38 protein-coding genes, 1 tRNA gene and 4 pseudogenes (1 of these 43 running past the window's edge) are annotated in these 57,671 nt (G+C 58.7%); 32 read left to right on the forward strand and 11 right to left on the reverse strand.

The features are described 5' to 3' along the window. The 19 genes and pseudogenes from HSS18214_RS19175 to cysQ all read left to right on the forward strand — a co-directional run. Positions 1–645, forward strand: a pseudogene (locus HSS18214_RS19175) (aldolase); the annotation flags it as partial. A 20-nt stretch (positions 646–665) separates the two neighbouring features. Then, positions 666–1,406 carry a 3-deoxy-manno-octulosonate cytidylyltransferase gene (locus tag HSS18214_RS0100525; protein ID WP_016913363.1) on the forward strand — a complete coding sequence of 247 codons (741 nt, stop codon included), beginning with the start codon at positions 666–668 and terminating at the stop codon, positions 1,404–1,406. Further along, positions 1,403–2,044, forward strand: a complete 642-nt coding sequence (locus tag HSS18214_RS0100530; RefSeq protein WP_016913364.1) for an HAD family hydrolase — start codon at positions 1,403–1,405, stop codon at positions 2,042–2,044. The genes HSS18214_RS0100525 and HSS18214_RS0100530 overlap by 4 nt, the downstream gene beginning before the upstream one ends. Before the next feature lie 26 nt (positions 2,045–2,070). After that, positions 2,071–3,084, forward strand: coding sequence for an NAD-dependent epimerase (locus HSS18214_RS0100535; RefSeq protein ID WP_026001622.1), 1,014 nt, complete (start codon positions 2,071–2,073; stop codon positions 3,082–3,084). 60 nt (positions 3,085–3,144) lie between these two features. Next, a complete protein-coding gene (locus HSS18214_RS0100540) occupies positions 3,145–4,590 on the forward strand; it encodes a glycosyltransferase (protein WP_016913368.1) in 1,446 nt (481 codons plus the stop codon). A gap of 45 nt (positions 4,591–4,635) precedes the next feature. Then, positions 4,636–6,699, forward strand: a complete 2,064-nt coding sequence (locus HSS18214_RS0100545; protein ID WP_016913369.1) for a glycosyltransferase — start codon at positions 4,636–4,638, stop codon at positions 6,697–6,699. 7 nt (positions 6,700–6,706) lie between these two features. Next, on the forward strand, positions 6,707–7,498 hold the full coding sequence (locus tag HSS18214_RS0100550; RefSeq protein ID WP_016913370.1) for a glycosyltransferase: 792 nt from the start codon (positions 6,707–6,709) through the stop codon (positions 7,496–7,498). 11 nt (positions 7,499–7,509) lie between these two features. Further along, complete coding sequence (locus tag HSS18214_RS18500; RefSeq protein WP_016913371.1) at positions 7,510–8,721, forward strand: polysaccharide pyruvyl transferase family protein; 1,212 nt, start codon at positions 7,510–7,512, stop codon at positions 8,719–8,721. 91 nt (positions 8,722–8,812) lie between these two features. Further along, positions 8,813–10,192: an alpha/beta hydrolase gene (locus tag HSS18214_RS18975; protein WP_156808448.1), complete on the forward strand. Its 1,380-nt coding sequence runs from the start codon at positions 8,813–8,815 to the stop codon at positions 10,190–10,192. A 49-nt stretch (positions 10,193–10,241) separates the two neighbouring features. Further along, the gene (locus HSS18214_RS18980; protein WP_156808449.1) at positions 10,242–11,045 is read left to right on the forward strand and encodes a polysaccharide lyase; all 804 of its coding nucleotides are present in this window, start codon (positions 10,242–10,244) and stop codon (positions 11,043–11,045) included. Between the two features lie 34 nt (positions 11,046–11,079). Further along, a complete protein-coding gene (locus tag HSS18214_RS0100575) occupies positions 11,080–12,246 on the forward strand; it encodes a nucleotide sugar dehydrogenase (RefSeq protein ID WP_026001623.1) in 1,167 nt (388 codons plus the stop codon). Positions 12,247–12,451: 205 nt separating this feature from the next. Further along, a complete protein-coding gene (locus HSS18214_RS0100580) occupies positions 12,452–15,412 on the forward strand; it encodes a glycosyltransferase (RefSeq protein WP_016913376.1) in 2,961 nt (986 codons plus the stop codon). Positions 15,413–15,456: 44 nt separating this feature from the next. Then, entirely contained in the window at positions 15,457–17,754 is a 2,298-nt protein-coding gene (locus tag HSS18214_RS0100585; RefSeq protein WP_016913377.1) for an alginate O-acetyltransferase AlgX-related protein, read from the forward strand. A 34-nt stretch (positions 17,755–17,788) separates the two neighbouring features. Next, positions 17,789–20,095: a glycosyltransferase family 2 protein gene (locus HSS18214_RS0100590; RefSeq protein ID WP_016913378.1), complete on the forward strand. Its 2,307-nt coding sequence runs from the start codon at positions 17,789–17,791 to the stop codon at positions 20,093–20,095. 38 nt (positions 20,096–20,133) lie between these two features. Then, positions 20,134–21,216: a glycosyltransferase family protein gene (locus HSS18214_RS0100595; protein WP_016913379.1), complete on the forward strand. Its 1,083-nt coding sequence runs from the start codon at positions 20,134–20,136 to the stop codon at positions 21,214–21,216. 1 nt (position 21,217) lies between these two features. Further along, positions 21,218–22,810, forward strand: coding sequence for a phosphoglucomutase (alpha-D-glucose-1,6-bisphosphate-dependent) (gene pgm / locus HSS18214_RS0100600; protein ID WP_016913380.1), 1,593 nt, complete (start codon positions 21,218–21,220; stop codon positions 22,808–22,810). A 632-nt stretch (positions 22,811–23,442) separates the two neighbouring features. Then, entirely contained in the window at positions 23,443–25,140 is a 1,698-nt protein-coding gene (gene pgi, locus HSS18214_RS0100605) for a glucose-6-phosphate isomerase (protein ID WP_016913381.1), read from the forward strand. Continuing rightward, entirely contained in the window at positions 25,137–25,991 is an 855-nt protein-coding gene (locus HSS18214_RS0100610) for a UTP--glucose-1-phosphate uridylyltransferase (protein ID WP_016913382.1), read from the forward strand. The genes pgi and HSS18214_RS0100610 overlap by 4 nt, the downstream gene beginning before the upstream one ends. A 66-nt stretch (positions 25,992–26,057) precedes the next feature. Next, the gene (gene cysQ / locus HSS18214_RS0100615) at positions 26,058–26,825 is read left to right on the forward strand and encodes a 3'(2'),5'-bisphosphate nucleotidase CysQ (RefSeq protein ID WP_016913383.1); all 768 of its coding nucleotides are present in this window, start codon (positions 26,058–26,060) and stop codon (positions 26,823–26,825) included. A 719-nt stretch (positions 26,826–27,544) separates the two neighbouring features. Here the strand turns inward: cysQ and HSS18214_RS0100620 are convergent. After that, positions 27,545–28,054 (reverse strand): REP-associated tyrosine transposase, encoded by a 510-nt coding sequence (locus tag HSS18214_RS0100620; RefSeq protein WP_016913384.1) that lies wholly within the window; start codon positions 28,052–28,054, stop codon positions 27,545–27,547. Positions 28,055–28,223: 169 nt separating this feature from the next. Here HSS18214_RS0100620 and HSS18214_RS19750 point away from each other — a divergent pair. Beyond that, positions 28,224–28,379, forward strand: a pseudogene (locus HSS18214_RS19750) (hypothetical protein); the annotation flags it as partial. A 365-nt stretch (positions 28,380–28,744) separates the two neighbouring features. On the opposite strand, the gene rfaH reads toward HSS18214_RS19750, so the two are convergent. From rfaH to HSS18214_RS0100655, 7 genes are all read right to left on the reverse strand, one after another. After that, on the reverse strand, positions 28,745–29,260 hold the full coding sequence (gene rfaH / locus HSS18214_RS0100625; protein WP_016913385.1) for a transcription/translation regulatory transformer protein RfaH: 516 nt from the start codon (positions 29,258–29,260) through the stop codon (positions 28,745–28,747). A gap of 236 nt (positions 29,261–29,496) precedes the next feature. Beyond that, positions 29,497–30,825 (reverse strand): aminotransferase class I/II-fold pyridoxal phosphate-dependent enzyme, encoded by a 1,329-nt coding sequence (locus tag HSS18214_RS0100630; protein ID WP_016913386.1) that lies wholly within the window; start codon positions 30,823–30,825, stop codon positions 29,497–29,499. Beyond that, positions 30,822–38,174, reverse strand: a complete 7,353-nt coding sequence (locus HSS18214_RS0100635) for a type I polyketide synthase (protein WP_016913387.1) — start codon at positions 38,172–38,174, stop codon at positions 30,822–30,824. Before HSS18214_RS0100635 ends, HSS18214_RS0100630 begins: the two co-directional genes overlap by 4 nt. Then, positions 38,171–39,814 (reverse strand): LTA synthase family protein, encoded by a 1,644-nt coding sequence (locus tag HSS18214_RS0100640; protein ID WP_016913388.1) that lies wholly within the window; start codon positions 39,812–39,814, stop codon positions 38,171–38,173. The genes HSS18214_RS0100635 and HSS18214_RS0100640 overlap by 4 nt, the downstream gene beginning before the upstream one ends. Beyond that, the gene (locus tag HSS18214_RS0100645; protein WP_016913389.1) at positions 39,811–40,608 is read right to left on the reverse strand and encodes an SDR family NAD(P)-dependent oxidoreductase; all 798 of its coding nucleotides are present in this window, start codon (positions 40,606–40,608) and stop codon (positions 39,811–39,813) included. Before HSS18214_RS0100645 ends, HSS18214_RS0100640 begins: the two co-directional genes overlap by 4 nt. Then, a complete protein-coding gene (locus HSS18214_RS0100650; protein WP_026001625.1) occupies positions 40,605–41,840 on the reverse strand; it encodes a capsule polysaccharide biogenesis protein in 1,236 nt (411 codons plus the stop codon). Before HSS18214_RS0100650 ends, HSS18214_RS0100645 begins: the two co-directional genes overlap by 4 nt. Position 41,841: 1 nt before the next feature. Continuing rightward, positions 41,842–43,869, reverse strand: coding sequence for a capsule polysaccharide biogenesis protein (locus tag HSS18214_RS0100655; RefSeq protein ID WP_016913391.1), 2,028 nt, complete (start codon positions 43,867–43,869; stop codon positions 41,842–41,844). A gap of 431 nt (positions 43,870–44,300) precedes the next feature. On the opposite strand from HSS18214_RS0100655, the gene HSS18214_RS0100660 reads away from it, so the two are divergent. Further along, positions 44,301–44,780, forward strand: coding sequence for a hypothetical protein (locus tag HSS18214_RS0100660; protein ID WP_026001626.1), 480 nt, complete (start codon positions 44,301–44,303; stop codon positions 44,778–44,780). 35 nt (positions 44,781–44,815) lie between these two features. Here the strand turns inward: HSS18214_RS0100660 and tnpA are convergent, their stop codons facing one another. Beyond that, complete coding sequence (gene tnpA, locus HSS18214_RS0100665) at positions 44,816–45,232, reverse strand: IS200/IS605 family transposase (RefSeq protein WP_026001627.1); 417 nt, start codon at positions 45,230–45,232, stop codon at positions 44,816–44,818. Between tnpA and HSS18214_RS19405 the strand changes: the two genes are divergently transcribed. Both HSS18214_RS19405 and HSS18214_RS17690 read left to right on the forward strand, forming a co-directional pair. Then, complete coding sequence (locus tag HSS18214_RS19405) at positions 45,125–46,315, forward strand: RNA-guided endonuclease InsQ/TnpB family protein (RefSeq protein WP_229771477.1); 1,191 nt, start codon at positions 45,125–45,127, stop codon at positions 46,313–46,315. The genes tnpA and HSS18214_RS19405 overlap by 108 nt on opposite strands. A 17-nt stretch (positions 46,316–46,332) precedes the next feature. Further along, a pseudogene (locus HSS18214_RS17690) lies at positions 46,333–47,146 on the forward strand (GGDEF domain-containing protein); the annotation flags it as partial. On the opposite strand, the gene HSS18214_RS0100685 reads toward HSS18214_RS17690, so the two are convergent. Further along, entirely contained in the window at positions 47,143–50,217 is a 3,075-nt protein-coding gene (locus HSS18214_RS0100685) for a sensor domain-containing phosphodiesterase (protein ID WP_016913393.1), read from the reverse strand. The pseudogene HSS18214_RS17690 and the gene HSS18214_RS0100685 sit on opposite strands and share 4 nt — an antisense overlap. A 127-nt stretch (positions 50,218–50,344) precedes the next feature. On the opposite strand from HSS18214_RS0100685, the gene HSS18214_RS0100690 reads away from it, so the two are divergent. The 6 genes and pseudogenes from HSS18214_RS0100690 to HSS18214_RS0100710 all read left to right on the forward strand — a co-directional run bounded on the left by HSS18214_RS0100690 (position 50,345) and on the right by HSS18214_RS0100710 (position 55,235). Further along, complete coding sequence (locus HSS18214_RS0100690; protein ID WP_016913394.1) at positions 50,345–51,292, forward strand: AEC family transporter; 948 nt, start codon at positions 50,345–50,347, stop codon at positions 51,290–51,292. A gap of 52 nt (positions 51,293–51,344) precedes the next feature. Further along, positions 51,345–51,421, forward strand: a tRNA-Arg gene (locus HSS18214_RS0100695). 142 nt (positions 51,422–51,563) lie between these two features. After that, positions 51,564–51,842 (forward strand): annotated as a pseudogene (locus HSS18214_RS19410) (transposase); the annotation flags it as partial. A 21-nt stretch (positions 51,843–51,863) separates the two neighbouring features. Further along, positions 51,864–53,381, forward strand: coding sequence for an amidase (locus HSS18214_RS0100700; protein WP_016913395.1), 1,518 nt, complete (start codon positions 51,864–51,866; stop codon positions 53,379–53,381). A 49-nt stretch (positions 53,382–53,430) separates the two neighbouring features. Beyond that, positions 53,431–54,249 carry a methyltransferase domain-containing protein gene (locus HSS18214_RS0100705; protein ID WP_016913396.1) on the forward strand — a complete coding sequence of 273 codons (819 nt, stop codon included), beginning with the start codon at positions 53,431–53,433 and terminating at the stop codon, positions 54,247–54,249. Continuing rightward, on the forward strand, positions 54,246–55,235 hold the full coding sequence (locus tag HSS18214_RS0100710; protein WP_016913397.1) for a methyltransferase: 990 nt from the start codon (positions 54,246–54,248) through the stop codon (positions 55,233–55,235). The genes HSS18214_RS0100705 and HSS18214_RS0100710 overlap by 4 nt, the downstream gene beginning before the upstream one ends. Before the next feature lie 13 nt (positions 55,236–55,248). Here the strand turns inward: HSS18214_RS0100710 and greB are convergent, their stop codons facing one another. Beyond that, a complete protein-coding gene (greB, locus tag HSS18214_RS0100715) occupies positions 55,249–55,794 on the reverse strand; it encodes a transcription elongation factor GreB (protein WP_016913398.1) in 546 nt (181 codons plus the stop codon). A gap of 211 nt (positions 55,795–56,005) precedes the next feature. Between greB and HSS18214_RS0100720 the strand changes: the two genes are divergently transcribed. The 3 genes from HSS18214_RS0100720 to HSS18214_RS0100730 all read left to right on the forward strand — a co-directional run. Then, complete coding sequence (locus HSS18214_RS0100720; protein ID WP_016913399.1) at positions 56,006–56,650, forward strand: TRAP transporter TatT component family protein; 645 nt, start codon at positions 56,006–56,008, stop codon at positions 56,648–56,650. A 90-nt stretch (positions 56,651–56,740) separates the two neighbouring features. Beyond that, positions 56,741–57,388, forward strand: coding sequence for an NUDIX domain-containing protein (locus HSS18214_RS0100725; protein ID WP_016913400.1), 648 nt, complete (start codon positions 56,741–56,743; stop codon positions 57,386–57,388). 9 nt (positions 57,389–57,397) lie between these two features. Next, on the forward strand, positions 57,398–57,671 hold the 5' portion of the coding sequence (locus HSS18214_RS0100730; RefSeq protein ID WP_016913401.1) for a DUF1249 domain-containing protein. The gene runs 173 nt beyond the window's last position; the window shows 274 of its 447 coding nt (coding positions 1–274); its start codon is at positions 57,398–57,400; its stop codon lies beyond the right edge, outside the window.

Consider the following 57,671-nt stretch of genomic DNA (forward strand, 5'->3'; position numbering starts at 1 on the left):
AAGAAGTTCAGCCTGAACACCCTGGATGCGGCCCGCCACTTCTATCGTGGAGAGGCGCAAGGCACCTGGGCGCCCAAAGAAGCGTTTGCCGGTCGTGATGTGTTGCTGCTGGGCACAGGCCCCGGCGTGGCGCGTCATCGCAAGGCGCTGGAACGCTATATTCGTCAGGAAAAGCCACTGGTATTGGCGTTGAATACCCAGAGCGCAATCGATGCCGAGCTGGTTGATCTGCGGGTAGCCTGTCACCCGGTACGCCTGTTGGCAGATTGCGAGGCGCATGCCAGGCTACCACAGCCTCTCATTACGCCGCTTTCCATGCTGCCCAAGGATGTACAAGCGTCTCTGGCGGATAAAAAGGTACTGGACTACGGGCTCAAGGTTGAAGCCAATACGTTCACCTTTGGTGAAACCGCCTGTGCTGCCCCTACGTCGCTGGTAGTGGCTTACGCCCTGGCTGTGGCAACCAGCGGTCAGGCCAGCAAGGTTCTCATGGCAGGTTTCGATGGCTATGGAGCCGATGACCCTCGTAGCCAGGAAATGCATCAATTGTTTGAACAGTATCAAGGTACTGATCAGGCCGTTGAGCTGGTCGCCATCACGCCCACGCGCTATGGCTTACACACTGTGTCTGTGTACGCCCTTTAAACTCGAACAAGGATACCACCATGCGTAGTGTTGTATTGATTCCCGCACGCTATGGGTCCAGCCGTTACCCTGGCAAACCCCTAGTGCCGCTATTGGGTAAGCCCATGGTGCTATGGGTAGCAGAGTTGTCGGCACGTGCCGTGGGCACTGAAAACGTCTATGTGGCCACTGAAGACCAGCGTATTGCCAACGTGGTGGAAGAGGCTGGCTTCCAGGCCGTCATGACCACCGATGATGCCTTGACGGGCACGGACCGACTGGCCCAGGCCGCTGCTCAAGTTACTGCGGATATTTACATTAACGTGCAAGGGGATGAACCGCTGGTCGACCCTGCGGATATCCTGAAGGTGCGCGATGCCAAACTGGCGCACATGGGTGACGTGATTAACGGCTTCAGCTGGGTTTCCGAGCAGGAAGACCCGCATAGCGTGAATATCCCCAAGGTCATCACCACGGAAGACAACACCCTGGTGTATATGTCTCGGGTAGCCTTGCCGGGCTACAAGGATGCCAAGTGTGCGCCCGCTCGCTACAAGAAACAGGTATGCATTTACGCCTTTACCCGAGATGAGCTCCAGGCATTCCGTGACTTTGGCCGTAAAAGTGCGCTGGAATATAGTGAAGACATCGAAATACTGCGCTTTCTGGAAATGAACAAGACCATCCGGCTGGTGGAAACCCGGCCCGGTAGTCTGGCTGTGGATGTGCCTGACGATGTTGCCAATGTCGAGGCGGCAATGCGTAAGCAGGGGTATGAATGAAACATCCGATCACGGATTACGCCACGCTGGTGTTTGACTGCGATGGCGTGGTGCTGAACTCCAATCGCGTTAAAACCGAGGCCTTCTATCAGGCTGCCTTGCCCTATGGCAAGGCAGCGGCCCAGCGGCTGGTGGATTACCACGTTCAACATGGTGGTATTTCCCGCTATGCCAAGTTCGCTTACTTCATGGAACATTTGATTGAGCCGGGCCAGACAGGGCCAGCGCTGGAAGAGCTACTGTCGCGTTATGCTGCTGAAGTGCATGAAGGGTTACTGAAATGTGACATGGCCTCTGGCCTGCAGGCCCTGCGTGAGCGCACGGCCTCTGCGCGTTGGATGATCGTCTCTGGCGGCGACCAGGCCGAGCTGCGAGAAGTGTTCGCTGCAAGAGGCATGGCCGACCTGTTCGAGAGCGGCATTTTCGGTAGCCCGGATACCAAGGATGAGATCCTGGCCCGTGAGCTGGCCAGTGGCAACCTGCAACAGCCCGCCCTGTTTTTAGGCGACAGCAAGTACGATTACCAGGCCGCCAGCGCGGCGGGGCTGGATTTTGTGTTTCTGAGTGGCTGGAGTGAAGTGAGCGACTGGGAAATATGGTGCTTGTCCAATCAAATAAACTCTCAAGTTTCTATTTAGAATTATATTAATCAGGGGGATGAATAATGAAGGTGCTGGTCACTGGCTCTGCTGGGTTTATTGGTTCTGCATTATGCTTACGTCTGCTTGAGCGTGGAGATGCCGTGGTAGGCATTGATAATCATAACGATTATTATGACCCTGCCCTTAAAGAGGCTCGCTTGGCACGGCATCTGGATCACCCCAACTATACCCACGTGCGCGTAGATCTTGCGGATCGTGAAGGCATTGAGCGCGTATTCACAGAGCATAAACCACAGCGTGTTGTTAATTTGGCCGCCCAAGCGGGGGTCAGGTACTCGATTGATAACCCGTTAGCGTACATTGACAGCAACATCGTGGGCTTTGCCCATATTCTTGAAGGCTGCCGCCATCACCAAGTGGAACATCTGGTATACGCAAGTAGCTCTAGTGTGTATGGCGCTAATGAGAAAATGCCTTTTTCTGTCCACGACAATGTTGACCATCCATTGAGCCTGTATGCTGCGAGTAAAAAAGCCAATGAATTGATGGCCCATACTTACAGCCACTTATATGGCTTGCCGACAGCAGGCTTGCGCTTTTTTACGGTCTATGGGCCATGGGGCCGCCCAGACATGGCCTTGTTTAAATTTACCAAGGCCATTGCGGCTGGTGAGCCGATTAAAGTTTTTAACTACGGAAAACATCGTCGTGATTTCACCTATATTGATGATATTGTTGAAGGTGTGATCCGTGTGTTGGATAAGCCTGCTATCGGTAATGCGGAGTGGAGTGGCCAACACCCAGACGCGGCTAGCAGTCGTGCTCCATGGCGTGTTTATAATATTGGTAATCATCAACCTGTCGAGTTGATGGATTATATAGCAGCTCTCGAGAAGGCGATGGGTAAAGAGGCAGAAAAAGAGTTACTGCCGATGCAACCAGGGGATGTGCCGGATACCTATGCAGATGTAGATGAGTTGATAGAGCAGTTTGATTACAAACCCTCTACACCTGTTGACGAAGGCGTCGCTAATTTTGTTCAGTGGTACAAAGAATTTTATGGTGTAGTATCGTAAATATGAGCAGCTCCTTAGCATAATAAATATTTAGGGATCATTGACACTACAAGGGAACCTATGTCTTCCAGTAGCGCCCTGCATACCATGTTTTTTGCACAAGGCAATCAAGCCTTTCGTAAAAATCAGTTAGCTCAATCACTCCAGCACTATCTTAATGGTGCCCTACAGCTTAACAATCTACATAGCCAGTTCGAAGGCAACCTCGAACGCACTCGCCGTGCTTATCGTCGCCAACGGGAAGGTCTGGCGCCGCGTCTGGCGGTGTGCGGCTGGTCGCTGAGCCATAACCCGGCGGGGCGGGTGATGGCGTTGGTGGATGCCTATCTACCACAGCTACAGCAGGGCACGCTGGCGGCACTGCAAGTGATCGGGGCGCTGTATCCTCGTTGGGGCGAGGGCACCTGGGGCCCGATGGGGGAGTTGGATGTTCCGCTGCATACGCTGCTGGTGGAAGAAGATACCGACTTTCTGCCCTTGGCACTGCAGTTTGTGGCGCAGCACCCGTTCGATGTCGTGCTGCTTTCCAAGCCGCGCTTTCCCAATCTGGTGTTTGGGCTGCTCTACCAGCTGGTGTGGGGCGCCACGGTGCTCTGGGATATCGACGATGAAGAGCTGGCATTTGCCAATGGTGGGGCGCCGCTTGGTCTGGAAGAAGCGCTGGGTAACCACGCCTCTGTGACGATTAACGAACCGTTGCATAAACCGTTCTGGACCCAGCTATGCGTGGGCGAACTGGGGCGTTTTCCGGTAGCGAGTGTTTCCAACCCCGCCTTGCAGCAACGTTATGGTGGCGTGGTCATTCCTCATGTGCGTAACGAGCAACACTTCGTGCCCAGCGCAGCTACCCGTGAACGAGAGCGGGAGCGGTTGGGGATTCCAGAGCACGCCAAGGTCGTGCTGTTTTTGGGCACGCCCCGTGCCCACAAGGGGCTACTGGAAACCGCTCAGGGCATGGCCAGCCTGGGTCGAGACGACATGTGGTTTGTCGTGGCCGGTAGCTTTCCCAACGATAAAGCCAGCAAGGCCTTGAAGCAGGCGTTGGAAGCAGTGGAAGGGCTGCGGCTGTTGTTTCTGGAAGACCAGCCATTCCGCCGCGTACCTGAGCTGGCCAGCATTGGGGATGCCTGCGTGTTGTTGCAAGAAGGGGACTCTCTGGTTGCCCAGTTCCAACTCCCCGCCAAGCTGGTCGATGCACTGGCCATGGGCATGGCGGTGCTAGCGCGTGTAACCCCGGCAACACAATGGCTGGCCGAGGCTGGGGTTATCACTCCGGTCACCATTGATACCTTTCCAGCCGCGCTACAGCAGCTGTTTAGTGCACAAGAGGGAACTCAACCGCAGGCGCGCAATCGTAGCTACTTTGAACAGTGCCTCAGCGTGTCGGCGGTACAGCCGCAAATCGCCAGTTGTTTGGCGTTGATGGGGCATGCCCCCGCGGCGCCTCACTGGCAAGGGCGCTTGCAGAAAATGATCGAGGGTGATCTGCGCGCTTTACTTACTTAATATGCCACCCTGTTACTCATTCAAGCCAATGCCATGGAAAATCGTGTGAAGACCTCTTCTTTTGCTTATGGAAATGCGCTTCTGCGTCAAGGTAATGCCGCCGAAGCAATCGACGCCTACTTGAAGGCGATTGATGAAAACCCTGCCTTTACGCACTACTACATCAATCTTTCTGAAGCCCTGTTAGCCAGCCCGCTGAACGCTGCCAGCAAGAACCAGGTATTCCGAAAGGTAACCGCGTACGGCAAACCCGTGATTACAGAAGAGGCCTACCGTACGGTTAAGCAGTCGAAAATGGTGAATGGCAAGTGGTATCTGGCAGAATATCCAGAGTGGGTGCCCAGAGCCATTGATCCTGTCCTGCACTACCTGGCAATAGGCTGGCGGTTAGGGCTGAACCCTTGTAAACGCTTCGATAACGACTTTTACCTGGAAATGCACAAGGCGCAGATGCAGCCCAATGAAGTGCCGCTGCTGCATTACCTGTACAAAGGCCAGGCAAAAGGTAACGAGATTAAAGACAAAGAGGCCAACGGCACCGCCAACCTGGCAGTGCAGTTATGGAACGGCCATTCGGTATCGGCCTTAAAGGCGCTGGAAGAGGTGTATAACGACCCCAATGCCACAGAAGCGTCTCGCTGGTGGGCAATGTGGCACACGGCGCGTTGGCTCTATTTTTGTGGTGAGATTGAAGCCGCCTTGGCGTTTGCCGGAAAAATGCGCGAACTGACCAATGCCAACAAATCACGTAAAGAAACGGTTTACCTCACCTATTTCTGCCTGCTGACCCTAGGCCGCCCTGCAGAAGCCTACGCCGCCCTCAAACCTTTCGTCGAGCGTCACCCCAACGACGCCGATGCGCACTTTGCACTTACTAATGCGCTCTCGGACGATGCAAAACGCATCGAGCTGATCAATCAGGCGTTTGCGATTCATGGCTTCAGTGGGATTCGCCGCAAGGACAAAACGCAGCCTCTCTCCATGGGCAATGTAATGGGGTTACCGGCGCCTAAAGTGAAGGGCACGCAAAAAGTGTCCATCATCATGCCCATTTACAGCGCAGGCGAGCAGGTGCGTATCGCCATTGAGTCGTTGCTGGCGCAAACCTACGAAAATATCGAAATTATCGCGGTAGACGACTGCTCCCCCGATGACACTTTCAAAGTGCTCAAGGCGCTGGAGAAAGAAGACCCCCGTGTAAAAGCCGTGCAGCCGCCACAGAACGGGGGGGCCTACGCTGCACGCAACTACGGGCTCACCTTTGCCACCGGCGACCTGTTTACGACCCACGATAGTGATGACTGGTCGCACCCGCAGAAAATCGCTACCCAGGTGACCTACCTGGAAAAACATCCTTCCGTGAAGGGCTGCTCGGCGCACTGGATTCGTGCCCAAGGGAATCTGGCCTTTACTCAGAACTGGCGCCCTAATAACTGCTTAACCCACTGGAGCCAATCCTCCTTTATGTTCCGCAAGGAAGTGTTGGATACCATTGGTGAGTGGGACCACGTGCGAATTGGTGGCGACACCGAATACATCTGGCGTATGCAGGCACAATTTGGCAAAAAGTCGTTTGCCAAAATCTATTCTGATACTCCCTTGGCCTTTGCGTTGGATGAAGAATCTTCGCTTACCCGTACCAAAGCCACCCATGTGCGCACCGTGTACTACGGGCTGCGCCATATCTATCGCGAAATTTGTGCCTGGTGGCACGCATCGCAAAAACACTTGAACGTGCGCGATGCCAAAACCCAGCGAGCTTTCCCCGCGCCCCGTAGCATGTTCGAGCGCACGGATGAGCCGCTAGTGTTCGACACGGTCATTGCGGGCGACTTCTCACGCTTGGAAGACTGCCAGAAAGCCGCTGAGTTTATCGGCAAGCAGCCCAAGCAGAAAGTCGCGCTGTTCCACTGGCCCAGCTTTCATAAAGCACCGGAAGCCCTATGTAACCTCTACTTCGAGCTGCTTAAACAAGGTAAAGTAGAGCCCGTTGTGATGGGCCAGGTGGTCAACGCCAGCCACTATAAAACAGCCGATAACACGTTAATCGAGTATCCATTGGATGGATACCCTGAGTTTATGGGCTTGAAGAATTGGAATGTAATTTGAGGTTGCTATGAAAAAACATGTCTTTGTAATGATTCGTTATAGCGTTTTAACCGAGAGCAAAGAATCTTGGGTTATAGGGCGCGATGCAACTACCGAAGAGTATAAGAAAAAGCTGTTTGCCAATGATAGGCTAGCGCTTCACCAGAAGCTGTTTTTTAATGTCACGCTGCCTTCATTGCGTAAGATGAACGCTGAGCGAACGACAGTGCTGGTTTTTACGTCTGATGAACTGCCTGATCCATACCTTAGTGATCTTATGAAAGAAACTTCAGGCGATAAGAATATTAAGGTTTTAAAGTTGCCAAGAGACTGTCGAGTCATTGGTAAGATGGAGAACCAACTGAATAAAGAGTTGCAGGGCTTTAATGAAGATGTCCTGTATGCTTCTGTTCGTCTCGATGATGACGATGCCTTGTCAGGAAAGTTTTTCAAAGCTTTGTCAAAATATTTGACAAAAGACTTTGTAGGACACGTGGTGTCATTTCCCAGGGGGGTGGCAGGTATGTATGACAATGATGAGTATAGTGATTTTTACGCTATTCATCAGTCTAAAATAGCCATGGGCCTTACCTTGATTAACTATGTTAAAAAAGGTGAGAAGGCAACCAAGCCGATTAGTATATACGGGCTTGGTAATCATGTTAAAGTCGATGAAAAGGCGCCACTGATTTTAGATGAATCTAGCGTTATGTATTTGCGAACGGTGCATGGCCAAAGTGATGCATATAGCAATAAGCTAAAGCAGAAAATGAACAAGGGCAGTGCCCTAGGTAGTGGTTTTTCATTGGATCGCTTTTAAAGGAAAAAGGCATGCCGTTAACAATACCTTTTAAAATGTATAATAAAATAAGAAATTTGGGGGATTCTATAAACCCTGATATTATTAGACATGTTGGTTCGCAAGAGCCAGTTTTTACGCCTACGCAAACAATACCTCATCTTGTGGGTGTGGGTAGTATTATGTTTTATGCCAATCAGAATTCTCATATCTGGGGTACAGGTATTCTGAATGAAAAAAAAGAGGCTCCTAAGTTAAATCAGAACTATATTCATGCGCTAAGAGGCAAGAAAACGGTTCAGCTTTTAACTGAGTATGGTTACAGAGTGCCAGACGTACCTTTGGGCGATCCTGGATACTTTGTTAAAGAAATGTATCCCTCTCTTGTTAACTATAAAAACAAAAAGTACAAAGCGTGTGTTATTCCTCATCATGCTGATATCAAACATCCTGCTTTTCAAACGCTCGGTAAAGAGGATGGCGTTTATATATTGAACATGATGACCAGTGATGTGAATGTGCTCGAGAAGATAGCTGAGTCTGAAGTGGTGATTTCTCAGAGTCTTCATGGTTTGGTTTTTGCAGAAGCGTTAGGCGTACCTAACTTGTGGGTATCATTCAAAGATAATCGTGTGTGGAATTTTAAATTTCTAGACTGGTTCTCTACAACACGAAACCCACAGGATAAGCCAGTAGATGCTTCTGCGCCTTTGGCGGAAATGATACAGCAGGCGACTTTGCATGACTCCTTGATCTCGCTGGATGCACTGCGCTCGGCTTTCCCTTTGGATGAGGTGTCACGTAAGGTTGAGGGCCCTTTACTTCTGGGTAACGCGCTATCTAGAGATGCTCGAGTGTGTAATACCCTATTTGACGGTGATGTTCCCGGTACTCCATTTCTCAAGCGTAAGGCAGACGATGAGTTGCTGTTAAGTCTTCAAGTACAGGTCAGGGACGTGCTGCAACGAGGAATGTCCGTTGACCCCGGGTCGAAATATAATTTCATTGGCGGCTGTGAGTTTTTAAATGAGGGTGCTATTGAAAAAATAATTTCTGTCATGGATGAGAAATATAAATTTGGATTTGGTGCGGTAGCGTCAGCCAGTAATATACCACCAGACGAAAAGGTATATGAGATAAATGGTGTGTTGGTTGGCAAAAACAAGTGTTTGTCCAATGCTTTTGTTGTGCGCCCTCATGGCAGATTTAATGTAAAAGAAGAGTTTTTAACGTTTTACGTGTAAATCTGCTCTAGTCGAATAGGCAATTGCCATTTTTGTGTTTCGACTTTTGAATGGTTTTGTAAAGGTTGATTGCCTTTATCAAGGTTTTTTTATGGAAAGAGAAAAAATGCACGTTAGTAAAGTGACTGATAAAGATGTCGAAGTGTTTCAACTTTTTCCTTTTGTTGGGGCTGAGCCTGCTCATTATCATACAATTTGTCGGAAAATAAATGCTCAATATGACAGAAAAGCGCTTTCTGCCAGCCCCGAGCGCTATCTTTTGGAAGCGTGGGACGGGGGCTTGGAAAAACAACGCTTTTCCATTCAGTACTCTGATTTAAATTTTGAATGCTTTGCAACGCCATCCAGCGTTAAAAAGCTATTTGTTTTTTTAAGTGCCGGTGGCGGCCAAGTTAAAATGGGGGACCGCCCTGAGTTTCAGAGAGCCAGTTGGCATCCTTGGTTGCAGGGGGTTTGTATTAATATTGCAGACCCGACGTTTTCTGCCTTTCCGGGTAAGCTGACCACTGGTTGGTATATTGGTTCCAAAAAGCAAGATGCAATACCACCGCTCGCAGATATAATTCGTAAAATACTGTCAAAATATGCAATAGATGCTTCAAATGTCTATGTGGTAGGTAGTTCTGCTGGCGGTACCTCTGCTTTGAAGTTAGCTAGGGTGTTAAGTGGAATAACGGTAGTTGTTGAAAATCCACCAGTTTATCCTCATGAGAGAGGATCATCGAAGCGTTATTTGGAAGTGGGTATAGATTTGTCGTCAGAAGAGTACCATGAGCGGAATAATTTGCGCCATGTCAATAGTCATTGCCAGTCTCGATATTTTATTTTTCAGAATGCTGATGACAAGCGTCCTATGAAAAACTTGGCTGATTTGTTATGCGGGAATGGTTTGCCAAAGATGCAATTAGGGTTGAATTCATGTGGAAATTTAAATATTTATCATTCTGTGATTTCTAATCAGTCACCACATCATGCATTTATGAAAGTCAATGATTTTAGATTATTCATAAAGGCGATTGAGAGTGTTTCCTCTAAAGAATATCTATCGCTTCTGCTGGATAGTATTTTTGAGGGAATAAGGTTGCGCGCCCTGCAATCGGACAAAATTAAAAATTTAAAAGGCTGGTCTACCTTTTTGAAAAATATTAGTATGCCATCGCTATTGTTACCATTGCCAACTGATCACCATGAGCTGGTTGTGCCGATAAAAAATGTTGATGCAATCGGTTATAAAGCTGTTTTGAATCATAGTGGTAAGAAAATGAGTTTCTCAGTTGAGTTACCATGTAGTGTTTATGAGAATAATAAAAATATGGTGGATGAGCTAATGTCAAAGACGCGTCTGCAGTTGGCTAAGTCGACTAGTGGCTATGTTTTAGAAATTAAGCATGTGGCCATTGATAAAGCCGCTCATAAATTTAAAAGCTTTGTGCGCGCTACGTTGCCTATCGTGCAAGGGGAGCACAGTTGATATAACAGTGTTTTCTATTTCGAGTATCCTTGATGAGTGCCACCACCTGATGATTCGCATACTCATTGCGCTCTCACCCGTAATGCTCATTGTATGGCTATGGTGGGGAAGCCATGTAAAAAAACCGTTGCCTCCTGAACAAAGTGCTACCGTTGAAACTTTTGACTCTGCTTCATTATCAGCGCTGGGACGTGCCCTTGAGGAGCATCAGCTCACTCGCATAGTAACCAATAGCGGACAAGGCAACTCTCGTGCACTGCGCGTAGATTATCAGGGCTATGAACGTGGCAGCCGCCGTGTGGTGGTGTCACCGCGAATTGAGCCTGCCGAACAGTATGATTTTTCGTTTTGGGTGCAGTTTTGTGAAGGCTTTGACTTTGCCAGAGGTGGTAAACTGCATGGGTTAGGGCCTTCAGGTCCTGTTACAGGGGGTAACCCCGTGACTCCAGACGGGTGGAGCGCCCGTTTGATGTTCCGTGGGGATGGGGGGCTGCAAACCTACATTTATCATCAGGGTATGGCAGGGCGTTTTGGTGATACTCAGCGTGCTGCGGAGTTCGCCTTTGAACCTGGCCGTTATTATCACGTGCGTATGCGCGTAACCCTGAATACCCCCGCGCAGGAAAGTAATGGGCATGTAACGGTATGGGTCGATGATGAGCGGCTTATCGAGCATACCGGTTTACGCTTTCGTGACCGTGAGGGGGATGCCAGCCAAATACAGCGCTTGCTATTCAGTACTTTCCATGGTGGCAGTAGCCCTGAATGGGCGCCTAGAAATTCCGATGGCAGCTATAAAACCGATTGCGCGTATTTTGATAATATTGAATTGATCCCATCGCTTGGGCGATGAACGATACAACGATGCTTGTTGGAGAACCTTAAGGATGAAGATTGCAGTTGCCGGAACGGGCTATGTTGGCCTTTCTAACGCGATGCTGTTGGCCCAGCACCATGAGGTGGTCGCGGTCGATATCGTGCCTGAAAAGGTCGAGATGCTGAATAACCGCGTATCACCGATTGAAGATGCGGAAATTTCAGCGTTTCTGGCGCGTGAAGACCTGCACTTCACGGCAACCCTGGATGCCAAGGCGGCTTACGAGGGTGCGGCGTTCGTCATTATTGCGACGCCCACCGATTACGACCCGGACACCAACTACTTCAACACCAAAAGCGTTGAAGCCGTGATTCAGCAGGTGATGGAGATCAACCCGGATGCGGTCATGGTCATCAAGTCGACCGTGCCGGTGGGCTATACCGTTGAAACCGCTGAGCGTTTCAATACTCAAAACCTGCTGTTCTCGCCGGAGTTTTTGCGTGAAGGCAAGGCCCTGCACGATAACTTGTACCCGTCGCGCATCATTGTGGGCGAGCGTTCCGAGCGGGCGGCGACCTTTGCCGAGCTGTTGAAGCAGGGGGCCATCAAGCAGGAAGTCGACGTGCTGTTGACCAATAGCACGGAAGCAGAGGCGATCAAGCTGTTCGCCAATACTTACCTGGCCATGCGCGTGGCTTACTTCAATGAGCTGGATACCTACGCGGAAAGCCACGGCCTGGATGCCAAGCAGATTATCGAAGGGGTAGGGCTCGACCCACGCATCGGTAAGCACTACAACAACCCCAGTTTTGGCTATGGCGGCTACTGCCTGCCCAAGGATACCAAGCAGCTGCTGGCGAACTACCAGGATGTGCCCAACAATATGATTCAGGCCATCGTGGAAGCGAACCGCACCCGTAAGGATTTCATTTCGGAGTCCGTGCTGCGCCGCCAGCCGGAAGTGGTGGGCGTTTATCGCTTGATCATGAAAACCGGCTCCGATAACTTCCGCGCCAGTGCCATGCAGGGCGTCATGAAGCGTCTCAAGGCCAAGGGTGTCGAAGTGGTGGTGTTCGAACCTGCGTTGGAAGACGAGAAGTTCTTTGGCTCTGTGGTGATGCGCGACTTCGATGCCTTTAAACAGAAGGCGGATGTGATCCTGGCGAACCGCATGGTGCCCGAATTGGAAGATGTGGTGGGCAAGGTCTATACCCGCGACCTGTTTGGCAGCGATTGAAACTCCGCATGAAAATTTAACGCTTTGGGTGTGCTATATTGCCGCCAGGCCTCGGTTTTATTTATAAAAACGTGATGCCCATGGAAGCATGAAAGGGCCGTCAACCCCGGGTTTGGCGGCTTTTTTGTATGTCGGGTTCCCGTGGGCCACTTTTCGCGAATGGGGTGCGATGTTTTCTTTTTTGGCTAAATGGTGGAGGCGGCCTTTGTCGGCCGGTTCTAAGGCTCATGCCACTGCGCTGTTGCAGGATGATGCCGCTGACTTTGATGCCCAGTGGTATGTAAGCGCGTATCCGGATGTTGCGGAAGCAGGGCTGGACCCCTGGGAGCATTACCAGCGCCATGGCCGGGCGGAAGGGCGGCTGCCGTTTTGCAACCGGGCGTTGGGTTGGGAGCATGCGCTATGGCGTGGCGCTGAGCACATCATGTTGCCTCGTTTAGCGCAGTTGCTTTCGTCGTCTTCGGCGAATGCGGCAGAACGCCAGGCGGCACGCTGGGCGTTGGCCCGTTGGTATGCCTGGCAGCAGCGTTGGGATGCGGTGCTGGATAGCCTGATGCCCGAAGGGCAGTGGCAGCCTTGTACAACCCCCGGCCCGGCGCTGTTGGTGATCGACGCGTGTTGTCGTGGCAAGGTGGCGGGGCATACGCAAGTCGCTGCCCAGCAGGCGCTGGCGTTTTTGGAGAGCCACTACCCCCATTTGGCCGACACGGCCTTGGCACGTTGTAACGTGCAGCAGTGGTTGGGTGAGCAGGCCGCATCGCCGTTGGCGGTGCTGAATGCCATGTTCACGGCGCAGGGGCTAGCCCCTATTGCCCTGGCGGATGGCGCAGACGAGCTGGCCCTGCAACATTTGCGGCCTGCCGGCCATGTGAGCCATAAAGAGGTCAATAATAAAGAGGTCAATAATGTCATTCCGCTGAGGTTGGTGAGTGTCATTATTCCCCTTTATAACGCTGAGCGGACCATTGCCATTGCCTTGCGCGGGCTGTTTGCCCAGTGTGGGGTGCGCCTTGAAATCATCGTGGTGGATGATGCCAGCACGGATAACGGGGCCGCCGTCGCCGAGGCGCTAAAGCAGGAGGCGCCCGCCCATGTGCAGTTGGTGCTGTTGAGCCACACGACCAACCAGGGGGCTTATGCGGCGCGTAATACGGGGCTGAACGTGGCCCGTGGTGAGTTTATTACTACCCACGATAGCGATGACTGGTCGCACCCTCAGAAGCTGTGGCGCCAGTGCGAGGCGCTGGTGGCGCAGCCTGGGCTGCAGGCTTGCCTGTCGCATTGGGTGCGTGTCACGCCGTCGCTGCACTTCCATCGTTGGCGGCTGGATGACTATGGCTGGGTCTATCCGAATATGTCTTCGTTGATGTGTCGGCGCACGACGTTCGAGGCGTTGGGCTTTTGGGACCGGGTAAACGTCAATGCGGATACCGAGTTTCGCCATCGGGTGGAAGCGGCTTTTGGGCCAGAAAGCGTGGCTGAGGTGCTGCCGGGGGTGCCGCTGTCGTTTGGCCTGGGGGATGAGGGGTCGTTAAGCCAGCATGGCCGCACGCACTTGGTGAGCCAGTTCAGCGGTGCGCGGTTTCGTTACATGCAGATGGCGCGCCAATGGCATCAGGCGGGGGAAAGCCCGGCGGCGCTATACATGCCGTTCATGCCCGACGCGCGACCGTTTGCGGCGCCGCTTTTGATGCTGCGCGATGAAGCACCCGCCAATGGGCCATTGACCGATTTCGAGCGGGTGTGCGAATCCACGCTGTTTGATGCCGGGTGGTACCTTACCCGTTACCCGGATTTACAGAATACGCCCACGGAACCGCTGCTGCATTTTTGGGAAACCGGCGCTGCCGAAGGCCGAGACCCAGGGCCTGATTTTTCCACGTCGGGATATGTGCGTTGTTACCCCGAGGTGGCTCAACTTTCGTGCCTGCCGCTGGCGCACTATTTGAAGACGGGATACGCACGCGGCTATTCAGCCTTGCCAGAGTGGCAGGGGGAACAAGCGTTCTCGAACCGGCCGACGGTGATGCTGTGTGGGCACCAGGCCGGTACGGCGCTGTTCGGTGCCGAGCGTAGTTTGTTGGATGTGCTGGACGCCATGGTCAAGCATCGCTGGAACGTGGTGGTTACCTTGCCTGAGGCCATGAACGCCGAGTACGAGCAGGCTATTTTAAAGCGTTGCCGGGTATTGGCCGTACTTCCCTATGGCTGGTGGCAGGAAGGGCGTCTGCCGGTCGAGGCTACCGTTAGCCATTTTGAGGCGCTGATCGAACGCCATCATGTCAACGCATTGCATGGTAATACGGTGGTGCTTCAGGAGCCTTATGTGGCGGCTCGTCGTGCAGGTATCCCCACCCTGGTACACGTGCGTGAGCTGCCTCGCCATGACCCGGGCCTGTGCGCATTGCTGGGCGCCGAGCCCGAAGCGGTGGTGGCCCATGTGCATGCGCAGGCCGATGTGGTGATTGCCAATTCCCACTGCGTTGCAGAGGCTTTTGCACGGCCTTCTGCAACGCCGGTGTGCGTGGTGCCCAATACCATTGATATGCCGCCGCTGCTGGCGTTGCCGCCCGTACGCTTTATCCCCGGCGAACGCCAGGGGGGCGTGCGGGTGGGCATGCTGAGTAGCAATGTGGCCAAGAAGGGTATTGATGATTTGGTGACCATGGCACGCCACCTGCAAGCCTTGGCGCCCTTTGCCGAGGTGGTAGTGTTTGGAGCCTGTAGCCCCGAGATCACATCGCTGTTGGCGCGCCAGGCACAGGGCCGAGCGCCTTCCAACGTGCGCTTTGCGGGGTATGTCGAACGCCCGGAAGAGGCGTTGGCACAGCTGGATATCGTGGTGAACCTATCCCGCTTTCAAGAGTCTTTTGGGCGTACCGTACTGGAAGCGATGGCGGCAGGCCGCCCTGTGGTCGCTTACCAGTGGGGGGCACTGAGCGAGCTGGTGGTAGACGGTGAAACGGGGTATCTCGTGCCTTATGGAGACCCGGCTGCTGCTGCCCAGCAAGTCGCCCGGTTGGCCGCTGCGCCCGCGCAGTGTCGGCGTTTCGGTCAGGCTGCCCAGCAGCGGGCAGTTACCCGGTTCAGCTCGGCTGAATTGAGCCATGCCCTGTGCAAGGCGTATCGGCTAACCGGTGCGACTGCTTTCATGGAGACGCCTTGATCCGTGAGTTGCCCAAGCCCTACGGCTCCAATGGAGGGACGTGTTTGAAGCTTGCCATTGCTGCGATCGTCAAGAACGAACGAGATAGCCTTCCTGAATGGATGGCGTTTCATTTGTCGGTGGGCGCTAGCCACTTCCTGATCGCGGATAACGAAAGCGATGATGGCACCTACGAGTGGCTGGCCGACCTGGCAAAGGCCGGGCTGGTGACGCTTCTTTCGGTGTCTACTCAAGGGCAGCCGCCTCAGTTACAGGCGTATCAGCGTTTATTGGAGCACTGCCCCCCGCTGATGGATTTGGTGGCGTTCATCGACGCTGATGAGTTCCTGCTACCCACCGCCGAGGCCTCACCGGATGACCAGTACTCTTTGTTGACGTGGCTGGAAGCACGGTTTGCTGCGCCTGAGGTCGGCGCCCTTGGCTTGAACTGGGCATGTTTTGGCTCGGCCGGGGCACGGTTTCGTGAGGAGGGGCTGGTGATCGAGCGATTCACCCAGCGTGCCCGCCGCTCCTTCGGGCCTAATCACCACATCAAGAGCGTTGTCAGGCCCCAACAGGTTGAATGTTTTATCAATCCGCATCTGGCGCGGTTGCGCCACGGTCACTATATCAATAGTCAGGGGGAGCCGCTGGCCGCTCGCCATGGCGCGGATGGTTCGGTCAGGCCGGGGTTGAGCGAGTCCGTCTGCTGGGAGGGGGCGCGTATCAACCACTATCTGGTCAAGTCGGTAGAAGAGTTTGTGCTGGGCAAGGCCCGGCGTGGCAGTGCTGCCACCCCCCATTATCAAAAGCAGCGCGATTACTTTATGCGCCATGACCGTAATGATGTTGAGTGTCATGTGGCCGCTCGGTTCGCGCCTGAGGTTAAACAGAAGATGAAATGGTTGCAGCAGCTTGAAGACAAGCAGCAGGACGTCACGGAGAGTGTCGAAGTACGCTCGACGGGGAAAGAGTTGAAGCGCTGGTTAACGCGCCGGGTCAAAGAGTGGACCCTGGCTACCTCCGGGGGGGAAGAGGCCCCAACCGAGCGCTGGTCGTTGGATTACCCTTCGGCGCAGCGTGGGTCGCGTTTTCTCCCCTCGGGTCGAGTGGTGCAAGGGTGGTTGCTGTTACCTGAGCATTTGCAGGACATGCAGGCCGAGGTGCGTATCGTGGCCCGTTGGTTGCCGGTGTACGAATTGTGTCACCCGCTGGATATCGAGCGCCCGGATGTCATCGAAAACGTGCTGGGCGTGGCGGCAGAAGGGCATGCCCAGCAGCGCTGTGGTTTTCGTTTTACGGTTCCCCCTTTGTTGAGAGAGTTTTCGCTGTGGCTGGCAGTGGGGGATGAGCGCTGGCTGCTCCAGGACGTTCAGGTGGATACCCAGGACGTAGCGCCTGCCCAGCCGCTGAAAGTGTTGGAGGGTAAGCAGGGTTGGCTGTTCCTGGATAACGACACCAATGGCAGTGTTGACCAGTTTACGGGCCGTATGCAGTTGACCCAGGCGGGCGTGGAGGGGTGGCAGGCGTATTTGCGCCAACTGGTCGCGCTGGCGAGCCAGGTGCCCTGGGCGCTACTGGTGGCGCCTTCCAAGGAGAGTGTCATGGGCGAGCAGTATCATCCTCGCCAAGGGGGAAGCTCGGGGCCCATGCAGCAAGTGCTGGCTTTGCCTGAAGCCTCCGAACTGGTATACCCGGTCGCGGCGCTGAAAGCGCTGGGAGATGGGGCCTTCATCCCCACGGATACTCACTGGACCCATAAGGGAGCCATGGCGGCAACGCTGGCATTTGCCGAGCGGTTGGGGCTGGACCCACAGGCCTGTGCCTCGATGTTTGCCAAGGACCGCTACAAGAAAAAAGCCATGGGGGGCGATCTGGGCAATAAGCTGACGCCCAAACGTACTTCCGAGGTGCAGGTTCTGACCTCGTTTACCCATACGCGCTACAAGACCTACGATAATGGCCTGCCCAATTTTGGCCGTTTAATGGTGATGGAGTACCCCAAGGCGCTGGTGCCGAGCACCTGCTTACTGTTTGGCTCTTCGTCCAGCTACTCCATGTTCAATTACCTGTGCCGCCTGTTCCAGCGCGTGGTGTTTGTGCACAGTGCCGGTAATGTGGACCCTGCTCTGGTAGAGGCCGTGGCGCCTGGCTATCTGGCCGCCCAGACCAACGCTCGCTTTGTGATTCAAGTACCTACGGTAGCCTATAGCTTGCAGGAGATGGTCCAGGAAAAGTCGTCCCAACTGGATGAAAAAGCCCTTGAGGGTGTCTTGGAACGGCGTATCATCGCGGAAGATACGTATCTTGAAACGGTGGGTGTTCTACCGTGGGCACACGCTGCGGGCGCGCTCATTTCATGAATGTTGCCTTGTCAAAAATTGGGTTGAGGTGTTAATGGGGCAGCATACGGTTCGCTTTAAAGAATGGCTGGCTGCGCTGGGCCGCTTAATTGATATGCCGCCTGTTTGGCGGCGTGAACCTGTCTTGAGGATCAAAAACAGTCCTTCGGCGCGCGTAGAGACGCACGAGGAAGACAACGATCAGGCGATCACCGATTGCCAGATAGAAGGCGACCAGCCCTGGCCGGGCTGGAATATGGTAGAGCTGGATGGGCTGGCGGGCGACGCGCATGGGGCTGCCACCTTGACGCTGTTTACTCGGCAGGGGGGGCAGGAATTCTCCGTGTCGTTGCGCCCTGGTAAAACGACCAAACGGATCGTGTGGGTGCCGCTGGGGGTGGTCAAGATGACGCTCTCGTTCAGCGCCTCAGCGGATGCGTTACGGTCGGCTACGCTGCGGTGGGTTTGGCTGACGCCGTGGTTTGCTCATAACCGCCTGGCGCGTCGGCTGATCAATAATCATCCGGAGTTCAAGGGGCTGCGTACTCGCAAGGTGATCCGGCAGTTGCATGTCGCGTCTGTGGCGGAAGGGTGCTCCTGGCGCCGTGTGGCGATGGACGCCTACGACCAGACCCATGCAAAACAGCATGTCAATGACGACTACATGCGCTGGATCGATGTCAAGGAGCCTTCTGCGCATCTCGATGCTCAGGCCTTCATTGCCAGGCTGGCGCATGCCCCGCTGTTTTCGTTGATCATGCCCGTGACCCTGGAAGATTTCGAGAAAGGCGAGAAACATTTTGTTGCCACGATCGAGTCTCTCAAGGCGCAAAGCTACTTCTTTTGGGAAGTGTTTATTGTGTTGTCGGCTGAGATTACCGATGCACAGCGGCGCAGTCTGGAGCGTTATATTTCTTCTACTAGCCGTATCAACCTGATTAGAAGCTACCACCGTACCTATGCGAAGCTGGACCATCAGGGGTTTATTCAAACCCAGGGAGATGGTGTGTTGCGCATTAGCGTTGGTGACCAGCTTGCTCAGGAGGCGCTGAGCCAATTGGCCAAGGCGTGGAACGAGTATCCGGATGCGCAGCTTTTTTATGGCGATGAAGATGCGATTAATGAAAATGGCGAGCGTAGCACGCCCGTCTTCAAGCCAGACTGGAACCCCGATTTATTGTTGTCTACCAACTACATTGGTCGTTTGGCCCTGTATAAGCGTAAGCTACTTTGGCAGTTGGAAGCCGAGCAAGCCGACCTGCTTTCCCATTTGACCAATCGCGCCGCCGTGGATTATGCCCTGGCGTTGACCTTTTTAATGTGGAAGAGCGTTCATGGGAATGAGCGCTCGGTGCATCATTTGCCGAGCATGCTGTATCACCGTAGCACTCTTTTCCGCTACTCCCTTTCCCAGGCGGATGCCATGCAGCTGGTCAGCCATGTGCTAAAGCAACACGTGGCGAGTAACCGTGCGGTTGTTCACCCGGGGCTGTTGAGCCATAGCGTGCGTATCGAGTGGCCTATTCCGCGCCCCGCACCCCTGGTCAGTTTATTGATTCCTACCCGTAATGGGGTGGACATCCTGCGCCCCTGTGTCGATGCCATTCTGGAGCGTACGGCGTATTCCCATTTCGAAGTGCTGATTCTGGATAATCAGAGTGATTGCCCCGAAGCGCTGGCCTATATGAGTGAGGTGGCCCAGCGCGATGCTCGGGTTCGCGTATTACGCTGGGATCATCCGTTCAATTATTCGGCCATCAATAACTTTGGGGCGTCGCAAGCGCGTGGCACTATTATTGGCTTGGTCAATAACGATATCGAGCCGATTAACGAGGACTGGTTAACCGAAATGGTGGGCCAGGTGTGCCGTTCCGAAATTGGCTGTGTTGGGGCCAAACTTTACTATCCTAATGGAATGTTGCAACATGGCGGGGTTATCCTTGGGTTAGGCGATGTGGCGGGTCATGCGCATCGCTTTTTCCCTCGGGAGAGCGATGGCTATAACGGGCGCTTGAAAGTTGTACAGAACCTTTCTGCTGTGACGGCTGCATGTTTATTATTGCGAAAAAGCGTCTTTACTAAAGTTCAGGGCTTGAATGAACGCGAATTGACCGTCGCCTATAACGATGTTGATTTGTGCTTGCGTGTCCGTGAAGCAGGTTATCGCAATGTATGGACACCCTACGCTGAATTATATCATCACGAGTCGATTTCCCGTGGTGCTGATGACACGCCTACCAAACGCGCACGCTGGCTGAGTGAAGTGGCTTATATGCGCCGCCGTTGGGCTAAACAGTTGGATAATGACCCTGCTTATAACCCTAACTTGACGCTGGTGCATGAAGATTTCTCACTCCGTTAACCTGCCGCTTATGCCAACCGGTAGTGCCTGGCTGCCCTATGACACCTGACGCGGATTGGGTGGTTTTCAGCGATGGTGCCAGGCCAACGGAAGATATCTATTTTCTTGAGTCTGCCGTTCCGGCGCTGCGTCAGCGGGGCCTGCGCATCGAACGGGTCGTGGCGTCACGGTGGTTTGCCGCGCCGTGGCTGCAGGGGCGAGATTTTTTGGCCCGCTATGCGGGGGCCAATCTGGTGGTGTGCCGCTCGTTGCCCGCGGCCTGGGTGCGTTGGTTAAGGCGGCATCGCTCTGTGTTTGGGTACGTCGTTTACCTGATTGATGACGATATTGCCGCCGCCGCCGAAGACTCATCCCTTCCGGCGGCTTATCGTAAGCGTATGGCAGGCATTGCCCATGGCCAGCCACGGCTGCTGTCCTTGTGTGATGAAGTGGTGGCCTGTAGTGAGGCGTTGGCCAACCAGTTTCGGGCACGCCATGGCCAGGTATCGGTGCTGACTCCGCCATTGATTGCGGCCTTGCCCTCGGAGCTCGACCACTTCAGGCAGCCGCCTTCATCGGCCTTTCCTTGGCGGATAGGCTTTCATGGAACCCGGGCGCACTTGAGCGACTTGCAGCATATCGCCCCGGCGCTGAACGCTATTCAGCAGTCACAGGAAGGCACACAGCTGGAAATCATGTTGGGTCGGCATACGCCGGCTGAGCTGGCGACGTTATCAGGCGTTTCAGTACCAGAGCCGCTGCCCTGGTCAGCCTATCGGCGTTACCAGGCCGAGCACCGGGTGCATATTGGCTTGGCGCCGCTATGGCCAACCCCCTTCAATCGGGGCAAGTCGTTCATCAAGTTTTTGGATATTACCGCGATGGGGGGGGTGGGTATTTATTCGCACCGTGCCCCTTATAACGATGTGGTGCGTCACGGCAGCAATGGCTTGCTGGTGGGCGATGCGCCTGAGGAGTGGCAGGCTGCGCTGCACTACTTGATCCATCATCCTCAAGAAGCTGCGGCCATGGCCCGCCAAGCCGCCGTCGATGCACAGCGCATTGGCCAACCTGACGATGCGATACAGTTCTGGCTGGCACGGCAGGCGCGTTTTTCCGAATATCAATCAGGGAGTAAGTAGAATGGACACCATTATCCAAGCTTTTCATGATCAAACGCCAAACGCCAATGTGGTGAAAGAGCGGATTGCTTTTGGCACCTCTGGCCACCGTGGTCGCGCCACCGAGCGCACCTTCAACGCGGCGCATATCATCGCGATTACCCAGGCGGTGGTGGATTACCGCAAGGAAGAGAACTATCAGGGGCCGCTGTTTTTGGGCGTGGACACCCACGCGCTTTCGCGCCCCGCCTGGGAGTGCGCACTGCGTGTGCTGGTCGCCAACCAGGTGCCGGTGTTGGTCGAGAAGGGTCATGGTTATACGGCCACCCCGCTGGTGAGCCAGGCCATCATTCACTACAACACTCAGCACCCGTTGGGTGACCCTGCCGCCAAGGCTGATGGTTTGATCATCACGCCTTCGCACAATCCGCCGGAAGATGGCGGCATCAAGTACAACCTGTACCACGGCGGCCCTGCCGATACCGAAGCCACCCGCTGGATCGAACTGCGCGCCAATGCCTACCTGCTGCGCCAGTTGAGCGATATTACGCTGGTGTCGTTGGAAGAGGCGCTGGCCCAGGTGCAGGAGTACGATTTCACGGCCCATTACGTTGCCCAGCTGGGCCGCGTGGTGGACATGGATGCCATCCAGAAGGCCAACTTGACGCTAGGGGTAGACCCCATGGGCGGCACGGCGCTGCCAGTGTGGCAGGCGGTGGCCGAACATTACGGGCTGAATCTCGAGGTGGTGAATACCACCATTGATAGCCGGTTTGCGTTCATGCCGCCGGATCACGATGGCAAGATCCGCATGGACTGCTCCAGTGCGGCGGCCATGGCCAACCTGCTCGACATCAAGGACCGCTTCGATCTCGCCTTCGGCAACGACCCGGATGCCGACCGCCACGGTATCGTGGACGCTAACGGGTTGATGAATCCCAACCACTTCCTGGCAGTGTGTGTGGATTACCTGATGAGCCACCGCCCTGAGTGGAGCCAGGAGCTGCGCATTGGCAAGACGCTGGTGTCGTCTTCCATGATCGACCGGGTGGTGGCTTCCCATGAGCGGGAACTGCATGAGGTGCCGGTGGGCTTCAAGTGGTTCGTGGATGGCCTTTCCGATGGCTGGTTGGCCTTTGGCGGCGAAGAGAGCGCCGGGGCCAGCCTGCTGACCCGTGACGGCAAGGCGTGGTCCACCGATAAAGATGGCATTGCCCTGTGCCTGCTGGCCGCCGAGATTCTGGCCGTGACCGGTAAAACGCCCAGCGAGTATTACCAGACGCTGACTCAGCGCTTTGGCGAGCCTTGCTACAAGCGAGTGGATACGCCGTGCAGTGTGGAAGAGAAGGACGCGTTCAAGCAGCTCACCGCCGACAGCGTTACCGACACCACCCTGGCGGGTGACCCTATCACCGCGGTATTGGTCAAAGCCCCTGGTAACAAGGCCGCGATTGGCGGCTTGAAGGTCACTACCGATAACGGCTGGTTTGCTGCTCGCCCCAGTGGCACCGAGTCGCTGTATAAAGTCTATGCCGAAAGCTTTAAAGGCCCGCAGCATCTGGATGAACTGATCGACAGCGCTACGCAGTTACTTTCGGGCGTGCTGAAAGGTTAAGCCTTTGTTATAAGCATGATGGTTGCAAACCAAAACCACTCTTTATGGGTGGTTTTTTTTGGCTGGTTGCCAGGTTTGTGGGGACGCGGTCGATTGTGGTGGCGTGATCGGGGCGGCTGCCCATGCGTATCGTTGGCGATGTACCCGTAGCGCGGTGTAAGCGGAGCGCACCCGCGAAGCAACGCGGTGAGCGTTGCTGATGGGGCTACATGGGTGGGCGGTGGTGGCGTGATCGGGGCGGCTGGCGCCGCCCTTCGCGGGTGCCTCATTTGCTCGTGCCTCGCAAGATTCGTTACGCCGCGCTACGGGTTGGTTGCCTATGCGTATCGTTGGCGATGTACCCGTAGCGCGGTGTAAGCGGAGCGCACCCGCGAAGCAACGCGGTGAGCGTTGCCGATGGGGCCATATGGGTGGGCGGTGGTGCGGTGGGTGAGGGTGGCGTGATCGGGGCGGCTGGCGCCGCCCTTCGCGGGTGCCTCTTTCGCTCGTTTCACTCGCTCAATCGTTACGCCGCGCTACGGGGGTGGGGCATCTTGCTGTAAACTTGGGCAATACCTCTGGATAGAGATGGGTTGGCTTGGCATATGCTTCGTTCTTTCGCTATGTTGGCTTTTATAACTCAAGGATGATTTATGAATACTTCATTTTCTGCAGTAACTCCCCACGCGTATACCCCGTTGAAGGCGCTTCACCAACATGCGGAGTTGGTGCAGGCGCAGCCGTTGAGTGATTTGCTGGGCGGGTCGGGTGTGGCTCGGCAGCGGGCGGCGGCGTTGGCGTTTTCGTTTGGTTCGTTGCATCTGGATTTCAGCAAACAGCGGTTGACCCAGCAAACGCTGCAGCTACTGACGGCCTGGGCCCAGAGCTGCGGGGTGGAAACGCGGCGTAGTGCGCTGTTTGCAGGCGCTAAAGTGAACCATTCCGAGCGCAGGGCGGCGCTGCACATGGCGGCGCGCTGGCCGGAGGCAACGCCTGCCCCAGAGGGGATGGAGGCCGCCGCTGCGTTTTGCCAGCAGCAGCGGGTGAAAATGGCGGGGTTGGTCACACGCGTTCATCAGCAGGCGTGGTTTGGTGCCACGGGCCAGGCAATCACCGATATCGTGCATATTGGGGTGGGAGGCTCGGATTTAGGCCCCAAATTGGTGAGCGAGGCGCTGGCCGACTGCCCGAGCCAGGCGCAAGTGGGTGTGCATTATGTCTCTACCATGGATGGCTCGCAGCTGCTGCCCTTGATGGAAACGCTGAACCCGGCCACTACGCTGCTGGTATTGGCTTCGAAGTCGTTCACCACGGCGGATACGCAGTTCAATCTGCGCACCGCGCTGGCCTGGCTGAGCGATGCCCTGGAGGTGGATGAAGCCACGGTACGCCGTTATCAGCTGCTGGGGGTCTCTTCCAAGCCGGAAAAGATGACCGAGTTCGGCATTCCCGAAGCCCACCAGTTGGAATTCAAGGAGTGGATTGGCGGGCGTTTTTCGCTGTGGTCGCCGATTGGCGTGAGCGTGGCCATGCAGCTGGGGCTGGCGCAGTTCGATGCCCTGTTGGCGGGCGCGCACGCCATGGACCAGCACTTCCTGGACACGCCGCTGGCACAGAACCTGCCCGTGTTGCAGGCGCTGGTGGGGGCGTGGAACTGTCAATTCTTGAACATCCCGACCCATGCGGTGCTACCTTACGACGGCCGTTTGAAGAGCCTGGCGGCGTACCTGCAGCAGCTCGAGATGGAGTCCAACGGTAAGAGCGTGGGGCTGGATGGCCGTTCGGTCAATCATGCTACTTGCCCGATTCTGTGGGGCGATGTGGGCCCCAATGCCCAGCATGCGTTCTATCAGTTATTGCATCAGGGTAGCCACACGGTAAGCGCTGATTTCGTGGCCGTGGCTCAGCGTCGTGCTGATGTTGCCACGCCAGTGGCGGAGTCGCTGGAGCAGCAAAACTCCCTGACCCTGGCCAACTGTCTGGCTCAGGCCCAGCTGTTTGCGCTGGGGGATGATGCCATTCCACCTGCGTTGCGTGGCTATATGGCCCAGGGGTATCGGGGTAACCAGCCCAATTCGGTTATACTGATGCGCGAGCTGAACGCATGGTCCATAGGTGCGCTGCTGGCACTCTATGAACATAAAGTGTTCGTTCAGTCGGTGTTGTGGAACTTGAACCCCTTCGACCAGCCGGGTGTGGAGCTGGGCAAGCAGCTGGCCACCAGCCTGTATCAGACGTTGGCGGGTTTGCCGATTGAGCACCAGAATGTAGAAGATCCCAGTACTGCTCAGCTGCTGCGTAAAGTGAGTGAGTGGCGCAAGCAACGTAACGAAAAAGGAAGTGTTGAATGACTCAAGTACGCAAGGCGATTATTCCGGTGGCGGGGTTCGGTACCCGCCTGCTGCCCATCAGCAAGGCGATCCCCAAGGAGATGGTGCCGGTAGTCGACCGCCCCTTGATTCAGCACGTGGTGGAAGAAGCACTGGCCGCAGGCATCAACGAGATCATTTTGGTGACGCGTGCGGGTAAATCGGCCATCGAAGACCATTTCGATGCCCACTTCGAGCTTGAGCATTCGCTGGCCAGCAAGGGTAAGGATGCGCTGCTGGAGACGCTATCGGCCATTTCTCCCAAGCAACTGAAAGTGACCAGTGTTCGCCAGCCCAATGCCAAGGGCCTGGGGCATGCGATTTTTTGCGCGGCTCACTTGCTGGATCAGGACGAGCCGTTCGCGGTGATTCTGCCAGACGTGCTGGTCAAGCCGCAGGTGGGTAGCAGTGCCTGTGATCTGGGCAGCATGGTGGCGCGCTGGGAAGCCAACGACGCGTCGCAAATCATGGTAGAAGCGGTGCCGCAAGAAGATGTTTATCGTTACGGCATTGTGGATTGCGACGAGCCAGCGGCGGGGGAGAGCGCCAACATGCGCGGCGTGGTGGAAAAGCCCAAGCCGGAAGAAGCGCCTTCGCGCCTTTCCGTGATTGGCCGCTACGTGTTGCCTTACCGCATCATGGAGCTACTGCGCGACCAGCCGCCCGGTGCGGGCAATGAAATCCAGCTCACCGATGCCATCGACCGCTTGATGCAGGAAGGCAAGTCGGTACAAGCGTACCGTATGCATGGCCGTACCTTCGATTGCGGGCATATTGAAGGCTGGCTGCAGGCCAACACCACGCTGGCTCGTGAAGCGGGCTACGACGTTTAACGGCCTGCTCAAGGCTGAGTGTTTGAAAACCGCCCCCGTGGGCGGTTTTTACGTTCTGGAGGCGCGATGCGGGAATTACTGGAACAGGTGTTGGCCATTGCCAAAGCCGCGGACGACGCCATCATGGCGGTATATGGCCGCGCCTTCGACGTGACGGTCAAGCAAGATAACAGCCCACTGACCGAGGCGGACCGAGCGGCGCATAACGTCATTCGGCATGGTTTGCAGGCGTTGACGCCGACGTATCCCATTTTATCCGAAGAGGATGTGGAAGGTTTTTCAGGGGTTGGCGACGATGGCCGCTACTGGCTGGTGGACCCGCTGGATGGCACCAAGGAGTTCATCAAGCGCAACGGGGAGTTCACCGTCAACATCGCGCTGATCGAACACGGCGCGCCAGTTCTGGGTGTGGTGACCGCCCCGGTCACCGGCGTTGCCTACCTGGCGGCAGAGGAGGTAGGAGCTTACAAGATAGCGCCGGATGGCCAGCGCACCCGTTTGCAGGTGGCGGGCAGGCCCGCCGAGGGCGCCATGTGGCGCGTGCTGGGCAGCCGCTCTCATCATGACCCCGCACTCACCGATTGGCTGGCGGCGTTGGGGCCTTATCAGATGCAGCCCATGGGCAGCTCGCTGAAAAGCTGCTTGATCGCCGAAGGCCAGGCCGACGTTTACCCCCGCTTCGGCCCCACCAGCCTCTGGGACACCGCCGCCGCCCACGCCATCGTCCACCAAGCCGGAGGGCGCATCGTCACCCTGGACGGCCACCCGCTGCACTACGCCACCCCCACCCAAACCCTGAACCCACCTTTTGTGGTGTGGGGGAACCGGGGGTGATATTAGTGCGCGGGCGGTGGTGAGAGGGCGTTTTGTCGTTCGGTGGCGTAATCAGGGCGGCTGGCGCCGCCTCCGCGCCGGGCCGCCGCTGCGGGTGCCTCATTTGCTCGTGCCTCGCAAGATTCGTTACGCCGCGCTACGGGTGCCACCTTCGGTATGGTTATCCATGCCTGATGTTGGCGATCACCCCGTAGCGCGGCGTAAGCGAAGCGCACCCGCGAAGCAACGCGTGAGCGTTGCTGATGAGGGCGCAATGGTTAGCGGTGGCGTGGTTGTTTATGGTGGCGTAATCAGGGCGGCTGGCGCCGCCTCCGCGGGTGCCTCATTTGCTCGTACCTCGCAAGATTCGTTACGCCGCGCTACGGGGTGCCACCCTCGGCATGATTATCCGTGCCCGATGTTGGCGATGACTCCGTAGCGCGGTGTAAGCGAAGCGCACCCGCGAAGCAACGCGGTGAGCGTTGCCGATGAGGGCACGATGGTTAGCGGTGGCGTTTTGTCGTTCGGTGGCGTAATCAGGGCGGCTGGCGCGCCTCCGCGCCGCCGCTGCGGGTGCCTCATTTGCTCGTGCCTCGCAAGATTCGTTACGCCGCGCTACGGGTGCCACCTTCGGAATGGTTATCCGTGCCTGATGTTGGCGATCACCCCGTAGCGCGGTGTAAGCGAAGCGCACCCGCGAAGCAACGCGGTGAGCGTTGCCTGTGAGGGCGCGATGGTGTTCATTCCCAGTTCATTTGGGCGATGTCGGGCGGGGTTTGGATGCCCCATTGAGGGTCGTACCAGCCTTTAGTGACGCATTGGTGGAAGCTGGACCATTTCCATTCGCTGGGGGCGGTGGCCCAGCCGTGTTTGACGGGGTTGTAATGGATGTAGTCCATGTGGTTTTGCCAGTCTTGCTCATTGCGGATGACGTGTTCCCAGAAGCCGCGCTGCCATGCGGTTTTGGTGCCCAGTGGGAGGGTGAAGTCTTGGGAGGCGTATTTTTTAATGTCTCGCCAGCGTGAAGAGTAATCAGCGTCGCCTTCGGGCAGGGTCCATAGGCAGTGTAAGTGGTCGGGCATCAGGACGAAGGCGTCCATGGTAAAGGGGCGTTCTTTTTTCACTCTACGGAAGGCACTGCCCAAGGCGCGGATATTGAGATGATCTGTCAGCAGTGGTTGACGATTGTAGGTCACGACGGTGAAGAAGTAAGTGCCGCCAGGGATGAGAGCGCGCCGGTAAGTGGCCAAGGGCTGCTTCCCTTCATTGGATTTAGGTTAAGCGTACCGTGATTGGGAAAGAAGTGCATCTTTTGTGCGGGGGCGTGGTTGCCCATGCCCGACGTTGGCGATGACCCGTAGCGCGGTGTAAGCGGAGCGCACCCGCGAAGCATCCCGTTAGGGATGCTGATGAGACCGCCGAGATTTGATCAAGCACTGTGGCGTGATCGGGGCGGCTGGCGCCGCCTTCGCGGGTGCCTCTTTCGCTCGTTGCTCTCGCTCCATCGTTACGCCGCGCTACGGGTGCCACCATTCGGAATGGTTATCCGTGCCCGATGTTGGCGATGACCCGTAGCGCGGTGTAAGCGGAGCGCACCCGCGAAGCAACGCGTGAGCGTTGCCGATGAGGGCGCGGTGGGGCGGTGGCGCGGTTGGTGATGGTGGCGTGATTAATCCATTTCCATACTCAACATCGGCGCGTTCGCGGCCATTCCCCATGCCCGATGTTGGCGATGACCCGTAGCGCGGTGTAAGCGGAGCGCACCCGCGAAGCATCCCGTTAGGGATGCCGATGAAGCCGCCGAGATTTGATCAAGCACTGTGGCGTGATCAGGGCGGCTGGCGCCGCCTTCGCGGGTGCCTCATTTGCTCGTACCTCGCAAGATTCGTTACGCCGCGCTACGGTTCACCTTTCACCTTTCACCTTTCACCTTTCACCCCTCACCGTTTTTCCAAGCTTTCTACAGGGAGTTCGACGGGGTGGGGGCGTTGGAGGACGTTGAGGAGGACGATGGCGCGTTCTTCGCCTTTGCAGCGGGTGAAGATGGCTTCGAGGTCTTTGAAGGGGCCTTCGGTGATGGTGACTTTGTCGCCGGCGGTGAAGATGCTGTGGTTGCCTTCCTGGCGGTGGGGTTGGGCGCGGAGGGTGGCGACGAGGGCGTCGGGCACGGCGATGGGGGTGTTGCCGAAGGTGAGCAGGCGCAGGACGCCACGGGTGGAGCGGATGGGGCGCCAGTTGCTGTTGACCTGGTCTAACTGAATGAATAGGTAGTAAGGGAACAGCGGCTCGGAAACGGTGGTGAGCTTGCCTTGTCGCTTGCGTTGCACGTCCAGCACGGGGTGGAACACCTCGTAGCCCTGGTTGGCGAGGTGTTCGGCGGCGCGGAAGGATTCACTGCCTTTGCATTGGATGACGTACCAGTGGGCGGTGCTGGTTTGGGGTGTTGCGATTACCATGCGGTTACCTTTTTTTGCCCTGGGTGGCGTGATAGGCGGTGGTGGTGGCGCTTTATTGAACGGTGGCGTGATCGGGGCGGCTGGCGCCGCCTTCGCGGGTGCCTCCTTCGCTCGTTGCTCTCGCTCAGTCGTTACGCCGCGCTACGGTGTTGGCATTCACCATTCACCATTCACCATTCACCATTCACCATTCACCATTCACCATTCACCATTCACCATTCACCATTCACCACGAATCACATCCCTTTTGCCAACAGCTTTTCAAGCACGTCTAATGTTTCATCGATGTGGGCTTGGGTGTGCTCGCAGGAGAGGAAGAAGCGCAGGCGGGCGCTTTTTTCGGGGACGGCGGGGTAGAGGATCGGCTGGACGTTGATGTCTTTTTCGAGCAGGGCGTTGGAGAGCCTGGCGGCCAGCGGTGAGCTGCCGACGATCACGGGGACGACGGCGGAGCCGATGCTGTGGCCGGTATCCATGCCGCGTGCTTGCGCCTGTTCGAGGAAGTAACGGGAGATGGCCTGTAGCTGGGCCACCCGTTCGGGCTCCTGGGCCATGAGTTCCAGCACCTTGAGCGAGGGGGCGGCGACCTGGGCGGGCATGCCGACGCTGTAGAGGAAGCCGGGCGCGAAGTAGCGCAGGGTTTCGACCAGGGCCTTGTTACCGGCAATGTAGCCGCCGCAGCCGGAGAGGGTTTTGCTCATGGTGCCCATCCAGATGTCTACCTGGGTGGGGTCGATGGCAAAGTGTTCCCGCAGGCCCAGGCCTGTTTCGCCCATGACGCCGAAGGAGTGGGCTTCGTCGACCATCAGCCAGGCCTGGTGGCGCTGTTTGATGGCGATGAAGCGAGGCAGGTCGGGGATGTCGCCGTCCATGCTGTAGAGCCCTTCGATCACCACCAGCACTCGTTCGAACTGGTGGCGGTGCTGGGTGAGCAGCGCGTCCAGGGCATCGGGGTCGTTGTGGCTGAACGACATGCGCTTGGCCCCGGAGAGCTGGGCACCGACCAACGAGCTGTTGTGGATGTACTCGTCGTGGAGGATCAGATCCTTGGGACCCAGCAGGTAGCCTAGCGTGGAGACGTTGGTGGCGTGACCGCTGACGAAGGCCACGGCATCTTCCACGGCATACGCCTTGGCGATGGCCTGTTCCAGCTCGCCGTGAATGGGGCGCTCGCCCGAGACCACGCGGCTGGCAGATACCGAGGTGCCGTAGTGCTGGGCGGCCTCGCAGGCGGCCTGGATGACCCGCGGGTCGCCGGAGTAGCCCAGGTAGTTGTAGCTGGCGAAGTTGATGCAGGTGCGACCTTGCATGACGCTGGTGGCCCCGGCCAGGCCGTCGTGCACCTTGAAGAACGGCACCTGCAAGCCCAGCTGTTGCGCGCCCTGACGCATCATCGAGAGCTGTTGATAGCCTGGGTGGGCATCGAAGCGGGTGAAGCGTTCGGGCACGGAACGGGTTGCCCCTGCGCTGGTGGCAGGGGCAGTGGGCTGGCTGGCTCTTGCGGTAGGGCGCTTGCGCGCCTGTTCCAGTAGCTGGCGTTTTAGTTCTGAACGCTTGGCGGTCATGGTGTCTCTGTCGCTGGGGAGGATGCGGGCTCACTGGTAATGCCGTCTGCGCCGTGGCGAGCGGCCAGAGAGGCTAACGCATCTTGCGGCGACTCTTCAACATCCTCGTCATGCTGTTGGAGTTTCTGGATCAGCACGCCGGCCAGCTTGTCGAGAGTGGAGGCTTCGCTGAGGACCATGACCGGCACTTGAACGCCCAAGCGGTTCTCGATGGCGGTCATCAGTTCCACGCCCATCAGCGAGTCGAAGCCCATGTCGTACACCGAGCGGTTGACGTCGATCTTCTCTTCGTCGATGAGCAGAATGCTGGCCAGCTCTGCGCGCAGCAGCTCGGTGATGGTGCTGTGCAGCTCTTCCGGCGAGAGGTCGGCCAGCAGGGCGCTGATGTCGTCGTCCTGGTCGAGGCTGCCGTCGTCATCGCTGGCGCGGGCAATTTCGTCGAAACGCGGGGTGTCGGAGGTGGGCAAAAAGCGCGCCAGTGCGCCCCATTCCAGCTCCAGCACGCCCAGGCTTGGCCCGGGAGTCAGCAGCATTTGCTCCAGTACCTTCAGGGCGTCGTCGGAACGCAGCGCCGAGCCTCCCAAACGCTCCTGGAGGGCGTCGCGGGTGCGGGTGTTGCGGGCCAGGAAGCCGACGTCTTCGATGGCACCCCAGCGTACGCAGGTGGCCGGAAGGCCCTGAGCACGGCGGCGGGCAGCGAAGGCTTCGAGCCAGTGGTTGGCAGCCACGTAGTTGCCTTGGCCAGGGTTGCCGAACAGCGTGGTGGCCGATGAGTAGACCACGAAGAAGTCCAGCGGGGCTTGCTGGGTGAGCGCTTCCAGATGGCGTGCGCCATCGATTTTCGGGGCCAGCACTTTATGGATGCGTTCGGCGTCCAGGTTACGGATCAGGCCGTCGTCGATCACCGTGGCGGCGTGGACGATGCCGTGCAGCGGGCTCAGCTCGGACTTGGCGCGTTCCAGCACGTTGGCCAGGGCGTTGCGGTCGGTGATGTCGCAGGCGGCGGCCATGACCTTGATGCCCTGGGCGTCGAATTCACGGATGGCGGCCTGGGCTTCTTCACTGGCAGGGCCGCTGCGGCTGAGCAGGATCAGTTCCCGTGCGCCTTTGCTGACCAGCCACTGAGCCGTCTTGAGGCCAAAGCCGCCCAGACCACCCGTGACCAGGTAGCTGGCATTGGCGGGCAGGGTGAGGCTGCCGCTGCCTAGCTGCTCCTGACGCGGTGCGGCAATGGGCTGTTCATAGGTGACGACGACCTTGCCGATCTGGCGAGCCTGCTGCATGTAGCGGAAGGCATCGATGACCTGGCTGTGGCTGAAGGCAGTGAACGGCAGCGGGCTGAGGGTGCCGTCGTTGAACAGCGCCATCATTTCACTGAACAGGGTTTGGGTGAGCGCGGGCTGCACTTTCATCAGCTGGTCGGAGTCGATGCCGAAGTAGCTGAGGTTGTTGCGGAACGGGCGCAGGCCAATGTGGGTGTTCTCGTAGAAGTCGCGCTTGCCCAGCTCCAGGAAGCGGCCGAACGGGCGCAGGGCGCGCAGGTTCTGGTTGATCGCTTCACCTGCCAGGGAGTTGAGCACGATATCGACGCCTTCGCCCTGGGTGTCTTCGAGGATTTCTTCGGCGAAGGTGAGCGAGCGGGAGTCATAGAGACGCGCTTCGCCCATCAGGCGCAGGAAGTCGCGTTTCTCTTCCGAACCCACGGTGGCGTAGATGTCGGCGCCCATCCACTGGGCAATTTGCAGCGCGGCGATGCCTACGCCCCCGGCGGCACCATGGATCAGCACCTTTTCACCGGGCTGCAGGCGCGCCAGGTGCTTCAGCGCGTAGTAGACCGTGAAGAAGGTGGTCGGAATGGTGGCGGCTGCGGCGTAGCTGACGCCTTCGGGCAGCGGGGCCACGGCGTGCTGGCTGGCGACCAGGCGGTCGCTGAAGCTGGCAGGGCCGAAGCCCACCACGCCCTGGCCGGGACTAAGATGGTTGACGTTGCTGCCGACCGCGACGACTTCCCCGGAGAACTCCAGGCCCAGGGTGGGGCCGGCAAAACCGTTTTCGATGGCTTCATCGGACAGTAGCCCCAGGGTGTACATGACGTCGCGGAAGTTCAGGCCGGTGGCCTTGACGCGCACTTCCACCTCGTCGGCACCCAGCTCGGGGAGCTGGCGTGGCCGCCACTGTAGCTGGCGCAACTGGCCGGGCAGGGCAAAGCCCAGCGTCATGGCTTGGCGCGGCGCTGCCTGGCTGGCCTTGTGCGGGTGCGGGGCGGGCAGGGTACGCAGGCGGGTGGCGTAGCGGGTGCCTGCCTGGGTAATGACCAGCTCGTTTTCCGTATCCGGGTGGGTCACGGAATCGGCGATACAGGCCAGGGCCTTGGTGCTGGGCTGCTCGGGCAGTTCCAGCAGGGTGACGCTGTGGCCAACGGCTTCGTTGGCCAGCGAGCGGCCAAAGCCCCAGAGTGCGGCGTCGTCGCCGTGCTGGTAACCCTGGGTGAGCAGCCACAGCGTGACACGGCTGCCCTGGGCTTCCAGGCCGCTGTGTTCGAGGGCCAGCGACCACTGCTGAGCAAGGTGGCAGCGCTGGGTCTGTGCGGCGGTGGTATCTTGGCCCAGGCCACGCAGGCCACGCAGGTCCAGCACGTTCAGCGCGGCGGGGGGCGTTTCGTGCTGGCGCAACTGCTCGGCCAGCAGGGCCGCAGGCTCGCCATCGCTGAGCAGGGTGACGTTGTCCAGCGCTGCCGCCAGCGCGTTGGCCAGGGCTTGCTGGGTGGCGTCGGCAATGACCAGGGTATGTGCCTGGGGCGCTTGCGCGGCGCTGCCCGGCTGTTCGCTGGGGGCTTGCGCGTGCAGCAGGTAGGCGCCGTTCTCTTCCAGCTCCATGGGCGCGGTCACGCTGAGCCCTTGGGCGGAGAGCCACTCGATGAGGGTGGCTTGTTCCAGCGCGGCCTGGCCAATGCCGGGGGTGGCCAGCAGGTCGTCCAGCCAGCGGCTGGGATGAATGCCGACCACAATGAGCTGTGCGCCCGGTGCCAACTGCGAAGGCAAGGCCTCGATGAGCTGGCGAGTGCGTTCAGGCTGGGTGACGTCGGCGCTGATGAAGGCCAGCTGGGCTTTTTGTGCCTCTGCCAGCGTGGGCAGGGTCTCTTCCAGCGGCTGAACGTCGATCAGCGGGTAGCGTTCCTGGAGCTGTTCCGCTTGATGGCGCGCGGTGTCGCTGGTGGTCAGCGCACGGTAGCGGTAGCTGTCGGTGACCCTGGGCGAGTGATGGGCAAGGCGTTCCAGCAGGCGTTGGCCCAGCGCTGGGGCGGAGGGGCCTGCTTCCAGCAGGGCCAGCCGCTGGCCTTCGGGCAGGGCGGCCAGGGCTGCTTCCATCAGGCTGCCCAGCTCGCTGGCCAGTACTTGCCAGCCGCTCTCGCCAATCAGGACGCGGTTGATGCCTGCCAGGTGTTCGTGGGTGACGCCCAGGCTTTCCAGGGTGTCGGTGCCACGCGCCAGGGCTTCCTTGTGCAGGCCGAGCCTGCCCACCAGATGAATGGGGGCGAAGTAGTCCGGGTAGTCCTGGACCAGCAGCTGCCAGATGGTTTCCGGGGGCAGGGGCGCTGATTCGTCGCTGGCGGCATCGTCGCCGGGTGCGGTGGCCTCGGCAGGCTGGCCCTGCTGGGCGAAGGCTTCGCTGAGGCTGTCCAGCAGCGGCGCGACTTCCTGGCCGTAACGCTGGCCGGTGCTGGCGCTGAAGGCATCGCTTAGCCCCATCAGGCGTGGCAGGGCTTCGCTGGGCATGGGCAGCGTGACGGCGCGAAGCGGCGCAGGCGTGAGTTCGATATCCAGGTAGCTGAAGTGCTGGTGGTGTGCGCGGTTCAGGCGAATGGCCTTGAAGCGGGTCTGGCTGAGCACGGCCACGGCGCGGCCTTCGGCATCGTAAAGCTCGAAGTCGGCGGTGAAGGAGTGCGGTGCCCGTTTGCCCATGACGGCGCGGGCCAGCACGGGGGTTCCGGCTTCGGCATTGACCTGAATACGGCCTACGCGCACGGGCACGAAGGCGAGCTGCGAGGCAAACTCGGCCTGGCGTGCCAGCAGCGGAATGAACAGCTGGAAAGCGCTATCGAGAATGCCGGGATGCACGTGCAGCGTGTCGAGCTGGGCGGTGACGGCTTCCGAGAGGTGAATCTCGCCAATGACGCTGTCGCCCTCGATCCAGCCACGGGTAATGGCCTGGAAGGCGGGGCCGTAGTGCAGGCCGATGCGCTCGGCCATGGCCAGGTGCTGCTCCAGGGTGTAGTCGGCAGCGCGGCTGGGCAGTGCCGGGGCCTGGCGATTGAGCAGGAAGCCACGGCTTTCACGCATGCGGCGAGCCACGGTGTTGAGCTGCCATTCGATGCCGGTGGCGGGCTCCCGGGAGCGAATTTCCAGGCGACCGTCATCGGGGTCCAGCGTCAGGCGCATGGTGCGCCCGTTGGGGCCGTCCAGCAGCAGCGGCGCGCGGATTTCCAGCTCTTCGATATCCAGCAGCGAAGAGTCTTTTTGCTGCATGGCGGCGGCCAGGGCCAGCTCGATGAAGCCTGCGCCGGGGAAGACAGCCCCTTCGCCCACCACGTGATCGGCCAGCCAGGGCTGGCGCTTGGTGTCCAGCTGGCTTTCCCAGGTGTGCTCTTGCTGGGCTAGCGGGTAGCCCAGAAGTGGGTGCTGGTAGTAGCGCGACAGTAGGCCTTGGCCATCCCGGGTGCCTTGCACCCAGAGTTGGGTACGTTGCCACGGGTAACGAGGCAGCAGCACGCGCTGACCTTCCACGGGGAAGTAGTGTCCGCTGGGTAGGGTAAGCCCGCTGAGCAGCAGTTGGCTCAGCGTACGCTGTAGGCCATCGAGACCGGGTTTGTGGCGTTCGAGAGTGCCCAGCACCAAACCGCTTTGCGCTTGCTGGCGCAGCGACTCGTTGAGGTAGCGGCGCAAAATGGGGTGCGCGCCGACCTCGACAAAGACGTTATAACCCTGCTGTATCAGGTGCGTGGCGGCGTCGTCGAACCGTACCGGCTCGCGAATGTTCAGCCACCAGTAGTGGGCGTCCAGCGTGTCACCTGCCGCCACGGCCCCTGTCACGGTGGATACATACGGAATGCGGGTGGGCTGTGGCTGAATATCGGCCAGCGCTTCCACCACGCCTTCCTGAATGCTGTCCATGGCGGGGCTGTGGAAGGCGTAATCCAGCGGTAGGCGTTTGGCAAACACTTCTTCGGCGCTGAGGGCGCCTTCCAGTTTGCTGAGCTGGTCCTTGTCGCCTGCCAGGGTAATGCCTTTGGGGCTATTGATGCCGGCCAGGCTGACCCGGTCGAACTCAGGCTTGGCCAGCCAGGGGGCGATGTCGTCGGCGCTCATGGCCACAGCGGTCATTTCGCCCAAGCCACGGGTCTTGCCCTGGAAGTCGCTGCGGTAGTAGATCACCTTCACCGCGTCTTCCAGGCTCAAGGCGCCTGAGGCCCAGGCGGCGGCCACTTCACCCACGCTATGGCCAAACACGGCAGCGGGGGTAATGCCTTGCTCCTTGAGCCACTCGGTGAGTGCCACTTGTAGGGCAAACAGCGCAGGCTGGGCAATTTCAGTACTGACGAACCGCTCTTCTTCGCCCGCTTGCTGGTTGAGGCCCGCCAGCTCTGCACGCAGTGAAAAATGGCCGTGGCGCTGGAACAGGGCATCGACGCGGTCGATGGCGTCACTAAAGGCTGGGGCGGTGTCGAGCAGGTCATGGCCCATGGTGGCCCACTGGCAGCCGTTGCCGTCGTAGACGAATACTGGCCCTTGAGCGTCGTTCAAGCGCTCCAGCATGGTGAGCTGGCTGGTATCGCCTTCAGTGAACTGGCTCAGCGCGGCAGCGGCTTCTGCGGCGCTGCTGGCAAAGCAGAGCGCTCCGTGGCTGTGCTGCTCACGGTGGTGAAACAGGGTATGAGCAGTGTCGTAAAACGGCTGCTCGGTGGTCTGCAGGTGGGTGGCCAACGCCTGAGCACTGGCGGCCAGGGCGGCTTCACTGCGTGCACTGATCCGAATGGGCAGCGGGACATCCGGCACCTGACGCTCAGGCGTGGGTGTTTCCGGGGCACTTTCCAGAATGACGTGGGCGTTGGCGCCGCCAAACCCGAAGGAGTTGACGCCAATGACCAGCTTGCCTTCGGGTTTGAGCGGCTGGGCCTTGGTGACGACCCGCAGGTTCCATTCATCGAACTTGATGCGCGGGTTCAGCTTGCGAATGCCGATGGTGGCAGGCACTTCGCGGTGCTGCAGGCTGTACAGCGCTTTGGCCAGGCCCGCCACGCCGGAGGCGGTTTCCAGGTGGCCGACGTTACTCTTCACCGAGCCGATGAGTAGCGGCGTTTTGCGATGCTGGCCGATGGCTTCGCCGATGGCACGGGTTTCGATGGGGTCGCCGACGGCGGTACCGGTGCCGTGGGCTTCCAGATAGTCGATTTCGTCGGGGGAGATGCCTGCCTGTTCGTAGGCGCTGCGCATCAGGGCAATCTGGGCGCTGGGGTTGGGCACGGTGAGCCCGGTTTTGTACCCATCGGTGTTGACTGCCGAGCCCGCGACCACCGCCAGGATGTTGTCGCCATCGGCGACGGCCAGGTCGTAATCCTTGAGCAGAAACAGGCCTGCGCCTTCAGAGCGCACGTAGCCATTGCCGGCTTCGTCGAAGACCTGGCAGCGCCCGGTGGGCGACAGCATGCTGGCCTTGGAGAAAATGATGAAGCCGTAAGGGTGCAGGTGCAGGCTGATGCCCCCTGCCAGCGCCATGGGGGTTTCACCGCTGCGAATGGATTGGCAGGCCTGGTGGAACGCCACCATGGAAGAGGAGCAGGCGGTGTCCAGCGACATGCTGGGGCCGTGCAGGTCGAAAATGTACGACAGCCGGTTGGAGGCGATGCTGGACGTGTTGCCCGTGGCCGTGGAGGCGTCGATGGCAGACATGTCGTCGGCCAGCCGATAGGAGTAGTCCAGGCTGGCAACGCCCACGAAGACGCCGCACTGGCTGCCGCGCAGCGTGCTGGGCACGATGCCGGCGCTTTCCATTGTTTCCCAGGCCAGTTCCAGCAGCATGCGCTGCTGCGGGTCCATGTTGGCGGCTTCCCTGGGGGAAATACCGAAAAACGCTGCGTCGAACCCGCTGATATCGCCCAGGCTACCGGCGGCAAACGTCACGCTGGTACCGGGATGGCGATTATCGGGGTGCCAGAACGCCTCGTGGCTCCAGCGGTCGGGCGCTACTTGGGTGACGAGGTCTTTTTCGGCTTGCAGGTCTTGCCAGAACGTTTCAGGGGTGGTGCCTGGGAAACGATGGGCGGCACCAATAATGGCCACGCGTTTAGTCATTCTTGCTCCTGAGGTTCTGGTTCTGCCTTGATCACATCGCTACTTATATCGCGTCCAAACACTTGTTTAAATAGCCGGGCGCCAAGTTCGTTTGCTGCTATTCCCTGCGGCCTGTGCTCGGCAGGCGTTGGGCCAGACGGTTGCCGTTGCGTTGACCATATCATGTATGGCGTGCGGCCCGTAGGGGCGCCAAAATATCCATACGCGGCGGGCAGGATGGGCACATGATCGCCGTACCATCCCAGTAGCCCCGGCCTTTGCGCCTCCGTCAAGGCCGTTTTGAGCCCCCCCAGCATGCGGTCTGCTTCGCCCAGATGGTGAAGATAGACTGCCAAATCCCGCAAGTGATTTGGCAGCGGCCATGGGGCGTTGGGCAGCGTCCTGGCGAGGTACTGCTGCTGGGGTGCTTCCAGGTGCAGCGGGCCGTGATTTTCCATGGTGATCACGAACACGAATAGCGGCCTATTATCGTCATCTTTCAGCAGGCGTCCAACCTTTCGTGCTACCGCCTGGTCGCCGATGTATTGGCCGTGCTTTTCCTGGGTTTCGAAGGCGCTGAGATCCAGAAAGGTGTCGAAGCCCAACAGCGGGATGACCTTGTCGCGCAGATAGAACGTGGCCGGGTACGGGTGAATACATACGGTGCGGTACCCCTGGGCCTTGAATGCGCTGGCCACGCTGGCGAGAGGGTGGCGTGACAGCGTGCGGTAGGGGTTGAATTGACGCGGCCCCCAGTCGCTGGGGGCTAGTCCGGTCAGCACGGCGCATTCGGTGCGCACGGTGTTGGCTCCCCAGGCGGGTACGTGCAATTCGCCCTGTTCGAGGGCTTCGGCGGCGGTGGCATCGAATTGGTCAAGTAGCCCCGGTGCTACGTCCTTGCACCAGGGGCGGGGGTCGAAAAAAGACTCACTTTGCACCAGCACCACGTTGGGCAGTGTGTGGCCTGGAAGCGTGGCTGCGGAGGGTTCTGTTCGGTGTAGGGGCTGGCTGAAGGGCTGGAACGGTGAGCTTTCCGGGGCGGGCGCGGGTGAGCGCATGAGTGCGACGCCGTAGCTCCACAGGCTGGTGTATAGCCCCGCTTCATGCAGGTCGTGTTTGGGCGCTAGCGTGGGCGGGGGCAAGCGTTTCAGGCTGGCCGCCAGCAGCAGTGCACCCGCCAGTATCAGCAGTAGGCAACTGAAGAGCCAAGGCAGGAGGCCCCAGTGGCTTACCAGGGAGGGCTCGAAATAGAAGAAGCTGCCGATGGCCACGGCCCCAGCGCTGCTGGCGGCGATGGCGAGCCCGATGCCGAAGAAAGGCACGTAGAGCCTGGGGTGCAGGATGGCATCCCAGAAGTACTCGAAATCGTGGCAGATGAAGGGCTCGTTGAGCGTGGCTGATTTGGTGTTGCTCGACTGCACCACCACCAGCTGCAGCGAGAGGATGAACACGACGGCAAACCAGGGGCGCTGTAGCAGCAGTGTGAACACGCCAAACAGCAGCAGCCAGCTGCCCAAGTGCACGGCATTGGCTGCCAGGCGGCGTTGCCAGAAGGGGCGTGGCTGGGGGCGTAGCAGCGCTTCAATCAGCAGGCTACCGAGTAGCCCGGTGACCAGTGCGGGCGCCATGGCGGTGAGCGCGGTAGCGGAGAAGAGCATCATGAGCGGCCCTCCAGGTGATCGAATCCTAGCCGCTTGATCAGCCATTGGGACATCGCTGCGGGCAGAACGGCCAGCCACCAGGTGCCGAAATTGAGCGGAAACGGAAAGCTGACCCGTGGCCGATTGGCAGCGATGCCGCGGGCAATGACGCGGGCCGCACGTTCCGGGGGCCACTCCCAGGGTTTGGGGCCTGGCATGGCGTTGCACATGGGCGAGGTGACATAGCCGGGCATGACCACGGTGACGCCGATACCGGCCGGGGCGAGCAGCCCGCGCAGGCCTTCCCCGTAGGCTTTGATGGCCGCTTTGCTGGCGCTGTAGGTGGGCGTGCTGGGCAGCCCGTGCCAGGCGGCCAGGGAGCTGATGAACACCAGTTGGCCGCTGCCCCGTGCGCGCATGGCGGGCACCAGATGGTGGGCCATGGCGATGGGGGTGGTCAGGTTGATGTCCAGCAGCGCCTGAACGTCTGGCCAGGCTTCCAGTTCGCCCGCCTGGGGCGGGTGGGTGTTCTTGCCCGCATTGGCGATCACGATATTGGGCAGGTGGTGGGTGCATAGCTCGGCCAGCCAGTTGGCCAGCGCGGTCTCATCACCGAGGTCGATGCTCGACAGCGTGACCTGGGCCCCTTGGGCGCGGCAGTTTTCGCCTACCTGTTCCAGGGCGGCGAGATTGCGGCCGTGGAGGATCAGGTGGGTGTCGTGGTTGGCATATTCGTTGGCCAGCGCGCTGCCGATAGCCCCGGTGGCGCCGGTGATCAGCACGCAGCGGAAAGTGGTTTGGTGCGTGGTGCTCACAGCAGCCTCTCCAGTGGCGAGGGGCAGGCTTCGAGCACCTGGGCGGCATTATTGACCGCGAGATCGATCCCGGGCTGGCAGTAAAACCCTCCGTTGAGCTGGGTGGCATACATAACGGTGTTACGGAAATAGTCGAACAGCTGGGCGCTGGGCGGCGGTGGCTGGTGCCAGAACTCCTCCAGGCTGCCCTGGTAGGTCAGGCCCGCCATATGGTAGATGGGCTTGCTCAGTGCAAAAGTGGGGCACTGATGCTCCAAGGAGACGATGCCCACGGTGCTATTGACCGTCACCGTGCCTGCTGCATATTTGAGCAGTTGGTTGAGATCGCCCGACTCCAGGTAGACGATACGCCCCTTCAGGTCGTAGAAATTTTCCAGCCGCTGGATGATGGCCGGGTAGTCGACCAGGCCCATGTCCAGCGGGTGGTTCTTGATACATAGCAGAGCCTCTTGTGGGGCATGTGCGGCAAAGGAGCCCATCACATGATCCATGACCTCTTCCATGTTCTCGTAAGGAGAATGATGGATGATCTGCGCGTCGGTGTTGAGCTGTAGCGGCAGCATGAAATAGGGTTGGCCGCTGTCGATGAGCGTTTTGATGCGCTGGGCGTCGCGCTTTTTCCATTTTTTCAACTGTGCGAAACGCTTTATGTAGCCTGCATACTCGATGGGCGCTTTGATGGGGGAGTGGTTTTCATACCGGTGCGCTACCAGGGGGTTGGCTAACCCGGCGGCATGGTAAGCCACATCGTGCAGAGCGCGAATTTTGAAGGATGAGCGAAAGCGCACCGGTTTTGGCAACGCAGGTAATGCCTTGCCCGCTTCGTAAAACCAGGCGGGGTCTCGCGGAAGAAGAGAGTGTCCGTTAACGCCATCTCGCTCAAGTGTTACCCAGAAGGGGCGAAAGTAGCCCTCCTCGAACACGTGAGTGCGTACCCCCGCCAGGGCGGCCTGTTCGATGGCTGGGCGGTGTATGGGGCGCCGGTCACCGAACATGACCTGATCGGTGATCTCGTAGCGTTGCCACAGCGCGGTGATGTAATCGGGCAGCTCGCTGAGCGGGCCGCGAAACAGGTGGCTTTTGCTGTGGGTGTCCCGCCAGTAAAGGATATCCCCTGCATTGAAGTTGATTTTTACCACTCGGTGGCCGTCATCGGTCAAACGCCGAGCCAGACGCTGATAAAAGGGCGAGCATACGCCCTGCAGGAATAAAAATGCGCGCTTCTGCTTCAACTCAATGTCTTCCAATGAATACGTTACGATAGCTGCGATAGAGCCGCTGCTTCCATGTAAGCAAATGTTTTTGTGAGTGATGCTGACGCGTCCTGGCCTGCTCCAGTAGCGCGACGACGGTTTCAGCGTTACATAGCTGGCCTGTAGCAGGATCTACATAGCTGGGATACAACAGCAGGGTGCCTGCTACCAACTCATCCAATGTCAACGTGCGAGTTCGGCCAGGAGAGTGCATGGCATCGTGTGTCAGCCCCCAGCCCGCATAAAAGGGGAGGCCGTAGGTATGTACCTGACGATCACGTAGCAGCGCCTCAAAACCAGTCAAAGAACTCATGGTATGCACGGCGTCGACACGTTCCAGTAGAGCGGTGATCTCCATGTCACTGCCATCAAGATCATACAGCTGTTTGGCTTCACTATCGAGTTTGCCGACCCGCGCGCCACTGGTAACGTCTGGGTGAGCCTTGTAAATGATGAAGGCATCAGGCTGGTTTTGGCGTACGGTGCGCAGCAGGGCGCTGTTGGTGTTGATGTTGGGTGACCCTGCTGCGATAGAGGCATCGCTTTCCACTTGGCCGGGTACCAGGATGATGACTCTGTCATCGGGTAACTGGATATCCGTATTGCCTTGCACGTTATATTTTGACAGCTTCAGCGCGACCAGTCGTTTTCGTAGCTGTGCTGCTCTTTCCAGCAGAGATGCCTCCATGGGATGTGTGTTGAGCAAACGCTCCAGATCGCTTGGCTGGTTCGGGTCGTAGTAAATGCCCGATGCATCGATCACCAATGAGAGGGGTTGGGATAAGTCAACGCCTAGCCCTACTGAGCGAATAAACCCGTCTTCCATGCGCCAAATATGAGGCAAATATTCCGCATGACGCGTTTTGAATGCTGCGTCGATGCGGCTTGACCATACCAATATGCGTGGTTGGGCACGGTTATCTGGTAAGAGTTTGGGTAATTCCTTGATGTGCTTGATATTTGATGCAGGCCCAAGGAAATGGCCAACAAAGCGTCGTTTCCAAAATGAAAAACCGCAGGCTAACCACTCGCCGCGCAGGTGCTCTTGCTGACGCTTCTGGTCGGCAATCAAATGGATCGTTTCTTCTAGTGTGCAAGCTTCTTGCGTATATGGGTTAACGTAGCGGGTATAGCGCAGGTAGGCTGCGGCAAACACTTCGGTGAGCGTCCTGGTCGTGCGCCTGCGAGCGCATGAAAGCCGATCATGGGTGAGTCCCCATCCTGCATAAAATGGCAGGCCAAAGCAGTGCACTTGCTTTCCTGCCAACAATGCCTCGAACCCCAACTGGCTGGTAACCACATAGACGGTGTCTACCTGGTCGAACAGGGCCCAAGGGTTGATGTCTTCGCTCACGACATGACAGCGAGGATGATCAAGCGCTTGTGTGAGGTGGCCTTTTTTCTTGCCTGCGATGACGTCCGGGTGAATCTTGACCAGAACATGCTCAGTGGGGTGATTGGCCAGGGCTTCCTCTAACATGGATGAAAAGCTTTCTGCGCTGGCTCCACCATGCGTAATGGAGGCATCCCCTGCGGTCTGATCGACCACTAATACCTTACCTTTAGAGCCCACCAACCGCTTGTCAGGAGCATGGTTGTATTTTGATAGGCGGCATTGAGTCAGAAGGTGCATGCAGGTAGTGGCGTGACTTAGCTCTTCGGCCGTGAACGTGGCATCGTTCAGGCAGTTTTCCAGGTCACTGGGACGTGAGGCATCATAGTAAATGCCGGTATGATCGACGACCATGCTGTGGGGCTGGTAGCCATGGACTCCCAGGCCAAGTGATCTGATGAAGCCATCTTCAAGCGCGACATAGGGCAACCCATGACGTTTGGCATAATCTCTGGCGCGCTTTGCGGTCGGCTTGAATCCCCATCCTATGACCGCAGAGGGCTTGGCGGTGAATGTGCCGATGCGCATAAAACGGTCAAACTCGGGGAGCAGCGTTGCCAAAGAGGCAAGTTTGCCGATACCTTTTGAAATATAACCCGCCGTACGTTTTGCCATGGTTGAGGCTGCAGTCCATGTCGTTCAAAGTGTTAGGCGTTGTCTGAAAAGGGGGTAGGCTTGACCATACGGCGTTAAGCATGGGCTTGTGAGTGAATTCGCTCAATGCGCTCATTAATAGCTTGTAAAGGATGCCTTTTCGCCCATGTTTGCCTTGTCTGGTCTGCGCTCGCTGACTTTTCACACCAAGCCCTGGTAGGCGGCGAACATACGTGAATTGGGCAGGGTTATCAATTCAGCAGCACGCGCTTTACGAACAGGTTACATTGCCATGCAGAGCATGTCGCATAACCGGGGTTCCGGCAACGTTACTAATGCGAATTAAATCAACGCGCAACTTGCTGCTCTTTTTGATAAGTTGGACTTAGTAAGTAGGCATGAGGCCTGTTCCTCATATTTTTCAGGGAATGCTCACGAAATAGGAACTTCTGGTGCGACGAGCCCCCATCATCAACAGGCTGTTGACGTTACGCTCCTTGAAGGGGCGTCTATTGCTGGGGCTGACGTGTGCCTTGGCGATACTGGCTGGTATTGTGTTGAGTATGGCTTGGCAGGTGGGCAAGACCATGGTGCACGAGACCAACATGGTTCATTTGCGCTACGAGGCCGATTTGCTGGCCGATGAAATCACGCAGCAGGTAAATCAACGCATCACTGCGCTTCAGCGTTTGAACAGCGCCATGGGGCCTTCCAATGACATGGGTTGGCTTTCATACGAGCTGCAGAAAAACGATGCCTTGCTTTCCTGGTTCGATGGACTGATTGTGAGTGACGAGCATGGTGAGATCGTGGCGGACTGGCCCAGTGTAGTGGGGCGAGTGGGGCTCGATAGCTCGGAACTCGAGTATTTCAAGATGGTGCGCGGTACACGCCGCCCTTATCGAACATCGCGAAAAACCTCGTACTTCTAGTGCGAGGATGGATAGCGAGGGGCGCGAGAGCGCCCCTAGTCCGGCCTCGATTGTTGCTCAATATACTGCTTGACCATGCTCAGGGGGGCGCCTCCGACACTTCCCGCAAAGTAGCTTGGACTCCACAGCGAGTTCTTCCGGTAGGCGGGCTGCACCAGTTCAGGGTGTAGTAACTTCATCCGCCGGCTGGATACCCCCTTCAAACTATTCACCAGCCTGGATACCGCCACTTTGGGTGGAAAGTTGACAAGCAAATGGACGTGATCGGTTTCACCGTTGAACTCCTGTAGCTCCGCCTCGAAGTCCCGACACACTCGGTCGAAAAGCAATTCGAGGGAGTTGAGATGCGCGCCGGTGAACACCTTGCCCCGATACCTGGTGACAAATACCAAATGGGCATGGAGTTTAAAAACGCAGTGTCTTCCTGTTCTGATAGCTTGTTTGGTTTCCATAGACCAAGTATATTCGAAGCCATGAAGCAGACCAAGACCCTCAAGGTTCGAGTGAAGGACAAACACGCCGCCGAGCTTAACCGCATGGCCCGCAGCGTGAATTTTGTTTGGAACTACCTCAACGAACTGTCTTCCCGAGCCATTCGGGAGAAAGGTCTGTTTCTGTCTGCCTACGACATGCACCCCTATACCAAGGGTGCTGGCAAGGACCTCGGCCTGCACAGCCAAACGCTGCAATGCATCGCTGCTGAATACGTTGCCCGCCGCAAGCAGTTCAAAAAGCCCCGCTTGAATTGGCGCAAGTCCGGCGGTGTACGCCGCTCACTTGGCTGGATTCCGGTCAATACCGGCGCGGCCAAGTGGAAGAACGGGCAGGTATTTCACAACGGCACCTACTTCAAGGTGTGGGATAGCTACGGCCTGTCGACATACAAGTTCCGTGCCGGCAGTTTCAACGAAGATAGCCGGGGCCGGTGGTATTTCAATGTTGCGGTCGAGGTGGACGTGCAGCCGACGCTTGGGCAGGGCGCCGTTGGCATCGACCTTGGGCTCAAGGATGTGGCCACCTGTAGCGATGGAGGAAGGCTGGAAAACAGCCGCTTCTACCGCCGCATGGAAGACCAGTTGGCGACAGCCCAACGTGCCCGCAACAAGCGGCGGGTAAAAGCTATTCACGCCAAGATCAAGAACCGTCGCCAGGACGCGCAGCACAAGTTTTCCCGGAAACTCGTCAACCAGTACGGCGAAATCGTCGTGGGCGATGTTTCCTCAACCAGGCTCGCGAAGACCAGGATGGCCAAAAGCGTCTACGACGCTGGCTGGTCACAACTGAAAACGATGCTGGAATATAAATGCGCTCACGCAGGCATCGTCTTCAAGGTCGTTCGCGAAACCAACACCACCCGCGCCTGTTCGTCGTGCGGCTCGCTTAGCGGGCCGCAGGGCGTCAACGGGTTGCGAGTAAGGGTCTGGGAGTGCGTGGAGTGTGGTGTACTCCACGACCGGGACGTGAATGCGGCCCGGAATATCCTCAGCCTCGGGGCAGGACGTTGCCCTCAAGAAGTTGGAATCCCCGTCCTTTAGGGCGGGGAGGACGTCAAATGAATCCTGCGCTTTTGCAAATTCTGGATATTCCTGCAGATACCCAAATGGAGCAGTGGCTGACACAAATTCACGCGGATGACCGCAATGGGGCGCGTGATATGTGGGTGCATAGTTTAAAGACCGGCAGCGACTTCGTGCGCCAGCTGCGTTTTCTGCGCAGCGACGGCGAAACGCTGTGGCTGGATATTCACGCTCGGGTGGTGATGTTGACCCAAGGCGGCCACTCCTTGGGGTTGGTTGGTGTGGTGAAGGACATCACCGAGCGACGCCAGCAAGAGGCATTGCAGCGGTGGGAGGCCGAACATGACCCCTTGACCGGGCTGCTGAATCGGCGTGGTTTCGAACGCCGCCTGGAAGAAGCGTTTGCTGACTTCCAGAAAACCAGCACGCCTTCGGCGCTGCTGTTGTTCGATCTTGATCACTTCAAGCCGATCAATGACGAAGGCGGCCATGCCCTGGGTGACGAGATGCTACGCCGCATTGCTCAGGTGGTGGCCTGGGAGGTACGCCGCAGCCCGCCAGGGGGGCGATGAGTTTGGTGTGCTGTTGCCCAGCTGCACCCTTAGCCAAGCCAGGGTGATTGCCGATTCACTGCGCAAGGCGGTGAGCGACGTGTCGGTGACCCATGAGGGCAAGGAATATACCGTTACCTTGAGTATTGGCGTGACCGTCTTCGATGAAAGCGATGACACCGTGGAAGTCGCCCTGGCCCGTGCCGATGCCGCCAGCTACGACGTCAAGGGCCAAGGGCGCGATGGCGTGATGGTCAAGCTGACGGGGGAAAGCGACCCGATGGCGTTGTTCGATTAAGGTAGTGCAAATCCTTCTGCCTGCCAGGTTTCCAGCCAGCCTGGTAGTGCGTCGGCGGGCATCGGGCGAGCAATACCGTAGCCTTGCGCCAGATGGCAGCCCATGGCCAGCAAGGCTTGGGCGTGGGCCATGGTCTCGACCCCTTCTGCCAGCACCGGCCGTGAGAATTTTCTGGCCATGAAGATGATGCTTTCCACGATGGCCTTGTCGTCCTCACTTTCCAGCATGTCGCGCACGAAGTCGCGGTCTACCTTGATCAACTGCACGGGCAGGCGACGGAAGTAGGCCAGCGAGGAGTAGCCGGTGCCGAAGTCGTCCAGGGCAATTTCGATGCCGAGCCGCTGGCACTCTTCCAGCACGTGCAGGGCGGCCTGCATGTCATCCAGCGTGGCCGATTCGAGTATCTCGATGGCGAGCAGCCGTGAGGGGACTTGCGGGTAGTACAGCAGCAGCTGTTCCAACTGCGGCAGAAAGCCGGGGTGCAGCAGGTGTTGCGGGCTGATGTTGACACTCACCTGCAGTTCGATGCCCATGGCCAGCCAGCTTTGCAGCTGTTTCAAGGCGGCTTCGATGACCCACTCGCCCAGATGAAACTCCAGCTCGCTGCCTTCCAGCAGGGGTAGAAATTCCGCGGGGTTGCGCAGCCCCTGTTGCGGGTGAATCCAGCGAATCAACGCTTCTGCCCCGACCACGGTGTGCGATTTGAGATCGACCTGAGGCTGGTAGTAGAGACGAAACTCATTATTGGCCAGGCCATGCTGAATGGCGCTGCGCTCTTGCTGGCGCAGTTTGACCAAGTGTTCTTCATCGGTGCTGTAGCGGACGCACTGGGCGATCCCTTGGGTCTTGGCCTGGTACAGCGCCTGGTAGGCATGGCGAAACAGGGCGTCTGGGTCGACGTTGTCGTTGGGGTAGGTGGTCATGCCGAGACACGCGGTGAGCTTCAGCTTTTGCCCGTTCACATGCAGCGGCTGCTGGATGGCGTGCTGGATGGTAGAGGGAGTCAGGCGCTGGGTTGGCCCCGCCAGCACAAATTCATCGCCACTGAGCCGTGCCGTGATGCCTTGGGCCTTGAAGGGGCTGACCAGGGCTTCCAGCCGTTTGGCTACCCGCCTGAGTATGCTATTGCCAGTGGCGTAGCCAAACAGGTCGTTAAGGCGTTTGAAATCGTCGATGTTGAGGATCGCAACGGCCAGCGGGGTGTCCTGGCGTACCAGCGCTTCCAGCTGCGTGCGGGCCAGCCGCTGGTTGGGTAACCGCGTCAGCTCGTCGATATTGGCGGCCTTGTAAAGCGCCTCTTCATGCAGCTTGGTGTCGGTGATGTCCGACTGGATGGCAATGAAGCCGCCGCCGGTTTGCTCATTGGCAGGCAGCGGGTTACAGCTGATATGTACCCAGTACGGGGTGCCATCCTTGCGGTAGTTGAGCAGCTCTTCCTCGAAGTGCTGGCGGTGGCGCAGAGCATGGGCGATGCGCAGTACCGTGGCGCGGTCGGTGGCTTTGCCCTGCACCAGTTGCCCCGGCTTCTTGCCGACCGCTTCTGCGAAGGTGTAGCCACTGAGCCGGGTAAAGCCATCGTTGATCCATTCGATGTTGCCACGTGCATCGGTGATCACCACGCCGTTGCTGGTGTTCTTGGCCACCAGGGAGAGCCGTGCGATGGCCTGTTGGTCTTGCTGCTGCTGGCGGTGGTGGCGCAGAGTGTTGATGAACTGCCCGATACTACCCAGCAGCGGTGCCAGGAATTCCACCAGCTCAGGGTGATAGCCCCCGGGTCGATTGGCCAGGCCAATCATGGCGATGCAACGACCGTGGAAGTGAATCGGTGCCCCCAGAAACGCATCGAGCGTTGGATGCCCCGGTGGTAGGCCCCCGCGCCTGGGGTCATGGGCGGGCTCATTGGCAATGACCACTTCTTCGTGGCGCATCACATGGCCGAACAGCGTATCCAGGTTGCTGAACACCATGCCGCTGGGGGCGTGCTGAGCGTAGAACTGTCGTGAGGGCTCATCCCAACTGATGTCGGTGATGGCATGGGTCACCAGATAGGGTGTCTTGTCGGGGTGGTAAAGCACTTCGCCGATGAAGCCGTATTCGCTGCCGGTGAGGGTAAGCAGGTCGTCGAGCAGCGGGTTCAGCGCCTTGGCATTGCCCTGTTCGTCGATAAAGCTGGCTTGCGCCCGCATGATGGCCTGCTCCAGTGCCTGCTGGCGCAGTAGCTGTGTTTCGACCTTCTTGCGGGGAGTGACATCCAGCATGGTGCCGATGATCTGCACCACTTGGCCATCCACGGCCAAGGGGTTGCCGGTGATTCTGACCCAAAGCGGCTCGCCCGAGGGGGTCTGCATCTCGAAGATATCGTTGAAGGGCGCTCCGTGGGCGATGGCGGTGTCGATGGCTTCGACGAGCCGAGCGCGGTCAGCCGAGGTGTACGCCTGCATGCGCGCTTCGAAGGTGTTGGCTTGCCGAGCATTGGTTTGATAGAGCGCATCGACCACATCGTTCCAGTGGGTGGTTCGGGTGGCGACATCCATCTCCCAAAGGCCGATGGCGGCATTGCCAATGGCCTGGTAGGCGCGTTGGCTCAGGTAGTGCTCGAACTGCAGCATGGTGCTGCTGGCCAGTTGCTGTAGCAGCTCCCGCTGGGTAGGGCTCAGTTGGCGGGGCTTGTGGTCCATGACGCACAGCGTGCCGAGGATGTTGCCATTATCGGCAACCAGCGGCATGCCAGCATAAAACACCACATGGGGCGCTTCACTGACCATGGGAAATTTATGGAGCCGCGCATCCAGGCGTGCATCCGATACTTCGAACAGCTTGGGTTCGAGGATGGCTTCCCCGCATAATGAGAGCTGACGTAATGCCGTGGGGCTGTATTCGCCCACGCCACTTTTGACCCAGACGTGACTGGCATCCACCAGCGTGATCAAGGCTATGGGGGTTTCGCAGTAAGCAGCCGCTAGACGAGTGATGCGGTCAAATTCCTGGTCAGCTGAAAGATCCCCCAGTGTATACCGCTTCAGGGTGAGAAGCCGTTGTGCTTCGTGTTCAGGGACGGCGGGCTGTACCATACGTAACGTATCCGTGATGCGCGTTTAGGCTTACTTTCCCTTATGCCGGGGTGGCTGTCTAGCCAGTCGACAAATCCTGGTCAACGGTAGAGTATAAGACGCCGCTTATCCAACTGAGAGTGCTGCTGTGGATCTACTGGAACTGTTTACCCGCACGCTAGACGTGACGTTACCCGTGTTTGCCATGGTGTTCATCGGCATTGGCCTGAAGCGCCTGGGCTGGATCGACAGCGCCTTTGTCAGCACGGCCTCGACGCTGGTGTTCAAGGCAACGCTGCCCACGCTTATCTTTCTGAGTTTAGTCAAAGCTGACCTGAGCGTTGCGCTGGATATTCCGTTATTGCTGTTTTTCGCCGTGGCCACGTTGGCGCAGTTCGCCTTGAGCTGGGGGTGGGCGCATTTTCGTGTACCTCAACCAGACAGAGGGATCTACGTGCAGGGGGCTTTTCGGGGCAACTGCGGCGTGGTGGGGTTGGCCTTGGCGGCGGGCATGTATGGTAACGACGGGCTTTCGGCGGGAAGCCTGCTGTTGGGCGTGGTGATCGTGATGTATAACGCGCTTTCCGTGGTGGCCCTGGCGGCGTACCAGCCTGGCCAATCTACCGACTGGCGCAGCCTGCTGGGGCATATCGTCAAGAACCCGCTGATTCTTTCCGTGGTGGCGGCGCTGCCGTTCACCGCTTTTTCCGTAGGGCTGCCCAGCTGGGTGATGACCTCGGGCAACTACTTTGCCTCGCTGACGCTGCCCCTGGCGTTGATCTGCATTGGCGCCACGCTTTCGGTCTCCAGCATGCGTGAAGGCAGTCAGGTGGCCATGAGTGCCAGCCTGATGAAGATGGTCGTACTGCCCGCGTTGGCCACACTGGCGGCATGGCTGATGGGGTTCTCCGGCGCGCAGCTGGGGCTGTTGTTCCTGTTCTTCGCCAGCCCCACCGCCGCTGCCAGCTTCGTGATGGTCAAGGCGATCAATGGTAACGTGGCCCTGGCAGCCAATATCATCGCCCTTACCACGCTGATGGCCAGCATTACGGTGACGCTTGGCATCTTTGCCCTACGCCTGGCGGGGTGGATTTAAAGCGCGGCGGTTGGCCGGGGCGCAGCAACGCGCTATACTACGCGCCCCGTAAGTCCCTGTAGCTCAGTAGGATAGAGCAGCCGCCTCCTAAGCGGCAGGTCGCAGGTTCGACTCCTGCCAGGGACGCCAGTTAAATCAATGCTTTGTTTTATTCTTCTCTTAGCGTGCTGGGTATGTTTTCGTTTCGCCCCCACAGAAAACGCTCGCTACAGCATTGCATCAGCACCACATCAGCCGCCTATTTCCTGTGTATCAGTCACCTATTTGCCGACCCGGATGCCTATGGCAGAGGGATTCTAATGAGAACACTAATGGGCTGTTGAGACAGTGCCTGCCGAAGGGCATGGGCCTGTCAGTCTGCAGCCAGAAAGAATGCGACAAGATCGCTGACTCACTGAATACACGACCACGCAAGACACTGGATTGGCACACACCGTTTGAAGTCTACGACGAGGTGTCTCTTAGGCAACTGGTTTTTTGTTTCAGGGGCGTGTTGCAATCACACTGTCAACGGAGGCGCAGAGGGGGCGCCTGGCCTTTGCTACGCTGAAAGAAAACCGGGAGGGTGGCGATGCACGTGCACGAGTATCAACAGTACGACGCAACGGGGCTGGCAGCGCTGATTCGTGGCGGGCAGGTGAGCCGGGAAGAGGTGCTGGAGGCCGCGCTGGTGGCCATCGAGCAGGCTAACCCGGCGCTGCAGGCCGTGGTGCGCATGCGGGTCGAGCAGGCGCGTCGTGAAAGCCAGCAGGTAGAAAGTTCGGCCTGTTTTGCCGGTGTGCCCACCTTGAGCAAGGATTTGTTGATGGCGCTCAAAGGGGAGCCCTTGGCGTTCGGCAGTGCTGCGTTACGCGACTGGCGGCCTGCCGAGGACTCGCTGTTCATCCAGCGCTCGCGCAGGGCGGGGCTGGTGGTGGTGGGCCAAACGGCCACGCCGGAGCTTGGCTTGATGGGCATCACCGAGCCCAGGGCATTTGCCCACCCTGAAAACCCGTGGTGCGCAGGCTATTCGCCCGGTGGTTCCAGCGGTGGGGCGGCGGCCGCGGTGGCCGGGGGCATGGTGCCCTTGGCGTTGGCAGGCGATGGCGGCGGTTCCATTCGTATCCCTGCCAGCTATTGCGGGCTGTTCGGGTTCAAGCCTTCCAGGGGGCGCGTGCCGCTGGCGCCAGCCCATGGTGAGGTGTGGCAGGGAGCCGTCGTTGAGCATGCGATCACGCGGAGCGTGCGTGACAGTGCGGCCCTGCTGGAAGAGGTCAACGGCATGGCGCCTTCGGGCCCTTACCCGGTGCTTGCGGAACGCGGCTATGTGGAGGCGCTGTCGAAACCCTGCCCACCCTTACGGGTGGCGATCTCTCTGGGGGAGCCTTTGGGGCGCAGTGTGGGTACACGGTTGAATCCAGAGGTGAAAACGGCCATCGAGAAAACCGCCCAGCGGCTGGAGGAGATGGGGCACACGGTAGCGTGGTGCGACCCGCCGGTCGACGGTGAGGCGCTTGCCGACAGTTACCTGACGCTCTACCTGGGCCATCTGGCGGCAGACCTGCGCTGGATCAGTCAGCAAACCGGCGTGCCGCTCGGCCGCCTGCCTCTGGAGCCTTCTACCCGCGCCATTGGCCGCTTGGGCGCCAAACTCTCTGCCTGGGAGTACGAGACGGCCAAGCGCTACTGGCACGTGGCCGCCGAGCAGATGAGCCAGTTTCATCAGCGTCATGATGTGCTGGTGCTGCCCGTGGCCGCAGACACCGCGCCTCGGTTAGGGGAGCTGTACCCGTCGGCCCTGCGCGAACGGCTGATGGCGCTGCTGGCGGTGCCGGGCCTGCCCGCGCTGGCCCTGAAGGCGGGGCTGTTGAAGCGCCTGGCCGTCGATGCCCTGAGCCGTACGCCCTTTACCCAGTTGGCCAACCTGACCGGCCAGCCTGCCATGTCGCTACCGATGCACGTGGCGCAAAGCGGCTTGCCCGTGGGGGTGCAGGTAATTGGACGGCTGGGGGAAGACCGTCAGTTGCTGCAGTTGGCCGCCGCCCTGGAGCAGCAGGAAAACTGGCAGGCGAGGCTGCCTCGGCAAGCGTTTGCAGCTCAGGCAGGGTAAACTACGCCCCCGTCAATCGACGCCCGTGATTCTATCTAGAGCTTGCTGCATGCACCCATCCTACGAACTGACCGAGGCGGGCGACCGTTATTTCGATGGTCTGGCGGAGAAATTTTCCCGCTCGCTGTATCAGGCCCCGCGTGGAGAGCTGCGCTTGGCCATGCTGGATTACCTGCTGCCTCAGATGCTGAACCTGAACGCCCAGCCGGTACTGGATGTAGGCGGCGGCCTGGGACAGCTGTCGGCCTGGCTGGCCGAGCGGGGGCATGCGGTGACCATGGCAGAGCCTTCCCAGGATATGTTGGTACACGCCCAGGCATGGCATGGCCAGCGGGTCAGCGAAGGTGCTTTCAATGCCGACGCGCTGCACTACGTTGTGGCACCGCTGCAAGCGTTGCCCGTTCAAGCCCCCGGGCCCTGGCCGCTGATCACTTGTCATGCGGTGCTGGAGTGGCTGGGCGACCCGGCCCAGGCGCTGGCTACCCTGGCCAGCCTGCTGGCCCCCGGTGGTCAGCTGAGCCTGATGGTGTTCAACCGCGATGCGCTGCGCTTCTCCAACGTGGTGAAGGGCAACTTGAGCAAGGCGCTGGGCGACCAGTTGGCAGGCAAGGGGCGTCGCCAGCGCTTGACCCCCATTTCACCCATGACCCACGCGCAAGTTCTGGGCTGGGCCGATAGCTGCGGCCTGGAGATGGTCGACGTGGCGGGCATTCGTATCTTTCAGGACTACCTGCGCCAGGCCCCTGCCAGCGCTGACGACCAGGCCGCGCTCATGGCGCTGGAACGCCAGTACTGCCGCCAGGAGCCCCATTGGCGGCTGGGCCGCTATCTACTTTACACCTTCACCAAACCCGAGGCCGATGCATGAGCGCTCAACTGCCCGCCAGCCAACTTCTCGAACGTTACCATGGCCCTGCGGCTCAACTGCTGCCCATCGCTCCACCTGCCGATGGCTGGCTGGTGGAGCGCTCTACCGCCATGATCAGTGGCGATGTGGCGCTGCGCCAGCAGTGGCAGGACGCTGGAAAGCTGGCCAGTAGCCCGCTGGCGCCCATGAATGCAGAGCCCGCTGGCCGCGTGGTGCTGTTCTGGCCCAAAGCGCATGCCTTGGGCACGTGGTGGCTGCGCTGGCTGTGCCAATGGCTCCCCGAGAACACGCCTTTCGAGATCGTGGGGGAGCACCAGGGCGGGATCAAGCGTGTGCCGAAGCTGCTGGCAGCGCTGGGCATGGGGTGTGACAAGCTGGACAACGCACGCCGCTGTTCACTGTTTGCCAGCCACACCGTGGCGCTGCCCGAGCAGCCGGATGAGTGGCAGCGCTTCGAAGCGCTGGGCATGACGCTGGTGAGCCACCCTGGTGTGTTTGGCCATGGCAAGGTCGACGAAGGAACCTTGCTACTACTTGAAACCCTGGAAGCGCACTTGCCCAAGCGCCCGCTGAGCGTGCTGGACATGGGCTGTGGTGACGGCATCATCAGCGCCTGGCTGGCCAGCCGTGGCCATACGGTGACAGCGGTGGACGTCAACGCCTTTGCCGTCGAGGCGTGTCGCCAGACGCTGGCGGCCAACCAGCTGACGGGCAGCGTGTGCGAAAGCGATGTCTACCGTGCGCTGGGCGATACGCGCTTCGACCTGATCGTCAGCAATCCACCGTTTCACCAGGAGCGCGAGATCAGCTACGGACCGAGTGCGCGACTCATCGACGAAGCGCGTCAGCACCTGACCCCCAAAGGCCAACTGGTGCTGGTGGCCAACGCCTTCCTGCCTTATCCCGAGCGGCTGGAGCGTGCGTTTGGAAGCTTCGAGACGCTGGCCGACAATCGGCGTTTCCGGGTGTATCGCGGGCAGTCGTGAAGGGGCCGCTGGCTCAGGCGTTGGGTGAAGCATCGGCATAGCGAATGTCGGTAATGGTGTAGAACGCCTCGCCGTTGGGCGTGATCACCGTGATCTCGTCGTCCACTTCCTTGCCCAGCAGCGCCTTGGCCATGGGGGCATCGACACTGATCCAGTGCTTCCGGGTGTCGATTTCGTCATGGCCCACCAGGCGGATATGCAGGGCTTCCCCCGCGTCGTCTTCCAGGCTCACGAACGCGCCGAAAAACACCTTGTCGGTGTTGGCGGGCAGCCTGTCCACTACCTGTAGTTCGTCCAGCCGCTGGGTCAGATAGCGAATGCGGGCGATGACCCGGTTCAACTCTTTCTTGTTGTAGGTGTAGTCGGCGTTCTCACTGCGGTCTCCCAGCGCAGCGGCTTCCCCTACCTTGGCCGACAGCTCAGGGCGCTTGACGCGGGAAAGGTGGTCTAGAATGCCCCGCAGGCGGGCCGCGCCCTCGGCGGTAATCAGATTGCTCTTGGGTGCCTGGCGCGGGTCTTTTGCCGGATCGCGCCAGCGCGTCATATTGCGGCCTTTCATGGTGTCGTTACCTTCCCGGAAAAGTGCCTAGCTTACGCTACCAAGGTGCAGGGCAACAAAGCGGCGATTCTCTGGCGAATCATTCAAACGTTCGTTACATTGTCAGTGTGGACGAGATATCGCCATGCCTTGAGCAGGTCTAACTCAATAGTGATCACTCAACAGTCATGACTCATTCCTCATTCTTCATAACAACAAGCAGGAGTTTTCCATGCGTACAATTCCATTTTCTCGACTCTTCATGGCGGCGGCGTTGGGCGGTGCTTTGGTGCTGTCGCCGCTGAGCGCGTCGGCCTTCGAAAGCGAGCTGTTCTCCTTGAAGAACCGCTGGGAGCATACGGTGACCGAGATGCCCGCCAACCAACGGGAGTCGACCCTGAGGGCATTGGCGGGCGAGGCAGAGCGACTGGCCCAGCAGAACCCCAACGAGGCCGAGGTGCTGATATGGCAAGGCATCGTGCTGGCTTCCTATGCTAGAGAGCGGGGTGGGTTGGGGGCGCTGGGTACCGCCGGTGATGCGCGCACGGTGCTGGAACGCGCCGTCGAGATCGACCCTACGGGGGGCAATGGCTCTGCGTATGTGACCCTGGGGGCGCTGTATGACCGTGCCCCGGGTCGCCCGCTGGGGTTTGGCAATAGCGCCACCGCTGAGCGGATGTTCCAGCGGGCGCTGGAAATTCGCCCGGACGGTATCGATGTGAACTACTACTATGCCGCTTTCCTGAAAGAAGAGGGCAACACCCAGGCGGCGCGGGAGCATGCTCAGCGAGCCGTGAACGGCACGGCGCGGGAGAGTCGCCAGCGTTCCGACGAAGCCCTTCGCCGTGATGCCGAGGCGCTGCTGCGCGAGCTGTAATGGCCGTCAAATCACGCGGTTGATGATCCGATTGGCATTCCCGGTGGCCAGCATTGATAATGGTACGATCATGTTCACCGGGAGTGCCGTATGGGCCCCACGCTCAATCGCGACGATGTGGAACTCATCACGCGTGACACCCTGTACAAGGGGTTTTTTCGCCTGGAAGCGCTAGAGCTGCGTCATCGACTTTTCGAGGGCGGCTGGAGCGCCACCATGCGCCGAGAAGTGCACAACCGCCACGATGCGGTGGGTGTGCTGTTGTATGACCCCGAGCGTGATGCGCTGATCCTCGTCGAGCAATTTCGCGCCGGCGCCATCGATGACCCTCACTCCCCCTGGAAGCTGGAACTGGTAGCTGGCCTCGTCGACAAGGACGAGACCCTGGAAAACGTGGCGCGCCGTGAGGCCCAAGAGGAAGCCGGTTGCCAGGTGGGCCAACTGACCCGATTGCATACCTACTACCCAAGCCCTGGCGCCTGCAACGAGCGGGTCACGCTATTTTGCGGGCTGGTCGATAGCCAGGGCGTGGGAGGCGTGCATGGCGTCGAGGACGAGAATGAAAACATCCGTGTTCATGTCGTCTCTTTTCCCGCCGCCTGGGAACTCCTGGAGCAGGGCCGACTCGACAACGCCATGTGTTTGATCGGCATGCACTGGTTGGCCGGGCAGCGGGCATCGCTGCGGGCGGCTTCCCAGCGCGCGGCCGTGTCAGCCGTCGAGGCCAACACCCGGTAAGGAGTCATCATGGCAAGAGCCGCCTACGTAACCGATTTGAAAACCTTGCAAGGGGAGTGCAGCGCCAACTATCTGCGCCTAGTGCGCCTGGTGGGTGACCTGCAGAGCGGCCAGCGGCGCGATATCGCCTTGCGCGGTGATCACCAGCACTTTGGCGACCTCAAGCTGGCCATTCTTCAACAGGCCCCTTACACCACGCTGGTGGAGATCTCCCAGCGCGGCCCGCTGGATGCGGTCATCGAAGGGCCGCGCATGCGCGTGCACCTTTACCATGATGTGCGCA

This window comes from Vreelandella stevensii S18214 (assembly GCF_000275725.1).
GTDB lineage: Bacteria > Pseudomonadota > Gammaproteobacteria > Pseudomonadales > Halomonadaceae > Vreelandella > Vreelandella stevensii.

Excerpts from the sequence above, each read along its gene's own strand:
- HSS18214_RS0100525 (WP_016913363.1), top strand. The coding sequence starts at position 666 with ATGCGTAGTGTTGTATTGATTCCCGCACGCTATGGGTCCAGCCGTTAC.
- HSS18214_RS0100530 (WP_016913364.1), top strand. The coding sequence starts at position 1,403 with ATGAAACATCCGATCACGGATTACGCCACGCTGGTGTTTGACTGCGAT.
- HSS18214_RS0100535 (WP_026001622.1), top strand. The coding sequence starts at position 2,071 with ATGAAGGTGCTGGTCACTGGCTCTGCTGGGTTTATTGGTTCTGCATTA.
- HSS18214_RS0100540 (WP_016913368.1), top strand. The coding sequence starts at position 3,145 with ATGTCTTCCAGTAGCGCCCTGCATACCATGTTTTTTGCACAAGGCAAT.
- HSS18214_RS0100550 (WP_016913370.1), top strand. The coding sequence starts at position 6,707 with ATGAAAAAACATGTCTTTGTAATGATTCGTTATAGCGTTTTAACCGAG.
- HSS18214_RS18500 (WP_016913371.1), top strand. The coding sequence starts at position 7,510 with ATGCCGTTAACAATACCTTTTAAAATGTATAATAAAATAAGAAATTTG.
- HSS18214_RS18975 (WP_156808448.1), top strand. The coding sequence starts at position 8,813 with ATGGAAAGAGAAAAAATGCACGTTAGTAAAGTGACTGATAAAGATGTC.
- HSS18214_RS18980 (WP_156808449.1), top strand. The coding sequence starts at position 10,242 with ATGATTCGCATACTCATTGCGCTCTCACCCGTAATGCTCATTGTATGG.
- HSS18214_RS0100575 (WP_026001623.1), top strand. The coding sequence starts at position 11,080 with ATGAAGATTGCAGTTGCCGGAACGGGCTATGTTGGCCTTTCTAACGCG.
- HSS18214_RS0100590 (WP_016913378.1), top strand. The coding sequence starts at position 17,789 with ATGGGGCAGCATACGGTTCGCTTTAAAGAATGGCTGGCTGCGCTGGGC.
- HSS18214_RS0100595 (WP_016913379.1), top strand. The coding sequence starts at position 20,134 with ATGACACCTGACGCGGATTGGGTGGTTTTCAGCGATGGTGCCAGGCCA.
- pgm (WP_016913380.1), top strand. The coding sequence starts at position 21,218 with ATGGACACCATTATCCAAGCTTTTCATGATCAAACGCCAAACGCCAAT.
- pgi (WP_016913381.1), top strand. The coding sequence starts at position 23,443 with ATGAATACTTCATTTTCTGCAGTAACTCCCCACGCGTATACCCCGTTG.
- HSS18214_RS0100610 (WP_016913382.1), top strand. The coding sequence starts at position 25,137 with ATGACTCAAGTACGCAAGGCGATTATTCCGGTGGCGGGGTTCGGTACC.
- cysQ (WP_016913383.1), top strand. The coding sequence starts at position 26,058 with ATGCGGGAATTACTGGAACAGGTGTTGGCCATTGCCAAAGCCGCGGAC.
- rfaH (WP_016913385.1), bottom strand. The coding sequence starts at position 29,260 with ATGGTAATCGCAACACCCCAAACCAGCACCGCCCACTGGTACGTCATC.
- HSS18214_RS0100630 (WP_016913386.1), bottom strand. The coding sequence starts at position 30,825 with ATGACCGCCAAGCGTTCAGAACTAAAACGCCAGCTACTGGAACAGGCG.
- HSS18214_RS0100635 (WP_016913387.1), bottom strand. The coding sequence starts at position 38,174 with ATGACTAAACGCGTGGCCATTATTGGTGCCGCCCATCGTTTCCCAGGC.
- HSS18214_RS0100640 (WP_016913388.1), bottom strand. The coding sequence starts at position 39,814 with ATGATGCTCTTCTCCGCTACCGCGCTCACCGCCATGGCGCCCGCACTG.
- HSS18214_RS0100655 (WP_016913391.1), bottom strand. The coding sequence starts at position 43,869 with ATGGCAAAACGTACGGCGGGTTATATTTCAAAAGGTATCGGCAAACTT.
- HSS18214_RS19405 (WP_229771477.1), top strand. The coding sequence starts at position 45,125 with ATGCGCGCCGGTGAACACCTTGCCCCGATACCTGGTGACAAATACCAA.
- tnpA (WP_026001627.1), bottom strand. The coding sequence starts at position 45,232 with ATGGAAACCAAACAAGCTATCAGAACAGGAAGACACTGCGTTTTTAAA.
- HSS18214_RS0100685 (WP_016913393.1), bottom strand. The coding sequence starts at position 50,217 with ATGGTACAGCCCGCCGTCCCTGAACACGAAGCACAACGGCTTCTCACC.
- HSS18214_RS0100700 (WP_016913395.1), top strand. The coding sequence starts at position 51,864 with ATGCACGTGCACGAGTATCAACAGTACGACGCAACGGGGCTGGCAGCG.
- HSS18214_RS0100705 (WP_016913396.1), top strand. The coding sequence starts at position 53,431 with ATGCACCCATCCTACGAACTGACCGAGGCGGGCGACCGTTATTTCGAT.
- HSS18214_RS0100710 (WP_016913397.1), top strand. The coding sequence starts at position 54,246 with ATGAGCGCTCAACTGCCCGCCAGCCAACTTCTCGAACGTTACCATGGC.
- greB (WP_016913398.1), bottom strand. The coding sequence starts at position 55,794 with ATGAAAGGCCGCAATATGACGCGCTGGCGCGATCCGGCAAAAGACCCG.
- HSS18214_RS0100720 (WP_016913399.1), top strand. The coding sequence starts at position 56,006 with ATGCGTACAATTCCATTTTCTCGACTCTTCATGGCGGCGGCGTTGGGC.
- HSS18214_RS0100725 (WP_016913400.1), top strand. The coding sequence starts at position 56,741 with ATGGGCCCCACGCTCAATCGCGACGATGTGGAACTCATCACGCGTGAC.